Source organism: Enterobacter cloacae complex sp. IR5403 (assembly GCF_049238705.1).
GTDB lineage: Bacteria > Pseudomonadota > Gammaproteobacteria > Enterobacterales > Enterobacteriaceae > Enterobacter > Enterobacter hormaechei_C.
This window is the reverse complement of the sequence record NZ_JBMKHP010000015.1, coordinates 57,672-99,397: the sequence shown is the minus strand read 5'-3', so window position 1 is coordinate 99,397 and position 41,726 is coordinate 57,672. Positions and strand designations below refer to the sequence as shown.

Below are 41,726 nucleotides of genomic sequence, written 5' to 3'. Positions count from 1 at the left end.
GAATTCACTGTCGGCGAAGGTAAGTTGATGACTCATGATGAACCCTGTTCCATGGCTACAGATGACAAACATGATCTCATATCAGGGACTTGTTCGCACCTTCCTTAAGATTATGCTGAAAAAGTCGGATAACATGATTGCCGACACGGTGTTCCGCATGATCGGGCACGCGCGCTTTGGTGTGCCGGGCACCTGGCGGGCCGGTTCTGATGCCGTACGTCAGATCCTGCGCCAGCAGGCGGGTATCGATCTGGGCAATACGATCGCCGTCGATGGTTCCGGTTTATCGCGCCATAACCTGATCTCGCCAGCCACCATGATGCAGGTGTTGCAGTACATTGCTCAGCATGACGCTGAGCTAAACTTTATTACGATGCTGCCGCTTGCCGGACACGACGGCTCTCTTCAGTACCGCGCGGGCCTTCACGCTGCGGGCGTGGATGGCAAAGTGTCAGCCAAAACGGGTTCCCTGCAAGGCGTTTACAACCTTGCCGGTTTTATCACCACCGCCAGCGGGCAACGCATGGCATTTGTGCAGTATCTTTCCGGCTATGCCGTCGAACCGGCTGACCAGCGCAATCGCCGTATTCCACTGGTGCGTTTCGAAAGCAGGCTCTATAAGGACATCTACCAGAATAACTAGCGATGAAACTACTGATAGTTGAAGACGATCTGTTATTGCAGGAAGGGTTAGCGCTGGCGCTGGGGAATGAAGGCTACGCCCTGGATTGTGCCGCCACGGCCGCTGAAGCAGATGCCCTGATCCAGAGCGGTGAATACAGCCTGGTGATCCTGGATTTGGGGCTGCCGGATAAAGACGGCGCGACGCTGCTCTGCCAGTGGCGTCGTCGCGGGGTGGAGAATCCCGTATTGATTCTCACTGCTCGCGATGCCATTGAAGACAGAATTAACGGGCTGGATTCTGGCGCTGACGATTATCTGGTAAAACCCTTCGCCCTTGCCGAGCTACAGGCTCGCGTGCGGGCGTTGATCCGCCGCTATCAGGGCCACAGCGACAACCTGCTGACGGACGGAGATATCACCCTCAATCTGCAAACTCAGCAGGTGCTGCGCCAGTTTCAGCCTGTGGAAGTGACGCCAAAAGAGTTCGCTCTGCTGACGCGCCTGATCATGCGCAGCGGGCAGACCGTGCACCGCGAAACGCTGCAACAGGACATCTACTCCTGGCAGGACGATCCAGGATCAAACACGCTTGAAGTTCACATTCATAATCTGCGGCGCAAGCTCGGTAAAGATCGCATCAAAACCGTACGCGGCGTGGGTTACCGTCTGGAGAGCCAGAAATGAACAGTATGCGCCGGCGATTAATGGTGTTGCTGGCGGTTATTCTGCTATTTTTTCAACTCATTAGCGTAGTCTGGCTATGGCATGAGAGCCGCGAGCAAATCGGTTTTCTGGTGAACGAAACGCTGTCCGCCAAAGCGCGCAACAACCATGTAGAAAAAGAGATCCGCGAAGCCATTGCCTCCCTGCTGGTCCCTTCTCTGGTGATGGTCGGTTTTACCCTGCTCTTCTCATTCTGGGCAGTCACCTGGATCACCCGACCACTCAACAAACTTCGCGCCAGCCTTGCGAACCGTTCGGCGGATAATTTGACTCCCCTGCCGATGTATTCTGATATGGAAGAGATAGGCGCTGTGACCACGTCGCTCAATCAACTCCTCGCCCGGCTGGACCACACTATTCAACAGGAACGCCTTTTTACCGCCGATGCGGCACACGAGTTACGTACGCCGCTTGCGGGGATCAGGCTCCATCTGGAACTGATGGCTCAGTCCGGTTCCCCGCAGGCCACGCCACTGATAAGCCGTATCGATCAGTTGATGCACACGGTGGAACAGCTGCTGATGCTGGCGCGTGCCGGGCAGGCGATGGCCAGCGGCCATTACGATACCGTGAACTGGACAGAGACGATCATTGCTCCGCTCAGCCTGGAGCATGAAGCCAAAGAGCATACGGTAATATGGCCGGCCCACAGCGCGCTGACGGTACAGGGGGACGCCGTCCTGTTACGTCTGATGCTAAGGAACCTTCTGGAGAATGCCGCCCGCTACAGCCCGGCAGGCACAACCATTGAAGTGGCATTAACAGCGACGGAGGGCGGTACCCGGGTGAGCGTTACCGATCAGGGGCCGGGTATTGATGAGGCGCACCGCCAGTCGATCACCGAACCTTTCCGGCGTCTCGACCAGCGCTACGGCGGCAGCGGCCTTGGGCTGAGCATCGTACAGCGTATCGTACAGCTCCATCATGGCCATTTAACTCTGGAGAACGGCGCTGAGGGCGGCCTCATCGCCAGCTGTTGGTTACCGACGAAAATAGGATAAAAAAAAGCCCCGTTAAGGGGCTTTATACAGGGGTTAGTGCTTGTAGATGAACTCGACGCCTTCTTCGTCGTCTTCATCCCAGTCATCGTCCCAGTCTTCATCATCTTCTTCCGCTTCCAGCTCTTCGAGCTGCTGGCGGTGGTAGTCATCCCACATGAATTCGACTTTTTCAGGCTGTTTCGCCTCTTCTGCCTGAACAACCGGATTCTCGATGATAAAGGTCATCACATCCCAGCAGAGATCTTTCACGCCAACCTGGCTGGCGGCAGAGATCAGATAGTACTTATCTTCCCAACCCATCGCGTCGGCAATCGCTTTAGCTTTCGCTTCAGCTTCCGCTTTGTCCATCAGGTCGATCTTGTTGAATACCAGCCAGCGCGGTTTTTGCGCCAGTTTTTCACTGTATTTCTCCAGCTCGCCGATAATAATACGGGCGTTTTCAACCGGATCGGAACCGTCGATTGGATCGATGTCGATGAGGTGCAACAGTACGCGGCAACGCTCAAGGTGCTTCAGGAAGCGAATACCCAGACCGGCGCCTTCTGCTGCCCCTTCAATCAGACCCGGGATGTCAGCGACCACGAAGCTCTTCTCGTTATCCATACGGACAACGCCCAGGCTCGGCACCAGCGTCGTAAACGGATAATCCGCCACTTTTGGTTTCGCCGCAGAGACCGCACGGATAAACGTCGATTTACCGGCGTTTGGCATGCCCAGCATCCCCACATCCGCCAGCAGCATCAGTTCCAGTTGCAGGTCGCGCTTATCACCCGGGGTACCCATGGTTTTTTGACGCGGAGTACGGTTAACGGAAGATTTGAAACGGCTGTTACCCAGACCGTGCCAGCCGCCTTTCGCCACCATCAGGCGCTGACCGTGTTTGGTCATATCACCCATGGTTTCGCCCGTGCCCTGATCGATGACACGCGTACCTACCGGCACTTTGATCGTCACGTCTTTACCGCGTTTACCGGTACAGTCGCGGCTCTGACCGTTCTGGCCACGCTCGGCGCGGAAAGATTTTTCGAAACGGTAGTCGATCAGCGTGTTGAGGTTTTCATCCGCCTCCAGCCACACGTCGCCACCGTCCCCACCGTCACCGCCATCAGGACCGCCACGAGGAATATATTTTTCACGGCGGAAGCTTACACAACCGTTACCGCCATCACCTGCCACGACCAGAATCGTCGCTTCATCAACAAACTTCATTTTACTCTCCGTAACTCATTCGCCTGAGCGGGGGACTATTACAACCGCTTCATTTTTGCGCCAACGCCCCCAGAGACGATGACCAATGGCGGAATACATCGCGCCCGCAACCACGACAAACGCACCGAGATAGCCCAACAGGTTGAGCATCGGCTTGACGAAGACATCGGGCCAGGCCATTGATAACAAATCTGAAAATAACAGCGTAAACAGCGGGGTAAGCGTGATTAAGGCGCTCACCTGTGCTGCCTGCCAGCGCGCCATGGCTTCAGCCAGCGCGCCATAACCGACCAGCGTATTCAGCCCACAAAAAATGAGGCACGCCAGTTGCCAGTCGCTGAGCTGGGTAATTACACCCGGCTTCGCTAACGGCAATAATGCCAGTGTACACAAAGTGTACAGCAAAAAGAGGATCTGCTGTGAGGCAAGACGGCGCAATAACACCTTTTGCGCGACGCCATAACTCACCCAGACCGTTGCTGCGCCCACCCCAAAAATGACACCCCAGGTGTAATCCGTCAGGCGGGTAAAAATCTCAATCAGGCTGGTGTTAAAGAACATCACCAGCCCGCAAAGCAGCATGCATGCCCCGATGATCTGCGTGCCGCGCATCTTCTCCTTGAGGATGAATACGCTGGCGACCATCATGCCGACCGGTGAAAGCTGACCAATCACCTGCGACGCTGTAGGGCTAAGATATTGCAGGGAAGAGCTGAACAGAATGAAGTTACCGAACAGACCGCCCGTCGCGATAGCCAGTAACACCAGCCAACGCGGTTTTCGGAAGATGCGCAGCGGTGGCAGTTTACCTTTAACGGCCAGAATGGCGCCCAGGCCTATGCTTGCCATCATGAAGCGATAAAACACCACCGTCGGTGGCTCCATAACTTCCAGTACCTGCTTCATTGCAATTGGCAGCGCACCCCAGCACATTGCGGTAGTGAGCGCCAAAAGAATACCAATGCCGGCCTGCTGCTTCATGCCCGTTTTCCCTACAGAAAATTTTCCGGGTTTCCAATGTAAAAAGCCCCGCAACACGTTGCGGGGCTTTAATCCGTTACCGGACCGAGAAAACCTTACTCAGCAACGATGCTGATGTATTTACGGTTGTTCGGGCCTTTAACTTCAAATTTCACTTTACCGTCTGCTTTAGCAAACAGAGTGTGGTCACGACCGCAACCTACGTTGGTACCCGCGTGGAACTTGGTGCCACGCTGACGAACGATGATGCTACCCGCCAGAACGGATTCGCCACCGAAACGCTTAACGCCCAGGCGTTTAGCTTCTGAATCGCGACCGTTACGTGTGGAGCCGCCAGCCTTTTTATGTGCCATTTAAATCTCTCCTCAGGTCTTAGGCGCTGATGCCAGTAATTTTCACATCAGTGAACCACTGACGGTGGCCCTGCTGCTTACGATAGTGTTTACGACGACGAAACTTAACGATTTTAACTTTCTCGCCACGACCGTGAGCAACAACTTCAGCTTTGATAACGCCGCCATCAACGAAAGGAACGCCGATTTTGACTTCTTCACCGTTTGCGATCATCAGAACTTCAGCGAACTCAACAGATTCGCCAGTTGCGATGTCCAGCTTTTCCAGGCGAACGGTCTGACCTTCGCTTACTCGGTGTTGTTTACCACCACTTTGGAAAACCGCGTACATATAAACTCCGCTTCCGCGCACATCCTCGTATGATTCAGAGTGCGCTATAAATATTCACAATAGGGCGCGAATATTACGCAAAACGCGAGCCTTTGACAAGTGCTACCATCAATACATGAAGAAAAAAAACACAACACGTACGGTAACGTTTATCTGAGCCGTTTTTTCAGTACAATCAGCAATACTATTTATAAACCTAAACCCTTTGTGTACCCATCTCGTGTGGGATAAACAGGATAAAAAGCCCGGCTTTTGCGATGAATTTAGAAAAAATCAATGAGTTAACCGCGCAAGATATGGCGGGTGTGAATGCAGCAATCCTGGAGCAACTCAACTCTGACGTTCAGCTGATCAATCAGTTGGGCTATTATATCGTCAGCGGCGGCGGTAAACGTATTCGTCCGATGATTGCCATTCTGGCTGCGCGCGCGGTTGGCTATCAGGGAAATGCCCACGTCACGATCGCGGCGCTGATCGAATTTATCCACACCGCCACCCTGCTTCACGACGATGTTGTGGATGAATCAGACATGCGTCGTGGTAAAGCCACCGCCAACGCCGCGTTTGGTAATGCGGCAAGCGTTCTGGTAGGCGATTTTATCTATACCCGAGCCTTCCAGATGATGACCAGCCTTGGTTCGCTGAAGGTGCTGGAAGTGATGTCAGAAGCCGTGAACGTCATCGCTGAAGGTGAAGTTCTACAGCTGATGAACGTCAACGACCCGGACATCACCGAAGAAAACTATATGCGGGTGATTTACAGCAAGACCGCACGTCTGTTCGAAGCCGCCGCGCAATGCTCCGGCATTCTGGCTGGCTGTAGCGAAGCTCAGGAAAAGGGGCTTCAGGACTATGGCCGTTACCTCGGCACCGCGTTCCAGCTGATTGATGATTTGCTGGACTACAGCGCGGATGGCGAAACGCTCGGTAAAAACGTCGGCGATGACCTGAACGAAGGCAAGCCAACGCTGCCGCTGCTCCACGCGATGCGCAATGGCACACCAGAGCAGGCGAAAATGATCCGGGAGGCTATCGAGCAGGGAAATGGACGCCATCTTCTGGAACCGGTACTGGAAACAATGGCAATTTGCGGCTCCCTGGAATGGACGCGTCAGCGCGCTGAAGAAGAAGCAGACAAAGCCATTGCCGCCATTCAGGTCATTCCCGACAGCCCATGGCGTGATGCGCTAATCGGCCTCGCGCACATCGCCGTCCAGCGCGACCGTTAATCCCCTCCTCATCTCCCTGCGCCCACGCAGGGAGATTCCAGTACGCACCAATAAATTACATTCCCGCGTAAGCCCATCGGGTTACAGGCCGTATGTATAAAGCCGTGCCTTATTCTGAATATTGCTTCTCGTAACATGAACTTTTTAGAACACATGTTCGAAGTGAGTATAGTAATGCTGTCTTTTCACACGAAACGACGTGGACGATAACGAACACAAGGACAGCATTATGGATACAAAATTCATCGACTGGCATTCTGCTGACATTATTGCGGCACTGCGTAAAAAAGGGACATCGCTGGCTGCCGAATCACGTCGTCATGGGCTAAGCTCGTCGACGCTGGCAAACGCCCTGACCCGCCCATGGCCAAAGGGGGAACTGATTATCGCGACGGCGCTGGATACGCATCCGTGGGTGATATGGCCGTCACGTTATCATGATCCTGTTACTCATGAATTTATCGACAGAACGCGCATGATGCGCCAGAGCAAAACGAAGAAAGCGCATCAGGACTGATGCACCAGGATTGACAGGAACAGCAATCCCCCGGCCTGTTCTGGCAGGGGGGTGCCGGAACGATTACTCGCCCTTCACACGCTCGATATTTGCACCCAGCGCGCGCAGTTTGTCCTCAATACGCTCGTAACCACGATCGATGTGGTAGATACGATCGACAACGGTAGTCCCTTCCGCAATACAACCTGCCAGCACGAGGCTCGCAGACGCGCGCAGATCGGTCGCCATCACCTGCGCACCGGACAGTTTTTCAACGCCGTGGCAAATTACCGTGTTGCTTTCAATCTCAGCATGCGCACCCATACGGATCAGTTCCGGTACGTGCATGAAACGGTTTTCGAAGATGGTTTCCGTGATGAAGCCCGTGCCTTCGGCCACCAGGTTCAACAGCGTGAACTGTGCCTGCATATCCGTCGGGAATGCCGGGTGTGGCGCAGTACGCACGTTAACGGCTTTAGGACGCTGCCCGTGCATATCGAGGCTGATCCAGTCTTCACCGATTTCAATGTCCGCCCCCGCATCGCGCAGCTTCGCCAGCACCGCATCCAGGGTATCCGGCTGGGCGTTACGGCAGACAATCTTACCGCCAGAAATGGCTGCGGCCACCAGGAAAGTACCGGTTTCGATACGGTCCGGCAGAACGCGGTACACACCGCCACCCAGACGTTCAACGCCTTCGATGGTGATACGGTCTGTGCCCTGCCCGCTGATCTTCGCCCCCAGTGCGACCAGGAAGTTCGCGGTATCCACGATCTCCGGCTCACGGGCGGCGTTTTCGATGATAGTAGTGCCTTCTGCCAGCGTAGCAGCCGACATGATGGTGACCGTTGCGCCCACGCTCACTTTGTCCATGACAATGTGCGCGCCTTTCAGACGACCATTGACGGATGCTTTAACGTAACCCTCTTCCAGCTTGATCTCCGCGCCGAGTTTTTCCAGGCCGAAGATATGCAGGTCGACTGGACGCGCACCGATAGCGCATCCGCCCGGCAGTGAAACCTGTCCCTGACCGAAACGCGCCACCAGCGGACCAAGCGCCCAGATGGACGCACGCATGGTTTTCACCAGCTCATACGGCGCTGAGAAGTTGTTCACGTTGCTGGCATCGATCCAGACGGAACCGTTACGCTCCACTTTGGTGCCCAACTGGCCGAGCAACTTCATGGTCGTGTCGATATCTTTCAGCTTCGGTACGTTCTGGATCTCTACCGGCTCTTCTGCGAGCAACGCAGCGAAAAGAATGGGCAGCGCGGCGTTTTTAGCGCCAGAAATTGTGACTTCGCCCTGGAGACGCGTGGGTCCCTGTACACGAAATTTATCCATCGTTTGCTCTCTTATAAATTCAACCGTGCTGCGGGCGTTTCGCCCTCAGCTCAAAAACCGTTTAGTTTGCGATCGCGTGCCCACTCCTGTGGGGTGAACGCTTTAATCGACAGGGCGTGGATGCGGTTATCCGCAATGTATTCCATCAGCGGCGCGTACACAGCCTGCTGTTTCTTCACGCGACTCATTCCGTCGAACATCTCACCCACAGCAATAACCTGGAAGTGACTGCCATCGCCAGAGACGTGGGCTTCCTGAAGGGAGAGTGCATTCATCAGCACAGTCTGGATTTCATTATTTTCCATGGGGTCTACATCATCTGATAGTGAAAACAAGCTCAACATCTTAGAGCAAAGTGGCGCGGTCTTAAACAAGCAAAAAGCCCCGACGCGTAAACTGTCGGGGCTTTCAGAAGTAACGTACTGAAAAAATTAGCGAGGTAATACGTCTTCGGGCAAATTGTAAAGCTGTGCAAGGGTAATCACGTTATCGCTTACCCCCGTCAGGGTAACGCTACTCCCCTGCTTTTTGCCCGTGGCCACCAGGTGCGCCAGCAGGGCGATACCGGCAGTATCTACCCGCGTGACGCCATGTAAATCAATCAGCGTCACGCCCTGCATCGCGTTATGGCGAGCGTCCCACAGCGGGTTAAGCAGATCCTGATCCAGCTCTCCCGTCAGCGTCAACGTCTCGCCGTCACGCGCCCAGCTAAGCTGCTGTGACATTACTTCTTCTCGTCCAGGGTAATTTTCTGACGAGAGATGGACTGAAGCTGAGCCGTCAGGCCATCAATGCCTTTAGTGCGCAGCAGATCGCTCCACTCGTTCTGTTTAGTGGTGATCATGCTGACGCCTTCAGCGATCATATCGTACGCCTGCCAGTTTCCGGTCTGGCTGTTTTTACGCCACTGGAAGTCCAGACGAACCGGTGGACGACCGTTTGGATCGATAATCGTCACGCGAATAGGAATGATAGTGGCATCGCCCAGCGGCTGTTCAGGGGCAATCTGATAGGTCTGCCCGTGGTACATCGCCAGCGCCTGGCCGTAAGCCTGTTTCAGGTATTCACGGAATGCCGCAAAGTAAGCCTCGCGCTGTGCAGGGGTCGCGTCTTTGTAGTAACGGCCCAGCACCAGTGCGCCCGCATACTTGATCTGCACATACGGCAGCAGTTCCTGATCCACCACATCACGCAGATAATCCGGGTTAGAACGGATTTTTGGCTGTTCATTTTTAAGACGGTCGAAGGTTTTCTTCGCGGCCTCATTCATCAGTTTGTACGGGTTACTCTGATCCGCAGCGTGCGCCGCGGTAAGAGGGGCAATGACCAGCATGGCAACCATTAACAGTCGTTTAAACATGAATAACTTCTCCTGAAATTAATTCGTCGCGCCTGGCGTCGGTTCGACGTTGGTGTGGTCTTCACTCTGCGCAGGGGCATCGTCAGACTTTTTATCATCCCCTTTACTGTTGTAAAGGAACTGACCAATCATATCTTCCAGCACCATCGCTGACTTGGTATCCTGGATTACGCTACCGTCTTTAAGGATAGTCGTTCCCAGCTCAGGATCTTCAAAACCAACGTTAAGGGCCAGATATTGCTCCCCCAGTAGGCCAGAGGTGCGGATAGAAAGCGAGCTGGTGTCCGGAATGTGGTTATAGCGCTCTTCGATATCCATCGCGACGCGCGGCAGATAGGTTTTCTCATCAAGCGTAATGTCAGCGACACGTCCGATAACGACGCCACCAATACGCACCGGTGAGCGCGCTTTCAGGCCGCCGATGTTATCGAAAGTCGCGTAGATACGGTACGTCGGCTCGGCGCGAACAGAGGTGATGTCCGCCGCTCGCAGGCAGATGAACAGCGCGGCCAGCAGCGCCAGAAGCAGAAACACGCCAACCCAAATTTCATTTTTTCTCGTTTGCATGAACTCAATTCCCAAACATCAGTGCGGTGAGCACAAAATCCAGACCTAAAACGGCCAGCGACGAATGTACGACAGTACGCGTCGTTGCACGGCTAATGCCCGCCGACGTCGGAATGGCATCGTAACCATTAAACAACGCAATCCAGGTAACCGTCACAGCGAAAACCACGCTCTTGATCAGACAGTTCACCAGATCCATCCGCAGATCGATGGCGTCCTGCATGGCAGACCAGAAGAATCCGGCATCAATGCCTTTCCAGTTAACGCCAACCAGCGCGCCTCCCCAGATACCTACCGCCACAAAGAGGATAGTCAGTAACGGCAAGGAGATAACCCCGGCCCAGAAGCGCGGCGAGATCACCCGGCGCAGCGGATCGACCGCCATCATCTCCATACTGGAGAGCTGCTCGGTGGCGCGCATCAGGCCAATTTCCGCCGTCAACGCTGACCCGGCACGCCCGGCGAACAGCAGCGCGGCAACCACCGGCCCGAGTTCACGCAGTAGCGAGAGCGCCACCAGCATGCCAAGGCTGGTTTCCGCGCTGTAGGTTGTCAGCACCAGATACCCCTGCAACCCCAGCACCATGCCAATAAACAGACCCGACACGATGATGATAAGCATCGACAGCACGCCGACGTTATAAAGCTGCCGCACCAGTAACGGCGCATGCTTGCGGAACTCCGGTTTGCCGACCAGCGCGTTGAACAACATTAATCCGGCACGCCCGAACGTACTGATGGTTTTTAGGCCACGATGTCCAAGACCCGCCAACGCATTTAACAGCATGAGTGGCTTAACTCCCTATTCCCAGTAAATCGTCATGATAGTCGCCCGCCGGATAGCGGAAAGGCACCGGCCCATCTGCGATACCGTCCAGGAACTGCCGCACGCGCGGATCGCCATTCTCCTGCAACGCCTGGGCGCTGCCGTGGGCGACGATTTTTTTGTCAGCCACAATATAGGCGTAATCAGCGATACTCAGCACTTCCGGCACGTCGTGGGAAACCACCACGCAGGTGACGCCAAGGGCGCTGTTCAGCTCCGAAATTAACTTCACCAGCACGCCCATGGTGATGGGGTCCTGCCCGACGAACGGTTCATCGAACATGATTAAATCGGGTTCCAGGGCAATAGCACGCGCCAGCGCGGCGCGGCGCGCCATCCCACCCGAGAGTTCGGACGGCATGAGTTTCGCAGCCCCACGCAGCCCCACGGCTTCAAGCTTCATCATCACCGTACTGTGCAACAGCTCAGGAGGAAGATGGGTGTGCTCACGCAACGGATAGGCCACGTTGTCAAAAACGTTCATATCCGTGAACAGCGCGCCCGACTGAAAGAGCATGCTCATCCGTTTGCGAACCGTGTAGAGGCGCGAGCGAGACATCGCCGGGACATTTTCGCCGTCGAAGAGAATTTCGCCGCTGTCAGGGGGGATTTGCCCGCCGATAAGACGCAGCAACGTGGTTTTACCGATCCCTGACGGCCCCATGATGGCGGTGATTTTACCGCGCGGCACGGTCAGCGAAATATCATCAAATATTAACCGGTTGCCGCGAGAAAAACTGACGCCCCGGACATCGACTATATTCGCCATCGTTTGGCTCATTTATGGTTCCTTACTTACCTTGCTTCACGGCTGGCATGAAGCGTAAATCAGCCCTAAACCCCGCATTTTTACAGAATATTCACTATTGGGGTTAGCGAAAGCTGGCATTTGTTTTACTTTTCCGGCGCATAAAGTCAAAATTAGGAATTCGTTACGTCTCAGACTTCATCTGGCGCCAACATTCGTGCGCAGTGGACCAGCGAGTATACCTGAAGAAAGGACTTTTGATGCTTTTAGCAACAGCACTGTTAATAATTGGTTTACTGTTGGTGGTCTACAGTGCTGACCGTTTGGTCTTTGCCGCATCCATTCTCTGTCGACTCATTGGCATGCCGCCCATCATTATCGGCATGACGGTGGTCAGTGTAGGCACATCGCTTCCTGAAATCATCGTTTCTGTTTCAGCCTCGCTGCATGGGCAGGTCGACCTCGCTATCGGCACCGCGATTGGCTCTAACATCGTCAATATCTTACTGATTTTAGGCTTAGCCGCATTACTGCATCCATTTCGCGTGCATTCTGATGTTTTGCGCCGGGAATTGCCGTTAATGTTAGTCGTCAGTCTGCTGGCAGGCTACGTACTTTATGACGGGGTGCTGAGCGTCGATGACGGTATATTCCTGCTCGCCCTGGCCGTGATCTGGTTGATTTACAGCGTGAAGATCGCACGTCTGGCGGAAAAACAGGGCAACGATAGCCTCACGCGTGAGCATCTCGCCGAGCTGCCCCGGGAAGGGACCTTACCCGTCGCCCTGCTGTGGCTGGGCGTCGCGCTGATCATCATGCCGATGGCCACGCGGATGGTAGTCGATAACGCGACGGTGCTGGCGAACGCGTTTGCGATGAGCGAACTGACAATCGGTCTGACGGTAATCGCCATCGGCACCAGCCTGCCAGAGCTGGCCACCGCCATCGCCGGGGCGCGTAAAGGGGAAGATGATATCGCCATCGGCAATATCATCGGCTCGAATATTTTCAATATCGCAATCGTGACGGGGCTACCGGCGTTAATCTCGCCGGGGCCGTTTAACCCTATGGTTTTCACGCGCGATTACGGTGTGATGCTGCTGGTCAGCGTGATTTTCGCCCTGCTCTGCTGGCGGCGAAAAGAGCAGATCGGCAAAGGCGCAGGCGCGCTGCTGACGGGTGGATTTATCGTATGGCTGGCGATGCTGTACTGGCTTTCGCCGCTTCTCTCTGGGTAAACGGAAACGCATTATGTCGCAAATAGAATTGCAGCCGGGTTTTGACTTTCAGAAAGCAGGCAAAGACGTTCTGGAGATTGAACGTGAAGGTCTGGCGCAGTTAGATCAGTACATTAATCAGGATTTTAGTCTGGCCTGTGAGAAGATGTTCTACTGTGCCGGCAAAGTCGTGGTGATGGGGATGGGCAAATCCGGCCATATCGGACGCAAAATGGCGGCGACCTTTGCCAGTACCGGCACGTCGTCATTCTTCGTCCATCCCGGTGAAGCCGCGCACGGTGACCTCGGCATGGTTACGCCGCAGGACGTGGTTATTGCGCTGTCCAACTCCGGGGAATCGAATGAAATCCTGGCGTTGATCCCGGTGCTGAAGCGTCTGCACGTACCGCTGATTTGCATGACCAGCCGCCCGGAAAGCAGTATGGCGCGTGCGGCGGATATTCACCTGTGCGTGAAGGTGCCTAAAGAAGCCTGCCCGCTGGGGCTGGCGCCGACCTCCAGCACAACCGCCGCGCTGGTGATGGGCGATGCCCTTGCCGTTGCGCTGCTGGAAGCCCGCGGTTTTACGCCTGAAGATTTCGCCCTGTCTCACCCCGGCGGCGCGCTCGGGCGCAAACTGCTGCTGCGCGTTAACGATATTATGCACACCGGGGATGAGATCCCGCACGTCAGCAAAGAGGCCTCTTTGCGCGACGCGTTACTGGAGATCACCCGTAAAAACCTGGGCATGACGGTTATCTGCGACGATCTAATGAAGATTCAGGGCATTTTCACCGACGGCGACCTGCGCCGGGTATTCGATATGGGTGTGGATGTCCGAACGCTGGGCATCGCTGATGTGATGACGCCTGGCGGGATCCGCGTCCGTCCGGGCACACTGGCGGTCGATGTGCTGAACCTGATGCAGTCCCGTCATATTACCTCAGTGATGGTTGCCGATGGCGACCAACTGCTGGGTGTGGTACATATGCATGATCTGCTGCGCGCTGGCGTAGTGTAATGAAGGATAAGACAATGAGTAATGCGGGTGCATCCCTTGCAACCTGTTATGGCCCGGTGAGCGCCCAGATGATGGCAAAGGCGGAAAATATCCGCCTGCTGATCCTCGATGTGGATGGTGTGCTCTCCGACGGTCTGATTTATATGGGCAATAACGGCGAAGAGCTGAAAGCCTTTAACGTTCGCGACGGTTACGGTATCCGCTGTGCGCTCACGTCCGGTATTGAAGTTGCTATCATCACCGGGCGGAAAGCTAAACTGGTAGAAGATCGGTGTGAAACGCTGGGCATTACCCATCTCTATCAGGGGCAGTCTGATAAGATGGTCGCCTTCCGGGATCTGCTGGGAAAACTGGCCATTGCACCAGAGAATGTGGCATACGTCGGGGATGATTTGATCGACTGGCCAGTGATGGCGGAGGTGGGTCTGAGCATCGCGGTGGCTGACGCGCACCCGCTGCTGATCCCGCGTGCTGATTACGTTACCCATATTCACGGTGGCCGCGGCGCCGTCCGTGAAGTCTGCGATCTGCTTCTGCTGGCGCAGGGCAAGCTTGATGAGGCGAAAGGGCAATCGATATGAGTAAAACCAGACGTTGGGTTATCATTCTGCTTGCGCTTGTCGCCCTGGTACTGATTGGCGTCAACCTCGCTGACCGCGATGATACGCAAGCGGAAGTGGTTAACACGAGCGACCCGACCTATAAAAGCGATCACAGCGACACCGTGGTCTATAGCCCGGAAGGCGCGCTGAACTATCGCCTCGTTGCTCAGCATGTAGAATATTTTTCAGATGACGGTACCTCGTGGTTTACCCAACCGGTCATGACCACCTTTGATACGGACAAAGTGCCGACGTGGTCAATCAAGTCTGACCGGGCAAAACTGACAAATGACCGTATGCTTTACCTGTATGGTCACGTTGAAGTCAACGCCCTGACCGCTGACGCGCAACTGCGAAAAATTACGACGGATAACGCCCAGATCAACCTGGTCACCCAGGATGTCACGTCGCAGGATCTCGTCACCCTGTATGGCACAACATTTAATTCCAGCGGTTTAAGAATGCGCGGGAACTTACGCAGCAAAAACGCCGAGCTGATTGAAAAGGTTAGAACCTCCTATGAAATTCAAAACAAACAAACTCAGCCTTAAAGTTGTTATCGCCAGCGCGCTGCTGGCGGCCAGTCTTCCCGCGCTTGCTGTGACTGGCGACACCGAACAGCCGATTCATATTGAATCCGATACCCAGTCTCTGGATATGCAGGGTAATGTCGTCACCTTTACCGGCAACGTCGTCATGACCCAGGGCACCATCAAAATCAACGCCGACAAAGTGGTCGTTACCCGTCCGGGCGGCGAGCAGGGCAAAGAGATTATCGATGGTTATGGCAACCCGGCTACCTTCTACCAGATGCAGGACAACGGCAAGCCGGTGAAAGGCCATGCCTCGCATATGCACTATGAACTGGCGAAGGATCTGGTCATCCTGACCGGTAATGCTTACCTGGAACAGCTGGACAGCAATATCAAAGGCGACAAGATCACCTATCTGGTGAAAGAGCAGAAAATGCAGGCCTCCAGCGAAAAAGGCAAACGCGTCACGACCGTGCTTGTGCCTTCGCAGTTGCAGGACAAGAACAACGGTCAGGCTCCGGCAAAGAAAAAGAGTAACTAATTCGTTATGGCAACTTTAACTGCAAAAAACCTCGCGAAAGCGTATAAGGGCCGCCGCGTCGTCGAAGATGTCAGTCTGACCGTCAACTCCGGCGAAATCGTGGGTTTGCTTGGCCCTAACGGGGCGGGTAAAACCACGACCTTCTACATGGTGGTGGGCATCGTCCCGCGTGACGCCGGCAACATCATCATCGATGATGAAGATATCAGCCTGCTGCCGCTGCATGCCCGCGCGCGTCGTGGCATCGGCTATCTGCCGCAGGAAGCCTCCATCTTCCGCCGCTTAAGCGTGTTCGACAACCTGATGGCCGTGCTCCAGATCCGTGACGATCTGACCAGCGAGCAGCGCACTGACCGTGCGAACGAGCTGATGGAAGAGTTTCATATCGAACATCTGCGTGACAGCCTCGGTCAGGCGCTGTCCGGTGGTGAACGCCGCCGCGTTGAGATTGCGCGCGCGCTGGCAGCAAACCCAAAATTCATCCTGCTGGATGAACCGTTTGCGGGCGTTGACCCCATCTCCGTTATCGATATCAAACGTATTATTGAGCACCTGCGCGATAGCGGGCTTGGCGTACTGATCACGGACCACAACGTTCGTGAAACGCTGGCCGTGTGTGAGCGCGCCTACATAGTGAGCCAGGGCCATCTGATTGCCCACGGTACGCCGCAGCAAATCCTCGAAGATGAGCATGTTAAGCGCGTGTACCTTGGGGAAGACTTCAGACTCTGATAGGGTAGAGGTTAAGTCACGCCGAACCGGAGAAAAACGCTCTGAACATGAAGCAAGGTTTGCAATTACGGCTCAGCCAGCAACTGGCCATGACGCCGCAGCTACAGCAGGCAATCCGTCTGTTGCAGCTGTCCACGTTAGAACTCCAGCAGGAACTCCAGCAGGCGCTGGACAGCAATCCGCTGCTGGAGCAAACCGATCTTCATGACGAGGTAGACGCCCAGCAGACGCAGGACACAGAAACGCTCGACTCCGTAGATGCGCTCGAACAGAAAGAGATGCCGGACGAACTGCCGCTGGATGCCAGCTGGGATGAAATCTACACCGCGGGTACCCCTTCCGGGACGCGTGCAGACTACCAGGATGATGAACTCCCGGTCTACCAGGGCGAAACCACCCAGTCGCTTCAGGACTACCTGATGTGGCAGGTAGAGCTGACCCCTTTCTCCGATACCGATCGCGCCATTGCCACCTCGATTGTCGATGCCGTTGACGACACGGGCTATTTGACCGTGACGCTGGACGAGATTCTGGAAAGCATCGGCGATGACGAGATTGAACTGGAAGAGATTGAAGCCGTCCTGAAACGCGTTCAGCGTTTCGACCCGATTGGCGTCGCCGCGAAAGATCTGCGCGACTGCCTTCTGATCCAGCTTTCGCAGTTTGCCAAAGAGACACCGTGGATTGACGAAGCCCGGCTCATCATCAGCGATCATCTGGATCTGCTGGCGAATCACGACTTCCGCACCCTGATGCGCGTCACGCGCCTGAAAGAAGAGGTGCTGAAGGAAGCGGTGAATCTGATCCAGTCACTTGATCCGCGTCCGGGGCAGTCGATCCAGACCAGCGAACCGGAATATGTCATTCCTGATGTGCTGGTGAGAAAACACAATGGCCGGTGGGTCGTTGAACTGAACGCCGACAGCATTCCTCGCCTGCAAATCAACCAGCAATACGCCTCCATGTGCACCAGCGCACGTAATGACGCTGATAATCAATATATTCGCAGCAACCTTCAGGAAGCACGCTGGTTGATCAAGAGTCTGGAGAGCCGTAATGACACGCTGCTGCGCGTCAGCCGCTGTATTGTCGAACAGCAGCAGGCGTTCTTTGAGCAGGGCGAAGAGTTTATGAAACCGATGGTGCTGGCGGACATCGCCCAGGCCGTCGAGATGCATGAATCAACCATTTCCCGCGTGACCACGCAGAAGTATCTGCACAGCCCACGCGGTATTTTTGAGCTTAAGTATTTCTTCTCCAGCCACGTGAACACCGAAGGCGGCGGCGAAGCCTCGTCAACGGCCATTCGCGCACTGGTGAAGAAGTTGATCGCCGCGGAGAACCCCGCGAAGCCACTCAGTGACAGTAAGTTAACCACCATGCTGTCCGATCAGGGTATTATGGTGGCACGTCGTACTGTCGCGAAGTATCGAGAGTCTTTATCCATTCCGCCGTCTAACCAGCGTAAACAACTGGTTTGACACAACCGATAAGGAAGACACTATGCAGCTCAATATCACCGGACATAACGTCGAGATTACTGAGGCTTTACGCGATTTTGTAAACACTAAGTTTGCGAAACTCGAGCAGTATTTCGAGAGGATCAACCAGGTCTATGTTGTGTTGAAAGTGGAGAAAGTGACGCATATCTCGGATGCGACCCTGCACGTCAACGGAGGGGAACTCCATGCCAGTGCGGAAGGGCAAGACATGTACGCGGCTATCGACGGCTTGATTGATAAGCTTGCGAGACAGCTCAATAAACATAAAGATAAACTGAAACAACACTAATTGTCCGGGCAGTTAACGGGTGCAGGACGGCCTGTTGTGAAACACAACAGGCCATTTGTACAGTTAGCGCTTAGGTGAAATTATGATAAACAACGATTCCGCTCTTCAACTGAGCAATGTCCTTAACCAGGATTGTACCCGCAGTGGCGTTCACTGCCAGAGCAAAAAACGTGCGCTGGAAATCATCAGTGAGCTGGCCGCAAAACAGCTGGGTCTGCCGCCGCAGATCGTGTTTGAAGCCATTCTGACCCGTGAAAAAATGGGCAGTACCGGCATCGGCAATGGCATTGCGATCCCGCATGGCAAGCTGGAAGAAGATACGCTGCGTGCCGTGGGGGTGTTTGTGCAACTGGAAACGCCTATCGCTTTTGACGCCATCGATAACCAGCCTGTGGATCTGCTCTTCGCGCTGCTGGTTCCTGCCGATCAGACCAAAACCCACCTGCACACGCTGTCGCTGGTTGCCAAACGTCTGGCGGATAAAACCATTTGTCGTCGACTGCGCTCAGCCCAAAGTGATGAAGAGCTTTATCAAATTATCACTGAAGCAGAAGGCAATCAGGATGAGGCATAATCGGGAAAGGGCCTTCAGAACGGCTGCCCTGAGGAGAAACGGAACATGGTGCTGATGATCGTCAGCGGTCGTTCGGGGTCCGGGAAGTCCGTGGCCCTGCGCGCGCTGGAAGACATGGGATTTTACTGTGTAGATAACCTGCCGGTAGTGTTGTTACCCGATCTGGCGCGGACGCTGGCGGACAGGCAAATCTCTGCCGCCGTCAGTATCGACGTGCGTAACATGCCGGAATCGCCGGAAATCTTCGAGCAGGCAATGAACAGCCTGCCGGAATGCTTCTCGCCTCAGCTCTTGTTCCTGGACGCTGACCGCAACACGCTGATCCGTCGCTACAGCGATACACGTCGTTTGCATCCGCTCTCGAGTAAAAATCTTTCGCTGGAAAGCGCCATCGATAAAGAGAGCGATCTGCTTGAGCCGCTGCGTTCCCGGGCCGACCTGATTGTCGACACTTCCGAAATGTCCGTCCACGAACTGGCGGAAATGCTGCGTACGCGCTTACTCGGCAAGCGCGAGCGCGAACTGACGATGGTGTTTGAATCCTTCGGCTTTAAGCACGGCATACCTATCGATGCGGATTACGTTTTTGATGTGCGTTTCCTGCCGAACCCACACTGGGATCCGAAACTGCGTCCGATGACCGGTCTGGATAAGCCGGTGGCGGCGTTCCTCGACCGACACACAGAAGTTCACAATTTTATCTACCAGACGCGAAGCTACCTTGAGCTATGGTTACCTATGCTGGAAACAAACAATCGCAGCTACCTGACGGTGGCGATTGGCTGTACCGGCGGTAAACATCGTTCGGTCTACATTGCCGAACAGCTGGCCGATTACTTCCGCTCACGCGGAAAGAACGTTCAGTCCCGTCATCGCACGCTGGAAAAACGCAAAACATGACCGTAAAACAGACCGTCGAAATCACCAACAAGCTGGGCATGCATGCGCGCCCGGCGATGAAGCTGTTTGAACTGATGCAGGGTTTTGATGCTGAGGTGCTGCTGCGCAACGACGAGGGAACAGAGGCAGAAGCCAACAGCGTGATTGCGCTGCTGATGCTGGATTCTGCCAAAGGCCGCCAGATTGAAGTCGAAGCCACCGGCCCGCAGGAAGAAGAAGCGCTGGCGGCAGTGATTGCCCTGTTTAACGCCGGGTTTGACGAAGACTAACGTTCGCCATGTCGGCGGGTAGCGCTCGCTTACCCGCCCTACATAAGATTATTTCGCTCCATAAACCCTTCCCCACCCAGCTGACGCATCTGGCGCATAATCCACGCCTGGCGGCTTCGCACGTAGCCTGACGGAGCGCTGGCCTTAAAACGCAGCGGGTTCGGCAGCACAGCGGCAAGCAGTGCCGCTTCGGACATAGTCAGCCTGCTGGCGGGCTTGCCAAAATAGCGCTGCGATGCCGCTTCGACACCAAATACGCCGTCACCAAATTCCGCGATATTCAGGTAGACGGTTAAAATGCGTTTTTTGCTCCACACCGTCTCGACGCCCAGCGTCAGCCCGGCCTCCAGCCCTTTTCTTACCCAGCTGCGACCGTCCCATAAGAACAGGTTTTTTACCGTCTGCTGAGAAAGCGTCGATGCGCCGCGGACGCGGTTTTCATGACGTTCATTATGATCCAGCGCCTTCTCGATAGCCGCCACGTCAAAACCCCAGTGCTCCGGGAATTTCTGATCTTCTGCCGCAATGACCGCCAGCCCCATCCACGGGGAGATAGCATCCATGCTGACCCAGTCAGAATGGGCAACATAGCCAAAATCCCCTGAGAGCCAGGCGCTAATCTGCCGCTCTGCCATCACGGCCGAGAACGGGACGGGCAGGATGCTGAACAGCGCAATACCGCCGCCCCAGAACACAGCCAGGACCAGCACAATACGCAGCAGGATCCGTTTCAACCACCCGCCGGGGGAAAATTTACGACTCATTCGGCCAGGACCAGCACTCTGTCCACCAGCTTTTCAATGCCTGCGGCAGCCTCGGCGATGTTCTGCGCCAGCATATACGCTGGCGTGGTGATGATCTTGTTGTCCTCATCCACCACAATGTCGTCTACCGGACATGGCACGTGTTCGCCGCCCATATCCTCGACAATCTCAGCGGTATCAATGTCGGTTCCGATCGTGAGCCGCAGCGGGAAATCAAATATTTTCGGCAGCATGGCCGGCGCAATGCAGATAAAGCCCTGCGGCTTACCTGCCGCATGCATCGCCAGCGATAGCGCTTTCAAATCGGGATCGACATGACACGCCGCGCCTTCCGTTGCAAACGTGCTCAGGTTTTTCGCCGCGCCAAAACCGCCCGGCACGATGATCGCATCAAGCTCAGCGGCATCGGCCTGTGTCAGCGGGTGAATATCGCCGCGCACAATACGCGCCGCTTCAATCAGCACGTTACGGCTTTCCGCCATTGGCTCGCCGGTGAGATGATTAATCACGTCTGCCTGAGTTTTATCCGGAGCGAAGCAAATAACGTCTGCCCCCTGGCGCGATAGTGCCAGCAGCGTTAATACGGTTTCATGTATCTCTGAACCATCGTAAACACCACATCCGCTCAGCACGACACCAATCTTTTTCATTCTGACGATCCTTCTATGCAACTCGCTGAAGCACATTAAAAATTCTGATTAAAACGCTATGCTTCACACATTTCACTGATTCATGTAACAAACTGTTTAAGATTTGCTATCTTATCTGCGTGCGGCCTCAATTTTCAGGCGGCGTCCATGCGAAAACAACCCACAAAAATCAGGCGCAGCCACGATTTCCCTGGTGTTGGCGCAGTATTCGCGCACCCCGGTATAGCCGGGGTCATTTTTTTCTGGCATCCACCCAGGCCTTCAGCACTGCCACATCGTTTTGCCACTCTTGTTTCATCTCTTCAACCCAATCACCTACGTTATCTTCCCAGGCAGGTAAATCAGGTGACTGAATCTGTTGGCCCAGCTGCTGGAGATGGCGTAACCCGACCGATCCTGCCGCGCCTTTGATTTTATGTCCCTCTTCGACAATGCCCTTCTGGTCACGCGCCGTCAGGTTGGATTCGAGCACGTTCAGATAGCCCGGCATCATTTTTTCGAACACGGCCAGGCCATCGGTGATCAGTTTTGGTCCCACCAGATCGATATACTGCTCCAGCATGGCGGTATCCAGTATCGTTTGGGCTTTGGCGCTATCAACAGACGTCATGGTGCTCTCCTCTTCATCACAGGTATCCCAGAACTTCTTGATCATCGCCGTCAGGGCAGGTACCGCCAGCGGCTTGCTGAGCACATCGTCCATACCGGCCTCGAGGTACTCTTTTTTATCTTTCAGCACGTTTGCGGTCAACGCCACCAGCGGCGGCAGCTCGTCAGGAGCATATTTGCGCGTCAGCTCGCGGGAGATATCCAGCCCGGTCATGTCCGGTAGCTGAATATCCAGCAGCACCAGGTCGTACTCGCCCGGCGTGAACATCTCCAGCGCGGCTTTGCCGGTCATCGCCACATCCACGCTGTTACCGAGTTTTTCCAGTACCGACCGGGCGACAATGACGTTCAGCTCAATATCTTCCACCAGCAGGACGTGCAGGGCTGGCAGCGGCATATCGTCGTTCTCAAACGTATCTTCCACCTCTTCCGCCACGGCAGGCGCGTGGACGGTAAGCGTAAAGGTGGAGCCTTTACCCGGCTGGCTGGCAACGGTGATATCCCCGCCCATACTTTTCGCCAGACGTTTCGACACCGCCAGGCCAATGCCCGTACCGGTCGCCGGTTTACCGCCGTGGCTGTCTTTAACCTGATAATACATGGCGAAGATCTTATCCTGCTCCTCCTGAGGAATGCCGATCCCCGAGTCCTCAACTTCAAAGTGCAGCATGTCGCCTTCGTCATAGCGAATGCGCACCGCAACCTGCCCCTTCTGGGTAAACTTCACGGCGTTGCTGATGAGGTTCCACAGGATCTGACGCAGACGCGTGCCGTCCGTCACCACTTTATGCGGCAACGGCAGCGTTGGCTCCATCACAAAGCTCAACCCTTTTTGCTGAGCCTGTAAACCTGACAAGTTTTCCAGGTCCGCGAGGAAGCCGGTAAAATCAACCGGCTGGTTGTCGAGCTGAACTTTACGGCGCTCCATCTTATCCATGTCGATAATATCATTGAAGATATTGCCCAGCGTGACCGCCGAGACGTGGATCGTTTTGAGGTATTTTTCCTGCTCGCTGGTCAGCTCGGTATCCAGCAGAATGCGGCTCAGTCCCACAATGCCATTCAGCGGGGTGCGCAGTTCATGGCTGATGGTGGAGATGAAGGTGGTTTTATCCCGGCTGGCGCGCTCCAGCGCATCCTGATAGCGCTTACGCTCGGTGATATCACGGCCAAAGCCCATCAGCCCATGACGTTTCCCCACCCGGTCGTAATAAGGCACTTTGCGGATCTCAAAGCAGGCTTTGCGCCCGTCGGGGTAGTCCAGCCACTGCTCATAGGTCAGCGAAACGTTGTGGCGGAAGACCTTTTCATCCGTCTCCATCACTTTTGCTGCCGCCTCTTCGGAATAGACATCCTGAGGTTTCAGGTGGATCAGCTGCTTTTCGCTTTTCCCGGTCAACAGTTCCATGGCCCGGTTACAACCGGAGAACTCTTTATCTTCATTACGGTAGAACACCAGATCCGGCGACGCATCGAGGAACGAACGCAGGAAAGAGGATTGCTGTTCAAGCTGGATCTGCGTCACTTCACGCTCTTTCATCTCAACTTTTAGCTGCTCAAGCGTGGTCTGACGCTCGGCTTCCGCCTTCTCACGGTCTGAAATTTCCTGATTCAGCTGGGCAATGTTGTCCTTAAGCTGAACGTTGAGTTTGAGATCGCGCTCGCGCATCTCTTCCAGCTTATCCACCAGTTTCGATAAACGCTGTCGGGACTCTTCCAGCTGCTCAACCACCACGGAGAGGAAATAGACCGCCCATGGGGTAATCAGCAGGCCAAAGAAAATAGAGCGGATCACGTCGATGCTCTCGACCTGACCATGCAGAACCATGGTTACGGCCATTTGCACGACGATGGCCAGAACGACCAGCGCCAGCGCCAGCAGCATGGAAAAACGCACCAGCCCGAGCTTCATCATCAGGTCGACGTAGTACTGGGCCAGCATTCGAATTTGCTTCATAGAGGATCCCTTCACGACTTTATCGCTCAATAATACTCAAATTCACGGCGAGGCGTTGAAGGTTGTGAGAAAAAGTGCGGGGTGAAACAGGAGATTAGCCTCGCCCCCGGGCAACCGGGAGCGAGGAAGAAGGTTTATCAGGAGCGTTTTAGCAGCATCCAGAGGCTGATCAGGAAGAAACTGGCGCTCGGCAACAGCGCGCCGATAATTGGCGGAATGCCATACACCAGCGTCAGCGGGCCGAAAATCTGATCGAGGACGTAGAACACGAAACCAAAGCTGATACCGGTTACCACGCGAACCCCCATCGGCACGCTACGCAGCGGTCCAAAGATGAACGACAGCGCCATCAGCATCATCACCGCCACGGACAGCGGCTGGAAGATTTTGCTCCACATGTTGAGCTGGTAACGCCCCGCATCCTGTCCGCTCGATTTCAGATACTTCACGTAGTTATGCAGACCGCTGATGGAGAGCGCATCGGGATCGAGCGCTACCACGCCAAGCTTGTCCGGCGTCAGGTTGGTTTTCCAGGTACCGCTCACGGTCTGCGAACCGGTGATCTGTTTCGGGTTCGTCAGGTCAGATTCATCAACCTGGGATAACCGCCACAGCTTGTTGTTCGCATCAAATTTAGCGGAGGCGGCATAACGCACCGACTGCAAACGACGATCGTTATTGAAGGCATAGATGCTCACGCCGCCCAGTTCATCGTCCCCTTTCACGCGTTCGATATAGACAAAGTTCTGACCATCTTTCGCCCATAACCCCTGCTGCGTGGAGAGCAGTGAACCGCCGTACATAGCCTGAGCACGGTAGTTACGCGCCATCTGTTCGCCCTGCGGCGCAACCCATTCGCCAATCGCCATGGTCAACAGCACCAGCGGGATCGCGGTTTTCATCACCGACAGCGCAACCTGCATACGGGTAAAGCCCGATGCCTGCATCACCACCAGCTCGCTACGCTGAGCCAGCATCCCCAGGCCCAGCAGCGCCCCCAGCAGGGCCGCCATCGGGAAGAAGATCTGCACATCTTTTGGTACGCTGAGCAGGGTATACATCCCGGCACCCAACGCGTCGTAACTCCCCTGCCCGGCTTTTTTCAGCTGGTCGACAAATTTGATAATGCCCGAGAGCGACACCAGCATGAACAGGGTCATCATGATGGTGGTGAAAATCGTTTTACCGATATAGCGGTCAAGTACGCCAAACGCCTGCATTAGATGGCTCCTTTACGCGTAAACCGGGCACGAAGACGACGCACAGGCACCGTGTCCCACAAGTTGAGTCCGACTGCCAGCAGCAGATACAAACCATTCACGACCCAGGTCCAGATCATCGGGTCAATTTTTCCTTTCCCGCCGTTAGACTTGATTGAGGTTTGCAGCAGGAAGAACACCAGATACAGCAGCATCGCAGGCAGCATCGACAGCACGCGGCCCTGACGCGGGTTCACCACGCTCAGCGGAACCACCATCAGCGCCATCATAAATACGGTGAATACCAGCGTGATACGCCAGTGCAGTTCAGCACGCGCACGATCGGTATCGGTATTCATTAAGGTGCGCATATCCATCTGCTCAGTATCCGTGGGATCGAGCGCGACGGCCTGATGACCAATGATGGCCTGGTAGTTCTGGAAATCAGTAATACGGAAGTCGCGCAGCATAGCCGTGCCTTCGAAACGCGTTCCTTTGTTCAGCGTGACAACCTGAGAGCCGTCTTTACGCTGCGCCAGCTGACCGGAGTCCGCTACCACCACAGAAGGGCGAGCGTTACCTTTCGGGCGCAGTTGAGCAAGAAACACGTCATTGAAGCGGTTGCCATCGACGCTTTCGATAAACAGCACGGAGTTACCGTCGGTCGCCTGCTGGAACTGCCCCTGCGCCAGCGCCGCCAGCCCCGGGTTAGCTTTTGCTTCCGCCAGCACCTCATCCTGATGACGGGACGAGGTCGGCCCCGCCCACATGACGTTAACCGCAGCAACTATGCCCGTAAACAGCGCCAGCACCATGGCTGCCTTTACCAGTACGGCTTTACTGAGGCCGCAGGCATGCATCACGGTGATTTCGCTTTCGGTATAGAGCTTACCCAGGGTCATCAGCAGACCAAGGAACAGGCTTAACGGCAGGATAAGCTGCGCCATTTCCGGCACGCCAAGCCCGAGCAGGGAAAGCACCAGATTCGTTGGGATTTCGCCATCAACCGCCGCGCCGAGGATCCTGACCAGCTTCTGACAGAAAAAGATCAGAAGGAGGATAAAGAGGATCGCCAGTTGGCTCTTCAGCGTCTCCCGAACCAGATATCTTATGATTATCACTTTAAATACGCCCGTTAAAACTCGTCTTATGCAGGAATTTAGCTTGTTTCATGGCTTAAACGTCATTTATTCTCTTGAGTCGTCGAAATCATCGCTAAGATTAAAAAACCCGGCGGATTCGCGCTTCATGACATTTATTGACGTGTCGAAACCGTAGTAACGTAAGATTAACACGAAGTCACCACAACGGCGGACATGAGTTACGAAAGGTTTCAATTCTATCCGTAGCCGCCGCCGTTGTCTTTAAGATTCAGGAGCGTAGTGCATGGAGTTCAGTGTAAAAAGCGGTAGCCCGGAGAAACAGCGGAGTGCCTGCATCGTTGTGGGCGTCTTTGAACCACGCCGACTCTCCCCGATCGCCGAGCAACTCGATAAAATCAGCGACGGCTATATCAGCGCCCTGCTGCGCCGTGGCGAACTGGAAGGCAAACCAGGGCAGACCTTGTTGCTGCACCATGTTCCGAACGTCCTGTCCGAGCGTATTCTGCTGATTGGCTGTGGTAAAGAACGTGAGCTTGATGAGCGCCAGTACAAGCAGGTTATTCAGAAAACCATTAATACACTGAATGATACTGGTTCGATGGAAGCCGTCTGCTTCCTGACGGAGCTGCACGTTAAGGGCCGCAACACGTACTGGAAAGTGCGCCAGGCCGTCGAAACCGCAAAAGAGAGCCTCTACAGCTTTGATCAGCTGAAGACCACCAAAAGCGAGCCGCGTCGCCCGCTGCGTAAAATGGTCTTTAACGTGCCAACCCGTCGCGAGCTGACCAGCGGCGAGCGCGCCATTCAGCACGGTCTGGCCATTGCCGCCGGTATTAAAGCGGCAAAAGATCTTGGCAATATGCCGCCAAACATCTGTAACGCCGCGTACCTGGCGTCTCAGGCGCGCCAGCTGGCTGACGCTTACAGCAAGAACGTCATCACCCGCGTTATCGGCGAACAGCAGATGAAAGAGCTGGGGATGCACTCTTATCTGGCGGTCGGTAACGGCTCCCAGAACGAATCCCTGATGTCGGTCATTGAGTACAAGGGCAATCCGTCAGAAGATGCGCGACCCATCGTGCTCGTCGGTAAAGGGCTGACCTTCGACTCCGGCGGTATCTCCATCAAGCCTTCAGAAGGCATGGATGAGATGAAGTACGACATGTGTGGCGCAGCGGCGGTTTACGGCGTTATGCGCATGGTCGCGGAACTTCAGTTGCCTATCAACGTGATCGGCGTGCTGGCGGGCTGCGAAAACATGCCTGGCGGCCGCGCTTATCGTCCGGGTGATGTGCTGACCACCATGTCCGGCCAGACCGTTGAGGTGCTGAACACCGACGCCGAAGGCCGTCTGGTGCTGTGCGACGTGCTGACCTACGTTGAGCGCTTCGAACCTGAAGCGGTTATCGATGTGGCTACCCTGACCGGCGCCTGCGTGATCGCGCTGGGGCACCACATCACCGGCCTGATGTCGAACCACAACCCGCTGGCGCACGAGCTGATCGGCGCGTCCGAGCAGGCCGGCGACCGCGCGTGGCGTCTGCCGCTGGGGGACGAGTTCCAGGAACAGCTGGAGTCTAACTTCGCAGACATGGCGAACATCGGCGGTCGTCCTGGCGGAGCAATCACCGCAGGCTGCTTCCTGGCGCGTTTCACCCGCAAGTACAACTGGGCGCACCTGGACATCGCGGGGACCGCATGGCGCTCCGGCAAAGCCAAAGGCGCAACTGGTCGTCCGGTGGCGCTGCTGTCGCAGTTCCTGCTCAATCGTGCGGGTTTTAACGGCGACGAGTGATGAAAAACGCCGGGTGGCGGCTACGCCTTACCCGGCCTATACGCCACTCAACCGTAGGCCGGGTAAGCGAAGCGCCACCCGGCTTTGCATTTAAATCCACGACAAGAAGCCCCATATATGAAGAATGCAACGTTCTACCTTCTGGACAACGACACCCATCAGGATGGCCTCAGCGCCGTTGAACAGCTGGTGTGTGAAATTGCCGCAGAACGTTGGCGCGCAGGTAAACGCGTTCTGATTGCCTGTGAAGATGAGCAGCAGGCGATTCGCCTGGATGAAGCGCTATGGGCGCGCCCGCCGGAGAGTTTTGTTCCGCATAACCTGTCGGGCGAAGGTCCACGCGGCGGGGCACCGGTGGAGATTGCCTGGCCGCAAAAACGCAACAGCAGCGCGCGCGACATTCTCATTAGCCTGCGGACAGACTTTGCAGATTTTGCCACCGCTTTCACAGAAGTGGTAGACTTTGTCCCTTACGAAGAATCTTTGAAACAACTGGCGCGCGAACGCTACAAAGCGTACCGCCTGGCCGGTTTTAACCTGAATACGGCAACCTGGAAATAATGGAAAAGACATATAACCCACGCGATATCGAACAGCCGCTTTACGAGCACTGGGAACAGCAGGGCTATTTCAAGCCTAACGGCGACGAAAGCAAAGAGTCCTTCTGCATCATGATCCCGCCGCCGAACGTCACCGGCAGTTTGCATATGGGGCATGCTTTCCAGCAGACCATCATGGATACCATGATCCGCTACCAGCGCATGCAGGGCAAAAACACCCTGTGGCAGGCGGGGACTGACCACGCGGGTATCGCGACCCAGATGGTGGTTGAGCGTAAAATTGCCGCTGAAGAGGGTAAAACCCGCCACGACTACGGTCGCGACGCGTTCATCGACAAAATCTGGCAGTGGAAGGCAGAATCCGGCGGCACCATTACCCGTCAGATGCGCCGTCTCGGCAACTCCGTAGACTGGGAGCGCGAGCGCTTCACCATGGATGAAGGCCTGTCCAACGCCGTGAAAGAAGTCTTTGTGCGCCTGTACAAAGAAGACCTGATTTATCGTGGCAAGCGCCTGGTCAACTGGGACCCGAAACTGCGCACCGCCATCTCTGACCTGGAAGTGGAAAACCGCGAGTCTAAAGGCTCCATGTGGCACATCCGCTATCCGCTGGCCGACGGCGCAAAAACCGCCGACGGTAAAGATTACCTGGTGGTGGCGACCACCCGTCCGGAAACCCTGCTGGGCGATACCGGCGTGGCCGTTAACCCGGAAGATCCGCGTTATAAAGATCTGATCGGCAAATTCGTGGTACTGCCGCTGGTGAACCGCCGTATTCCGATTGTGGGCGACGAACACGCCGACATGGAAAAAGGCACCGGCTGCGTGAAAATCACCCCGGCGCATGACTTCAACGACTATGAAGTCGGTCGTCGTCATCAACTTCCGATGATCAACATTCTGACCTTCGACGGCGATATCCGCGAAAGCGCAGAAGTGTATGACACCAAAGGCAACGAATCCGACGTTTATTCCAGCGACATCCCGGCTGAGTTCCAGAAGCTGGAGCGCTTTGCCGCGCGTAAAGCCATCGTAGCCGCCGTTGACGCACTCGGCCTGCTGGAAGAGATTAAACCTCACGATCTGACCGTGCCGTACGGCGACCGTGGCGGCGTGGTTATCGAGCCAATGCTGACCGACCAGTGGTACGTGCGTGCCGACGTGCTGGCGAAACCGGCTGTGGAAGCGGTTGAGAACGGCAGCATTCAGTTCGTGCCGAAGCAGTACGAAAACATGTACTTCTCCTGGATGCGCGATATTCAGGACTGGTGTATTTCCCGTCAGCTGTGGTGGGGTCACCGTATCCCGGCATGGTACGACAACGAAGGCAATGTCTACGTTGGCCGCACCGAAGAGGAAGTGCGTCAGGAAAACAACCTGGGCGCGGATGTTGCCCTGCGCCAGGACGAAGACGTGCTGGATACCTGGTTCTCCTCCGCGCTGTGGACCTTCTCCACCCTCGGCTGGCCGGAAAACACCGACGCGCTGCGTCAGTTCCACCCAACCAGCGTGATGGTCTCCGGCTTCGACATCATCTTCTTCTGGATTGCCCGCATGATCATGATGACCATGCACTTCATCAAAGACGAAGACGGCAAGCCGCAGGTTCCGTTCCATACCGTCTATATGACCGGCCTGATCCGCGACGATGAAGGCCAGAAGATGTCCAAATCCAAGGGTAACGTTATCGACCCGCTGGACATGGTCGATGGTATCTCTCTGGAAGAGCTGCTGGAAAAACGTACCGGCAACATGATGCAGCCGCAGCTGGCAGAGAAAATCCGCAAGCGTACCGAGAAGCAGTTCCCGAACGGGATCGAATCTCACGGTACCGACGCCCTGCGCTTCACCCTGGCGGCGCTGGCCTCCACCGGTCGTGACATCAACTGGGATATGAAGCGTCTGGAAGGTTACCGTAACTTCTGTAACAAGCTGTGGAACGCCAGCCGCTTCGTGCTGATGAACACCGAAGATCAGGATTGCGGCTTCAACGGCGGCGAAATGACCCTGTCTCTGGCAGACCGCTGGATCCTGGCGGAATTTAACCAGACGGTGAAAGCATTCCGCGACGCGCTGGACAGCTACCGCTTCGACATCGCGGCAGGCATCCTGTACGAATTCACCTGGAACCAGTTCTGCGACTGGTACCTGGAGCTGGCGAAGCCGGTCATGAACGGCGGTTCTGAAGCGGAACTGCGCGGCACGCGTAATACGCTGATTACCGTTCTGGAAGGTCTGCTGCGCCTTGCGCACCCGATCATTCCATTCATCACCGAAACCATCTGGCAGCGCGTGAAGGTGATTGCCGGTATTAATGCCGATACCATCATGCTCCAGCCGTTCCCGGCATTCGACGCCGCGAAAGTGGATGAAGCCGCGTCTGCGGATACCGAGTGGCTGAAACAGGCGATTGTTGCGGTACGTAACATCCGCGCGGAAATGAACATCGCTCCGGGTAAACCACTGGAGCTGCTGCTGCGCGGTTGCAGCGAAGCTGCCGTTCGTCGCGTCACCGAGAACAACACCTTCCTGAAAACCATGGCGCGTCTGGAAAGCATCACCGTGCTGCCTGCCGATGACAAAGGTCCGGTTTCCGTGACCAAAATCATCGACGGCGCGGAGCTGCTGATCCCGATGGCGGGTCTGATCGACAAAGACGCGGAGCTGGCGCGTCTGGCGAAAGAAGTGGCGAAAGTCGACGTGGAAATTGGCAAAATCGAAAGCAAACTGGCGAACGAAGGCTTTGTGGCCCGCGCGCCGGAAGCGGTCATAGCCAAAGAGCGTGAGCGTCTGGTTGCCTTCGCCGATGCGAAGACCAAACTGATCGAGCAGCAGGCGGTTATCGCAGCCCTGTAATGCTTTTACCCCTTACGCTTCAGGGCGTAAGGGGTATCCTTCCTGAAAACTCCTCGCTTGCACTCCCCTTTCTGCGGTGCTATTAACAGCAGTTGTGTGTCAATTTTTGTCATGAGTAATGCTATGAGCGTGATTACCCCCGTCGCGACGACAATGCGTCGGATCACTGAGCAAGACAACCCGGCTATCGCCGCCGTTATCCGCACGGTTTCTGCCGAATATGGCCTGACCGCCGACAAAGGCTACACCGTGGCCGACCCCAATCTGGACGAACTTTTTCAGCTGTACAGCCAGCCGGGCCATGCCTACTGGGTCATCGAGCAGGACGGCCAGGTCGTGGGCGGCGGCGGCATTGCCCCACTGCTTTGCAGCGAGCCGGATATCTGTGAACTCCAGAAAATGTATTTCCTGCCAACGATACGCGGACAAGGCCTGGCGAAAAAGCTGGCGCTGGTCGCCCTGGAACATGCACGCTCACAGGGCTTTAAACGTTGCTACCTTGAAACCACCGCTTTCCTTAAAGAGGCCATTGGCCTGTATGAACATCTCGGCTTTGAGCATATCGATGCGCCACTGGGCTGCACGGGCCACGTGGACTGCGAAGTCAGGATGCTGAAAAGTCTGTAAGTTTCGTTCCTGCCGTCTTCTGTTAAGCGTCTGTAAACTGAATGCTCTACACTCACAGTTCACACCAAAACAGGGGAAATGCGATGTCGAAGATAAAAAGCTACGCCGCACCGCAGGCGGGTGCAGAACTTGAGCTGTACGAGTACGATGCGGGCGAACTAAAAGCGGAAGACGTCGAAGTACAGGTTGATTACTGCGGGATCTGCCACTCAGATCTCTCGATGATCGATAACGAATGGGGCTTCTCCAGCTATCCGCTGGTGGCCGGGCACGAAGTCATTGGCCGCGTCGTGGCGCTCGGCAGCGCCGCGCAGGACAAAGGGCTGAAAGTGGGCCAGCGCGTGGGTATCGGCTGGACGGCACGCAGCTGCGGCCACTGCGACGCCTGTATCAGCGGCAACCAGATCAACTGCCTTGAGGGCGCAACGCCGACCATCCTTAACAAGGGCGGTTTCGCCGATAAGCTGCGCGCCGACTGGCAATGGGTTATCCCGCTGCCGGACAGCATTGATATCGAATCCGCCGGTCCGCTGCTGTGTGGCGGTATCACCGTCTTTAAACCGCTGCTGATGCATCACGTCACCGCCACCAGCCGCGTAGGCGTGATCGGAATTGGCGGTCTGGGCCATATCGCCATCAAGCTGCTGCACGCGATGGGCTGTGAAGTGACGGCGTTCAGCTCTAACCCGGCGAAAGAACAGGAAGTGCTGGCGATGGGTGCGGATAAAGTGGTGAACAGCCGCGATCCGCAGGCGCTTACCGCACTGGCGGGTCAGTTTGATCTGATCATCAATACCGTGAACGTCGATCTCGACTGGCAGCCGTACTTTGAAGCCCTGGCATACGGCGGTAACTTCCACACCGTGGGTGCGGTGATGAAGCCGCTGCCGGTTCCGGCGTTTACCCTGATCGGCGGGGATCGCAGCGTGTCAGGTTCCGCGACCGGGACACCGTACGAGCTGCGCAAGCTGATGAAGTTTGCCGGACGCACAAAAGTGACGCCAACCACCGAGCTGTATCCGATGTCAAAAATCAACGAAGCGATCCAGCACGTGCGCGATGGCAAAGCCCGCTACCGCGTGGTGTTGAAAGCGGATTTCTGATGTGAGTTTGCCGGGGAATGTGCGGCCTGATGCCCTCACCCCAACCCTCTCCCACAGGGAGAGGGCGCAAACACTAAAAACGGTAACGGTTGTTACCGTTTTGCATCTACCATGGTCTTAAACACTTCCGCCACCGCGACCGCTCCCGGATCCATCACCCCGTCCAGATTCTCTTTATTCACGTACGACGAGCGCCCCGCGCCGGCTTTCGCCATTTTCGCCGTTGCTTCGGCGCCCTGCTGCGCAGCCTGCGCTGCCGCCTGAATATTGCCTTTCTGTAACGCCTCGAGCGCCGGTTGCAGGGCATCGATCAGCGTACGATCGCCGAGATCTGCACCGCCATACTGCTTCATCTGCGCCAGTCCGCTCAGCAATGCTTCAGGTAGCGGCTGTCCATCGTGAAGCTTTTGCCCTGCCGCCGTGAAGAAGATCGACATCAACACCCCACTCGATCCGCCCATCACCGTTGCCAGCCGCTCGCCTACCAGCAGGAGTAATGTCGGCACGTCGTTAAGGGGCAGGTTGTTCTCCTCAAGTCGCTGCGCAATATCCCGCGCCCCTTGCGCAAAGGTGGAGCCCGTATCGCCATCGCCTACTTTGGCATCCAGCGCGTTAAGGCGATTTTCCAGCTGGATCAATGTGTTCGTTACCGAGGCGACGGCCTCGCTCACCTGCCGATTGTCCGACGGGGTATATTCCACGCGGTCATGAAGGGCGCTATGGGGGACGGTACGCAGGGGCGCGAACGCGACTGGCTTCTGCCAGCCCAGCGTCTCGACTCCGGCGTGTATCGCCTTCTCGAAGAAATCGTTGAGCTTTAACAGCGTTAGCGAAAAGCCTTTCATATCCAGCGCACTCACCAGCGGCGCCGGGCCAATCAGATACGCAATGTTCTCTTTCAATGCCGAATGCGCCAGCTCTTTGGTGAGCAGAGCCATCTCCAGCGCCGACACGCCGCCGAGGTTGTTGATCAGCACCGCAAAGCGCCCGTCACCCGCCTGGGCTTTTAGCGGCGTCACCAGCGTGTCGATGATGGCTTTGCTGTTTTGCGTATCCACGACGGATGCTCCCGGCTCGCCGTGAATACCCAGCCCCAGCTCGACATGGCCTTGTTTAATGCGCCCCTCTTCATCGTCGCTACCCGGCAGGTTACAGGTTTGCATCGCAACCCCCAGGCTCCAGAGGTTATCGCAGGCCTGTTGCGCAATATCCCGCACGTCGTTTAGCGATTTCCCCTGCTCTGCCGCATATCCCGCAATCTTATGCACCAGCGCCGTTCCCGCGATACCACGCGGCTGCTTGTTATCCGGCAGGGCGATATCATCCGCCACGATAACCATCTCGACCTTCAGGCCGTAGCGTTTGGCTTTTTCCGCCGCCAGGCCAAAGTTAAGCCGGTCGCCGGTGTAGTTTTTCACAATCAGCAGGCAGCCACGGTCGCCCGTCACCGCCACAATGGCATTGAGGACCGCATCCACGCTTGGGGAAGCGAACAGATCGCCACACACCGCTGCGGTAAGCATGCCTTTACCGACGAACCCGGCATGTGCCGGTTCATGGCCGGAGCCGCCACCAGAGATCACCGCCACGCGGCTTTTATCCCAGTCGGCGCGTGCCACCACGCGGATGGCCGGATCGATATCCAGTTTGACGAGATTACCGTGCGGCGCCGAGAGAAGTATGCCTTCAATGGCATCGTTGACAAGCTGTTTGCGGTCGTTAAAAAAGAATCTGGACATAGTTTCCCAAAATTTTGTTTACCGTATGCAAAAGCATAGTCCGCACTGGATAATGCGCCGCAAAGTGAGGAATTTACGGAGACATTTTGCCGTCAGGTTGCCTATACTCCACCCAGGACTACGAGAGGACGTGCATCATGAGTACACCATTGTTAATCGCCAGGACGCTGGAAAAAGAGCTGTTTTTACTGCCCGCGATGGCGAACCGTCATGGCCTGATCACCGGCGCGACCGGGACGGGAAAAACCGTCACCCTGCAAAAGCTGGCTGAGTCGCTGTCAGAGACTGGCGTGCCGGTTTTTATGGCTGACGTGAAGGGCGATTTAACCGGGGTGGCTCAGGAAGGCGCAGCGTCAGAAAAACTCCTCGAGCGCCTGAAAAATATCGGCATCACGGACTGGACGCCGCACGGTAATCCGGTGGTGGCCTGGGATATCTTCGGCGAAAAAGGGCATCCGGTGCGTGCCACCGTCTCCGACCTCGGCCCGCTGCTGCTGGCGCGTCTGCTTAACCTCAACGACGTGCAGTCCGGGGTGCTGAACATTATCTTCCGTATCGCCGACGATCAGGGGCTACTGCTGCTCGACTTCAAAGATCTGCGCGCCATCACCCAGTACATTGGCGATAACGCCAAATCCTTCCAGAACCAGTACGGCAATATCAGCAGCGCCTCGGTGGGCGCCATTCAGCGCGGGCTCCTGACGCTGGAGCAACAGGGGGCCGAACACTTCTTCGGCGAGCCAATGCTGGATATCAAAGACTGGATGCGCACCGACAGCAGCGGCAAAGGCATCATCAACATTCTGAGCGCAGAGAAGCTCTACCAGATGCCGAAGCTTTACGCCGCCAGCCTGCTGTGGATGCTCTCTGAACTGTACGAACAACTGCCGGAAGCAGGCGATCTGGAAAAACCCAAACTGGTGTTCTTCTTTGACGAAGCGCACCTGTTGTTTAACGACGCGCCGCAGGTGCTGCTGGATAAAATTGAACAGGTTATCCGCCTGATCCGCTCCAAAGGCGTCGGGGTCTGGTTTGTATCGCAAAACCCGTCGGATATTCCGGACAACGTACTGGGGCAGCTAGGTAACCGCGTGCAGCACGCCCTGCGCGCCTTTACGCCGAAAGATCAGAAAGCGGTGAAAGCCGCGGCGCAAACCATGCGCGCCAATCCGGCCTTTGATACCGAAACCGCCATTCAGGCGCTGGGCACCGGTGAAGCGCTGATTTCGTTCCTCGATGCAAAAGGCAGCCCGACAGTTGTCGAGCGTGCGATGGTGATTGCGCCCTGCTCGCGTATGGGGCCGGTAACGGACGATGAACGTAACGGCCTGATTAACCACTCCCCGGTGTACGGGAAGTATGAAGACGAGGTGGATCGCGAATCCGCGTTCGAGATGCTGCAAAAAGGGGTGCAGGCGACTGCCGAATCGCAGGATGCGCCTGCCGCCAAAGGGCAATCTGTTGCCGTGGACGACGGCATTCTCGGCGGGCTGAAAGATATTCTGTTCGGCAGCACCGGGCCACGCGGCGGCAAACGCGATGGCGTGGTTCAGACCATGGCAAAAAGCGCGACGCGTCAGATTACCAACCAGATAGTACGCGGCATGCTGGGAAGTCTGCTAGGCGGCCGTCGTCGGTAGCGGGGGAACCCACGGGCGGCCAAGCGCCGACCCCTGCACGCCGTTCTCCTGTAGATAGCGGTCGATTTCCAGCATCCCCGTCCAGCGGTTCTCACACCAGAGCGGTGCCAGAAGCGTTGGGCGGCGGGCGCTGGCCGAGATGCGGTGGTAAACAATCTCCGGCGGCGTGTGGCGAATCATCTCCCCCGCCGTCACCGTATAGTCGTCGAGTTCGATACCACTTAACCGCCCCGCTTCCCAGGCTTTCGCCATTATGCTGCCCTTCACAATATGCAGCGGATGCAGCTTAATGCCATCCACGCCGGTCTCGACGACTTTTTCCAGCGTTTCCAGCCCGTGCTGCTGCCCTTCTCCCGGCAAGCCGACAATCAGATGCGAGCAGACTTTTAATCCACGCTCGCGGGCGAGACGCGTGGTGCGCTGGTAGCAGGCGAAATCATGCCCGCGATTGATACGGTGCAGGGTTTTGTCGTGCGCGGTCTGCAAGCCCAGCTCCAGCCAGATCTCGTAGCCCTTTTCTTTGTACTCGCTAAGTAAATCCAGCACGGCCTCCGGCACGCAGTCCGGACGCGTCCCCACGCACAGCCCGACAATGTTCGCCTGAGCAACCGCCTGCTGATACATAGCGCGCAGCACCTGCACTTCCGCCCATGTACTGGTGTAGGCCTGGAAATAGGCCAGATACTGCTTCGCGCGGTTCACCAGACTCGCCTGATGGGCGAGCTGTTCAGCGATAGATTTATGCTGCTGGGCCTCGTCAGCAAACGAGGCCACGTTACAGAAGGTACAGCCACCACGCCCGATGGTGCCATCGCGATTCGGGCAGCTAAAGCCGCCGTGCAGCGTCAGTTTGTGAACCTTTTGTCCGTAGCGCTGCAAAAGATCCCCACCAAACATATTGACTAATTTCTGTAACTGCATAATCTGATAGACCGTCCCGAAGAAAGGGGACAAGCCTGCCATTTTTAGCCTCTGTCGGCGATGACCTGGATCAATCGCCCTGGACGGCCTTTATCCATTTGAATAAATAATCACGATTACCGAGATTTCATTCACCCTGCACTTAATTACTTTTCCTTATGTTCTGATGGTTTTTTTCATTTATAGCGCCAGGACTGAAAAACAGTGATTTTATGCGGGTTTGAATGCCACACCAGATTATTATTCTGCCATAAATCCGCATTTCAGCACGCTGCATCGATAATACCGCTTTCATATAGTGAGTCAGATCACACTCCCCTGCACCTCCCCTGTGCTTTAAGTGGTTGTAAAAATAGTTAAATACACAATAAAAACAAAAAGATAACCACGCTTTAGCACATTTTTGTATAAATAAGATTGCCATTTGACCTGTGTACCAATTCCCGATAAGTTGGAAATCCGCTGGAAGCTTTCTGGATGAGCGGCCTGCTCATCATATTTATGCAGTAATTGAGATTCCCTCTGAAGCAAGTCCTCAAACTTGTTTACCTGCGCGAAAGGATGAAAAAGAGGGCGAATGCGAGGTCCGCGTATGAAACGCTAACCCCGTCGCCATGCTCTTTCTGCGCCTGTGCGCCACGGTAAAGTTCAGTGGGAAGCCCGACGAGCCTGGGGAGGTTCACTGATATGTTGTACGATAAATCCCTTGAGAAGGATAACTGTGGTTTCGGCCTGATCGCCCACATAGAAGGCGAACCTAGCCACAAGGTAGTGCGTACTGCTATTCACGCACTGGCCCGTATGCAGCACCGTGGCGCCATCCTTGCCGATGGTAAAACCGGCGACGGTTGCGGCCTGCTGCTGCAAAAACCGGATCGTTTCTTCCGCATCGTGGCGGAAGAGCGCGGCTGGCGTTTAGCCAAAAACTACGCTGTCGGTATGCTGTTCCTGAATCAGGATCCTGAAAAAGCTGCCGCGTCACGCCGCATCGTTGAAGAAGAACTTCAGCGTGAAACCCTGTCGATCGTCGGCTGGCGCGATGTGCCAACCAACGAAGGGGTGCTCGGTGAAATCGCCCTCTCCTCGCTGCCTCGTATTGAACAGATTTTTGTCAACGCGCCTGCGGGCTGGCGTCCGCGTGATATGGAACGCCGTCTGTTTATCGCCCGCCGCCGCATTGAAAAACGTCTTCAGGACGATAAAGAGTTCTACGTCTGTAGCCTCTCTAACCTGGTGAACATCTATAAAGGTCTGTGTATGCCGGCTGACCTGCCGCGCTTCTACCTGGACCTGGCGGACCTGCGTCTGGAATCGGCCATTTGCCTGTTCCACCAGCGCTTCTCCACCAACACCGTTCCACGCTGGCCGCTGGCGCAGCCGTTCCGCTACCTGGCGCATAACGGCGAGATCAACACCATCACCGGTAACCGCCAGTGGGCCCGCGCCCGTACCTATAAATTCCAGACGCCGCTGATCCCGGACCTGCACGATGCCGCGCCGTTCGTGAACGAAACCGGCTCGGACTCCAGCTCCATGGATAACATGCTGGAACTGCTGCTGGCAGGCGGGATGGATATCGTGCGCGCCATGCGTCTGCTCGTGCCACCGGCCTGGCAGAACAACCCGGATATGGACCCTGAGCTGCGCGCGTTCTTCGACTTTAACTCCATGCACATGGAGCCGTGGGACGGCCCGGCGGGCATCGTGATGTCCGACGGTCGTTTTGCCGCCTGTAACCTGGACCGTAATGGTCTGCGTCCGGCGCGCTACGTTATTACCAAAGACAAGCTCATCACCTGTGCCTCTGAAGTCGGGATCTGGGATTACCAGCCAGACGAAGTGGTCGAGAAAGGCCGCGTCGGACCTGGCGAGCTGATGGTGATCGACACCCGCGGTGGGCGTATTCTGCATTCCGCCGAAACCGACAACGATCTGAAGAGCCGCCATCCGTACAAAGAGTGGATGGAGAAAAACGTGCGTCGTCTGGTGCCGTTTGAAGATCTGTCGGACGAAGAAGTGGGCTGCCGCGAGCTGGACGATGACACCCTCGCGAGCTTCCAGAAGCAGTTTAACTACAGCGCCGAAGAGCTGGACTCGGTTATCCGCGTGCTCGGTGAAAACGGCCAGGAAGCGGTCGGCTCAATGGGTGACGATACCCCGTTCGCCGTGCTCTCCAGCCAGCCACGCATTATTTATGACTACTTCCGTCAGCAGTTTGCGCAGGTCACTAACCCGCCAATCGATCCGCTGCGCGAAGCACACGTCATGTCGCTGGCTACCAGCATCGGCCGTGAGATGAACGTCTTCTGTGAAGCCGAAGGCCAGGCGCACCGTCTGACCTTTAAATCACCGATCCTGCTGTACTCCGATTTCAAACAGCTCACCACCATGACCGAGGAGCACTATCGCGCCGACACGCTCGATATCACCTTCGACGTGACCGAAACGAGCCTCGAAGAGACGGTGAACGCGCTGTGTGACAAAGCCGAGCAGATGGTGCGTAACGGCACCGTTCTGCTGGTGCTGTCTGACCGTAACATCGCGAAAAACCGTCTGCCGGTGCCTGCACCTATGGCGGTGGGGGCTATCCAGACGCGTCTGGTGGATAAGAGCCTGCGCTGCGACGCCAACATCATCGTTGAAACCGCGAGCGCGCGCGACCCGCACCACTTTGCGGTGCTGTTAGGCTTTGGCGCGACGGCGATCTACCCGTACCTGGCCTACGAAACGCTGGCCCGCCTGGTGGATACCCGGGCGATCGACAAAGACTACCGTGCCGTGATGCTGAACTACCGTAACGGCATCAACAAAGGTCTGTACAAGATCATGTCCAAAATGGGCATCTCGACCATCGCCTCTTACCGTTGCTCGAAGCTGTTTGAAGCGGTCGGCCTGCATGACGAGGTCGCGAATCTCTGCTTCCAGGGCGTGGTCAGCCGTATCGGCGGCGCCGGTTTTGCTGACTTCCAGCAGGATCTGGTGAACCTGTCGAAACGCGCCTGGCTGGCACGTAAGCCGCTGGAACAGGGCGGCCTGCTGAAATATGTCCACGGGGGTGAGTATCACGCTTATAACCCGGACGTGGTGCGCACGCTGCAACAGGCGGTGCAGAGCGGCGAGTACAGCGATTATCAGCAGTATGCAGAGCTGGTGAACAACCGTCCGGCAGCGACGCTGCGCGATCTCATTGCCCTCAATCCGGGTGATGAAGCGGTCAGCATTGACGAGGTTGAACCCGCGTCTGAGCTGTTCAAACGTTTCGACACCGCGGCGATGTCCATCGGCGCGCTGAGCCCGGAAGCCCACGAAGCGCTGGCAGAAGCCATGAACAGCATCGGCGGCAACTCTAACTCCGGCGAAGGCGGTGAAGATCCGGCCCGCTACGGCACCAACAAAGTGTCCCGTATTAAGCAGGTGGCGTCTGGTCGCTTTGGCGTAACGCCTGCGTACCTGGTTAACGCCGACGTGATCCAGATTAAGGTCGCGCAGGGTGCGAAACCGGGTGAAGGCGGTCAGCTGCCGGGTGATAAAGTCACCCCGTACATCGCTAAGCTTCGTTATTCAGTGCCGGGCGTGACGCTGATCTCCCCGCCGCCGCACCACGATATCTACTCTATCGAGGATCTGGCGCAGCTGATTTTCGACCTGAAACAGGTCAACCCGAAAGCGATGATCTCCGTGAAGCTGGTTTCCGAACCGGGCGTTGGCACCATTGCCACCGGCGTGGCGAAAGCCTATGCGGATCTGATCACTATCGCCGGTTACGACGGCGGCACCGGCGCAAGCCCGCTCTCCTCCGTGAAATACGCGGGTTGTCCGTGGGAGCTTGGCCTGGTGGAAACCCAGCAGGCGCTGGTCGCTAACGGCCTGCGTCACAAGATCCGTTTGCAGGTGGACGGCGGGCTGAAAACCGGCCTCGACATCATCAAAGCGGCGATTCTGGGAGCGGAAAGCTTCGGCTTTGGTACCGGCCCGATGGTTGCGCTCGGCTGTAAATACCTGCGTATTTGTCACCTGAACAACTGTGCAACGGGCGTTGCTACCCAGGACGAAAAGCTGCGTAAGAATCACTACCACGGCCTGCCGTTCAAGGTGACCAACTACTTTGACTTCATCGCCCGTGAAACCCGCGAGCTGATGGCGCAGCTGGGCGTGAAGCGTCTGGTAGACCTGATTGGCCGTACCGACCTGCTGAAAGAGCTTGAGGGCTTCACGGCTAAACAGCAGAAGC

Annotated in this window: 40 protein-coding genes and 1 pseudogene (1 of these 41 only partly in view); 23 read left to right on the top strand and 18 right to left on the bottom strand. The window is 56.0% G+C overall.

The genetic code is table 11. From position 1 onward, the window contains the following. Positions 1–103: 103 nt before the first annotated feature. The 3 genes and pseudogenes from dacB to pmrB form a co-directional block, all read left to right on the top strand. Positions 104–643 (top strand): annotated as a pseudogene (gene dacB / locus ACOTW6_RS18080) (D-alanyl-D-alanine carboxypeptidase/D-alanyl-D-alanine endopeptidase); the annotation flags it as partial. A 2-nt stretch (positions 644–645) separates the two neighbouring features. Then, the gene (pmrA, locus tag ACOTW6_RS18075; protein ID WP_213789276.1) at positions 646–1,308 is read left to right on the top strand and encodes a two-component system response regulator PmrA; all 663 of its coding nucleotides are present in this window, start codon (positions 646–648) and stop codon (positions 1,306–1,308) included. Continuing rightward, positions 1,305–2,348 (top strand): two-component system sensor histidine kinase PmrB, encoded by a 1,044-nt coding sequence (gene pmrB / locus ACOTW6_RS18070; protein ID WP_045327348.1) that lies wholly within the window; start codon positions 1,305–1,307, stop codon positions 2,346–2,348. The genes pmrA and pmrB overlap by 4 nt, the downstream gene beginning before the upstream one ends. Before the next feature lie 33 nt (positions 2,349–2,381). Here the strand turns inward: pmrB and cgtA are convergent, their stop codons facing one another. The 4 genes from cgtA to rplU all read right to left on the bottom strand — a co-directional run bounded on the left by cgtA (position 2,382) and on the right by rplU (position 5,222). Further along, a complete protein-coding gene (cgtA, locus tag ACOTW6_RS18065; protein ID WP_006812124.1) occupies positions 2,382–3,557 on the bottom strand; it encodes an Obg family GTPase CgtA in 1,176 nt (391 codons plus the stop codon). A 15-nt stretch (positions 3,558–3,572) separates the two neighbouring features. Further along, the gene (locus ACOTW6_RS18060; RefSeq protein ID WP_421766272.1) at positions 3,573–4,538 is read right to left on the bottom strand and encodes a DMT family transporter; all 966 of its coding nucleotides are present in this window, start codon (positions 4,536–4,538) and stop codon (positions 3,573–3,575) included. A gap of 95 nt (positions 4,539–4,633) precedes the next feature. After that, complete coding sequence (gene rpmA / locus ACOTW6_RS18055) at positions 4,634–4,891, bottom strand: 50S ribosomal protein L27 (RefSeq protein ID WP_003861831.1); 258 nt, start codon at positions 4,889–4,891, stop codon at positions 4,634–4,636. 19 nt (positions 4,892–4,910) lie between these two features. After that, positions 4,911–5,222 (bottom strand): 50S ribosomal protein L21, encoded by a 312-nt coding sequence (rplU, locus tag ACOTW6_RS18050; protein WP_003025032.1) that lies wholly within the window; start codon positions 5,220–5,222, stop codon positions 4,911–4,913. A gap of 257 nt (positions 5,223–5,479) precedes the next feature. Between rplU and ispB the strand changes: the two genes are divergently transcribed. Both ispB and sfsB read left to right on the top strand, forming a co-directional pair. Beyond that, entirely contained in the window at positions 5,480–6,451 is a 972-nt protein-coding gene (gene ispB / locus ACOTW6_RS18045; protein WP_006812126.1) for an octaprenyl diphosphate synthase, read from the top strand. 229 nt (positions 6,452–6,680) lie between these two features. Next, positions 6,681–6,968: a DNA-binding transcriptional regulator SfsB gene (gene sfsB, locus ACOTW6_RS18040; RefSeq protein ID WP_047051270.1), complete on the top strand. Its 288-nt coding sequence runs from the start codon at positions 6,681–6,683 to the stop codon at positions 6,966–6,968. A 63-nt stretch (positions 6,969–7,031) separates the two neighbouring features. Here the strand turns inward: sfsB and murA are convergent, their stop codons facing one another. The 7 genes from murA to mlaF all read right to left on the bottom strand — a co-directional run bounded on the left by murA (position 7,032) and on the right by mlaF (position 11,825). After that, positions 7,032–8,291: a UDP-N-acetylglucosamine 1-carboxyvinyltransferase gene (gene murA, locus ACOTW6_RS18035; RefSeq protein WP_006812128.1), complete on the bottom strand. Its 1,260-nt coding sequence runs from the start codon at positions 8,289–8,291 to the stop codon at positions 7,032–7,034. Positions 8,292–8,341: 50 nt separating this feature from the next. Beyond that, positions 8,342–8,596, bottom strand: coding sequence for a BolA family iron metabolism protein IbaG (ibaG, locus tag ACOTW6_RS18030; protein WP_003861840.1), 255 nt, complete (start codon positions 8,594–8,596; stop codon positions 8,342–8,344). 126 nt (positions 8,597–8,722) lie between these two features. After that, positions 8,723–9,016 carry a lipid asymmetry maintenance protein MlaB gene (gene mlaB / locus ACOTW6_RS18025; RefSeq protein WP_003861843.1) on the bottom strand — a complete coding sequence of 98 codons (294 nt, stop codon included), beginning with the start codon at positions 9,014–9,016 and terminating at the stop codon, positions 8,723–8,725. After that, the gene (mlaC, locus tag ACOTW6_RS18020; RefSeq protein WP_003861845.1) at positions 9,016–9,651 is read right to left on the bottom strand and encodes a phospholipid-binding protein MlaC; all 636 of its coding nucleotides are present in this window, start codon (positions 9,649–9,651) and stop codon (positions 9,016–9,018) included. The genes mlaB and mlaC overlap by 1 nt, the downstream gene beginning before the upstream one ends. Before the next feature lie 18 nt (positions 9,652–9,669). Beyond that, a complete protein-coding gene (gene mlaD / locus ACOTW6_RS18015; protein ID WP_003861847.1) occupies positions 9,670–10,218 on the bottom strand; it encodes an outer membrane lipid asymmetry maintenance protein MlaD in 549 nt (182 codons plus the stop codon). Positions 10,219–10,222: 4 nt separating this feature from the next. Further along, positions 10,223–11,005 (bottom strand): lipid asymmetry maintenance ABC transporter permease subunit MlaE, encoded by a 783-nt coding sequence (gene mlaE, locus ACOTW6_RS18010; RefSeq protein ID WP_003861848.1) that lies wholly within the window; start codon positions 11,003–11,005, stop codon positions 10,223–10,225. Positions 11,006–11,012: 7 nt separating this feature from the next. Beyond that, the gene (gene mlaF / locus ACOTW6_RS18005) at positions 11,013–11,825 is read right to left on the bottom strand and encodes a phospholipid ABC transporter ATP-binding protein MlaF (protein WP_017382730.1); all 813 of its coding nucleotides are present in this window, start codon (positions 11,823–11,825) and stop codon (positions 11,013–11,015) included. Between the two features lie 227 nt (positions 11,826–12,052). Between mlaF and ACOTW6_RS18000 the strand changes: the two genes are divergently transcribed. The 11 genes from ACOTW6_RS18000 to npr all read left to right on the top strand — a co-directional run bounded on the left by ACOTW6_RS18000 (position 12,053) and on the right by npr (position 19,972). Then, complete coding sequence (locus tag ACOTW6_RS18000; protein ID WP_213789278.1) at positions 12,053–13,030, top strand: calcium/sodium antiporter; 978 nt, start codon at positions 12,053–12,055, stop codon at positions 13,028–13,030. A gap of 13 nt (positions 13,031–13,043) precedes the next feature. Continuing rightward, positions 13,044–14,030 (top strand): arabinose-5-phosphate isomerase KdsD, encoded by a 987-nt coding sequence (gene kdsD / locus ACOTW6_RS17995; RefSeq protein WP_003861853.1) that lies wholly within the window; start codon positions 13,044–13,046, stop codon positions 14,028–14,030. 14 nt (positions 14,031–14,044) lie between these two features. Continuing rightward, a complete protein-coding gene (gene kdsC / locus ACOTW6_RS17990) occupies positions 14,045–14,611 on the top strand; it encodes a 3-deoxy-manno-octulosonate-8-phosphatase KdsC (protein WP_047051238.1) in 567 nt (188 codons plus the stop codon). Next, positions 14,608–15,183 carry an LPS export ABC transporter periplasmic protein LptC gene (gene lptC / locus ACOTW6_RS17985; protein WP_015571983.1) on the top strand — a complete coding sequence of 192 codons (576 nt, stop codon included), beginning with the start codon at positions 14,608–14,610 and terminating at the stop codon, positions 15,181–15,183. Before kdsC ends, lptC begins: the two co-directional genes overlap by 4 nt. After that, positions 15,152–15,706 (top strand): lipopolysaccharide ABC transporter substrate-binding protein LptA, encoded by a 555-nt coding sequence (lptA, locus tag ACOTW6_RS17980; protein ID WP_015571984.1) that lies wholly within the window; start codon positions 15,152–15,154, stop codon positions 15,704–15,706. Before lptC ends, lptA begins: the two co-directional genes overlap by 32 nt. 6 nt (positions 15,707–15,712) lie before the next feature. Further along, the gene (gene lptB, locus ACOTW6_RS17975) at positions 15,713–16,438 is read left to right on the top strand and encodes an LPS export ABC transporter ATP-binding protein (protein ID WP_003861862.1); all 726 of its coding nucleotides are present in this window, start codon (positions 15,713–15,715) and stop codon (positions 16,436–16,438) included. A gap of 47 nt (positions 16,439–16,485) precedes the next feature. After that, on the top strand, positions 16,486–17,919 hold the full coding sequence (rpoN, locus tag ACOTW6_RS17970) for an RNA polymerase factor sigma-54 (protein ID WP_003861864.1): 1,434 nt from the start codon (positions 16,486–16,488) through the stop codon (positions 17,917–17,919). A gap of 22 nt (positions 17,920–17,941) precedes the next feature. After that, entirely contained in the window at positions 17,942–18,229 is a 288-nt protein-coding gene (hpf, locus tag ACOTW6_RS17965; protein WP_003861866.1) for a ribosome hibernation promoting factor, read from the top strand. An 82-nt stretch (positions 18,230–18,311) separates the two neighbouring features. Then, complete coding sequence (gene ptsN / locus ACOTW6_RS17960; RefSeq protein ID WP_003861869.1) at positions 18,312–18,803, top strand: PTS IIA-like nitrogen regulatory protein PtsN; 492 nt, start codon at positions 18,312–18,314, stop codon at positions 18,801–18,803. A gap of 45 nt (positions 18,804–18,848) precedes the next feature. Then, entirely contained in the window at positions 18,849–19,703 is an 855-nt protein-coding gene (gene rapZ / locus ACOTW6_RS17955) for an RNase adapter RapZ (RefSeq protein ID WP_003861870.1), read from the top strand. Further along, positions 19,700–19,972 carry a PTS phosphocarrier protein NPr gene (gene npr / locus ACOTW6_RS17950; RefSeq protein WP_003861872.1) on the top strand — a complete coding sequence of 91 codons (273 nt, stop codon included), beginning with the start codon at positions 19,700–19,702 and terminating at the stop codon, positions 19,970–19,972. Before rapZ ends, npr begins: the two co-directional genes overlap by 4 nt. Before the next feature lie 38 nt (positions 19,973–20,010). On the opposite strand, the gene mtgA is transcribed toward npr, so the two are convergent. From mtgA to lptF, 5 genes are all read right to left on the bottom strand, one after another. After that, positions 20,011–20,736 carry a monofunctional biosynthetic peptidoglycan transglycosylase gene (gene mtgA, locus ACOTW6_RS17945; RefSeq protein ID WP_047051240.1) on the bottom strand — a complete coding sequence of 242 codons (726 nt, stop codon included), beginning with the start codon at positions 20,734–20,736 and terminating at the stop codon, positions 20,011–20,013. After that, positions 20,733–21,386, bottom strand: a complete 654-nt coding sequence (elbB, locus tag ACOTW6_RS17940) for an isoprenoid biosynthesis glyoxalase ElbB (RefSeq protein WP_062933422.1) — start codon at positions 21,384–21,386, stop codon at positions 20,733–20,735. The genes mtgA and elbB overlap by 4 nt, the downstream gene beginning before the upstream one ends. Before the next feature lie 232 nt (positions 21,387–21,618). Continuing rightward, positions 21,619–23,952 carry an aerobic respiration two-component sensor histidine kinase ArcB gene (gene arcB, locus ACOTW6_RS17935; protein ID WP_017382727.1) on the bottom strand — a complete coding sequence of 778 codons (2,334 nt, stop codon included), beginning with the start codon at positions 23,950–23,952 and terminating at the stop codon, positions 21,619–21,621. 137 nt (positions 23,953–24,089) lie between these two features. Next, the gene (gene lptG / locus ACOTW6_RS17930) at positions 24,090–25,172 is read right to left on the bottom strand and encodes an LPS export ABC transporter permease LptG (protein ID WP_001147540.1); all 1,083 of its coding nucleotides are present in this window, start codon (positions 25,170–25,172) and stop codon (positions 24,090–24,092) included. Next, complete coding sequence (gene lptF / locus ACOTW6_RS17925; RefSeq protein WP_000584142.1) at positions 25,172–26,272, bottom strand: LPS export ABC transporter permease LptF; 1,101 nt, start codon at positions 26,270–26,272, stop codon at positions 25,172–25,174. Before lptF ends, lptG begins: the two co-directional genes overlap by 1 nt. 265 nt (positions 26,273–26,537) lie before the next feature. Between lptF and pepA the strand changes: the two genes are divergently transcribed. The 5 genes from pepA (at position 26,538) to ahr (ending at position 33,195) form a co-directional block, all read left to right on the top strand. Then, complete coding sequence (gene pepA, locus ACOTW6_RS17920) at positions 26,538–28,049, top strand: leucyl aminopeptidase (protein ID WP_003861882.1); 1,512 nt, start codon at positions 26,538–26,540, stop codon at positions 28,047–28,049. 117 nt (positions 28,050–28,166) lie between these two features. Continuing rightward, positions 28,167–28,610: a DNA polymerase III subunit chi gene (holC, locus tag ACOTW6_RS17915; protein WP_003861884.1), complete on the top strand. Its 444-nt coding sequence runs from the start codon at positions 28,167–28,169 to the stop codon at positions 28,608–28,610. Then, complete coding sequence (locus tag ACOTW6_RS17910) at positions 28,610–31,465, top strand: valine--tRNA ligase (protein WP_017382726.1); 2,856 nt, start codon at positions 28,610–28,612, stop codon at positions 31,463–31,465. The genes holC and ACOTW6_RS17910 overlap by 1 nt, the downstream gene beginning before the upstream one ends. 123 nt (positions 31,466–31,588) lie before the next feature. Further along, positions 31,589–32,092, top strand: a complete 504-nt coding sequence (locus ACOTW6_RS17905) for a GNAT family N-acetyltransferase (RefSeq protein WP_003861887.1) — start codon at positions 31,589–31,591, stop codon at positions 32,090–32,092. Between the two features lie 83 nt (positions 32,093–32,175). Then, positions 32,176–33,195 carry an NADPH-dependent aldehyde reductase Ahr gene (gene ahr / locus ACOTW6_RS17900; RefSeq protein WP_062933424.1) on the top strand — a complete coding sequence of 340 codons (1,020 nt, stop codon included), beginning with the start codon at positions 32,176–32,178 and terminating at the stop codon, positions 33,193–33,195. A gap of 92 nt (positions 33,196–33,287) precedes the next feature. On the opposite strand, the gene ACOTW6_RS17895 is transcribed toward ahr, so the two are convergent. Continuing rightward, on the bottom strand, positions 33,288–34,934 hold the full coding sequence (locus ACOTW6_RS17895) for a dihydroxyacetone kinase subunit DhaK (protein ID WP_213789279.1): 1,647 nt from the start codon (positions 34,932–34,934) through the stop codon (positions 33,288–33,290). Between the two features lie 137 nt (positions 34,935–35,071). Between ACOTW6_RS17895 and ACOTW6_RS17890 the strand changes: the two genes are divergently transcribed. Further along, positions 35,072–36,574, top strand: coding sequence for a helicase HerA-like C-terminal domain-containing protein (locus tag ACOTW6_RS17890; RefSeq protein WP_040118157.1), 1,503 nt, complete (start codon positions 35,072–35,074; stop codon positions 36,572–36,574). Here ACOTW6_RS17890 and ACOTW6_RS17885 read toward each other — a convergent pair. After that, complete coding sequence (locus ACOTW6_RS17885; RefSeq protein ID WP_116329946.1) at positions 36,554–37,495, bottom strand: TIGR01212 family radical SAM protein; 942 nt, start codon at positions 37,493–37,495, stop codon at positions 36,554–36,556. The two genes, ACOTW6_RS17890 and ACOTW6_RS17885, sit on opposite strands and share 21 nt — an antisense overlap. A 687-nt stretch (positions 37,496–38,182) precedes the next feature. On the opposite strand from ACOTW6_RS17885, the gene gltB reads away from it, so the two are divergent. Continuing rightward, positions 38,183–41,726, top strand: partial view of a glutamate synthase large subunit gene (gltB, locus tag ACOTW6_RS17880; RefSeq protein ID WP_116329940.1) — the 5' portion only. It continues 917 nt past the right edge of the window; 3,544 of the gene's 4,461 nt are visible here — the first part of the coding sequence; it begins with the start codon at positions 38,183–38,185; its stop codon lies off the right edge, out of view.

Bases quoted from the DNA above. Each gene is read 5' to 3' on its own strand.
- rapZ (WP_003861870.1), top strand. From the start codon at position 18,849: ATGGTGCTGATGATCGTCAGCGGTCGTTCGGGGTCCGGGAAGTCCGTG.
- ACOTW6_RS18000 (WP_213789278.1), top strand. From the start codon at position 12,053: ATGCTTTTAGCAACAGCACTGTTAATAATTGGTTTACTGTTGGTGGTC.
- lptC (WP_015571983.1), top strand. From the start codon at position 14,608: ATGAGTAAAACCAGACGTTGGGTTATCATTCTGCTTGCGCTTGTCGCC.
- kdsD (WP_003861853.1), top strand. From the start codon at position 13,044: ATGTCGCAAATAGAATTGCAGCCGGGTTTTGACTTTCAGAAAGCAGGC.
- ACOTW6_RS17905 (WP_003861887.1), top strand. From the start codon at position 31,589: ATGAGCGTGATTACCCCCGTCGCGACGACAATGCGTCGGATCACTGAG.
- npr (WP_003861872.1), top strand. From the start codon at position 19,700: ATGACCGTAAAACAGACCGTCGAAATCACCAACAAGCTGGGCATGCAT.
- mlaF (WP_017382730.1), bottom strand. From the start codon at position 11,825: ATGAGCCAAACGATGGCGAATATAGTCGATGTCCGGGGCGTCAGTTTT.
- kdsC (WP_047051238.1), top strand. From the start codon at position 14,045: ATGAGTAATGCGGGTGCATCCCTTGCAACCTGTTATGGCCCGGTGAGC.
- ACOTW6_RS17890 (WP_040118157.1), top strand. From the start codon at position 35,072: ATGAGTACACCATTGTTAATCGCCAGGACGCTGGAAAAAGAGCTGTTT.
- murA (WP_006812128.1), bottom strand. From the start codon at position 8,291: ATGGATAAATTTCGTGTACAGGGACCCACGCGTCTCCAGGGCGAAGTC.
- rpmA (WP_003861831.1), bottom strand. From the start codon at position 4,891: ATGGCACATAAAAAGGCTGGCGGCTCCACACGTAACGGTCGCGATTCA.
- lptG (WP_001147540.1), bottom strand. From the start codon at position 25,172: ATGCAGGCGTTTGGCGTACTTGACCGCTATATCGGTAAAACGATTTTC.
- mlaB (WP_003861843.1), bottom strand. From the start codon at position 9,016: ATGTCACAGCAGCTTAGCTGGGCGCGTGACGGCGAGACGTTGACGCTG.
- cgtA (WP_006812124.1), bottom strand. From the start codon at position 3,557: ATGAAGTTTGTTGATGAAGCGACGATTCTGGTCGTGGCAGGTGATGGC.
- pepA (WP_003861882.1), top strand. From the start codon at position 26,538: ATGGAGTTCAGTGTAAAAAGCGGTAGCCCGGAGAAACAGCGGAGTGCC.
- elbB (WP_062933422.1), bottom strand. From the start codon at position 21,386: ATGAAAAAGATTGGTGTCGTGCTGAGCGGATGTGGTGTTTACGATGGT.
- mtgA (WP_047051240.1), bottom strand. From the start codon at position 20,736: ATGAGTCGTAAATTTTCCCCCGGCGGGTGGTTGAAACGGATCCTGCTG.
- mlaE (WP_003861848.1), bottom strand. From the start codon at position 11,005: ATGCTGTTAAATGCGTTGGCGGGTCTTGGACATCGTGGCCTAAAAACC.
- pmrB (WP_045327348.1), top strand. From the start codon at position 1,305: ATGAACAGTATGCGCCGGCGATTAATGGTGTTGCTGGCGGTTATTCTG.
- holC (WP_003861884.1), top strand. From the start codon at position 28,167: ATGAAGAATGCAACGTTCTACCTTCTGGACAACGACACCCATCAGGAT.
- rpoN (WP_003861864.1), top strand. From the start codon at position 16,486: ATGAAGCAAGGTTTGCAATTACGGCTCAGCCAGCAACTGGCCATGACG.
- hpf (WP_003861866.1), top strand. From the start codon at position 17,942: ATGCAGCTCAATATCACCGGACATAACGTCGAGATTACTGAGGCTTTA.
- mlaC (WP_003861845.1), bottom strand. From the start codon at position 9,651: ATGTTTAAACGACTGTTAATGGTTGCCATGCTGGTCATTGCCCCTCTT.
- mlaD (WP_003861847.1), bottom strand. From the start codon at position 10,218: ATGCAAACGAGAAAAAATGAAATTTGGGTTGGCGTGTTTCTGCTTCTG.
- pmrA (WP_213789276.1), top strand. From the start codon at position 646: ATGAAACTACTGATAGTTGAAGACGATCTGTTATTGCAGGAAGGGTTA.
- ptsN (WP_003861869.1), top strand. From the start codon at position 18,312: ATGATAAACAACGATTCCGCTCTTCAACTGAGCAATGTCCTTAACCAG.
- ACOTW6_RS18060 (WP_421766272.1), bottom strand. From the start codon at position 4,538: ATGAAGCAGCAGGCCGGCATTGGTATTCTTTTGGCGCTCACTACCGCA.
- rplU (WP_003025032.1), bottom strand. From the start codon at position 5,222: ATGTACGCGGTTTTCCAAAGTGGTGGTAAACAACACCGAGTAAGCGAA.
- sfsB (WP_047051270.1), top strand. From the start codon at position 6,681: ATGGATACAAAATTCATCGACTGGCATTCTGCTGACATTATTGCGGCA.
- ACOTW6_RS17885 (WP_116329946.1), bottom strand. From the start codon at position 37,495: ATGCAGTTACAGAAATTAGTCAATATGTTTGGTGGGGATCTTTTGCAG.
- lptA (WP_015571984.1), top strand. From the start codon at position 15,152: ATGAAATTCAAAACAAACAAACTCAGCCTTAAAGTTGTTATCGCCAGC.
- ACOTW6_RS17895 (WP_213789279.1), bottom strand. From the start codon at position 34,934: ATGTCCAGATTCTTTTTTAACGACCGCAAACAGCTTGTCAACGATGCC.
- ispB (WP_006812126.1), top strand. From the start codon at position 5,480: ATGAATTTAGAAAAAATCAATGAGTTAACCGCGCAAGATATGGCGGGT.
- lptB (WP_003861862.1), top strand. From the start codon at position 15,713: ATGGCAACTTTAACTGCAAAAAACCTCGCGAAAGCGTATAAGGGCCGC.
- ahr (WP_062933424.1), top strand. From the start codon at position 32,176: ATGTCGAAGATAAAAAGCTACGCCGCACCGCAGGCGGGTGCAGAACTT.
- ibaG (WP_003861840.1), bottom strand. From the start codon at position 8,596: ATGGAAAATAATGAAATCCAGACTGTGCTGATGAATGCACTCTCCCTT.
- arcB (WP_017382727.1), bottom strand. From the start codon at position 23,952: ATGAAGCAAATTCGAATGCTGGCCCAGTACTACGTCGACCTGATGATG.
- ACOTW6_RS17910 (WP_017382726.1), top strand. From the start codon at position 28,610: ATGGAAAAGACATATAACCCACGCGATATCGAACAGCCGCTTTACGAG.